Source organism: Streptomyces sp. NPDC102406, from assembly GCF_044765725.1.
GTDB lineage: Bacteria > Actinomycetota > Actinomycetes > Streptomycetales > Streptomycetaceae > Streptomyces.
The window spans coordinates 115,344-172,779 of the sequence record NZ_JBIWKP010000002.1; the positions used below are offsets into that span (position 1 = coordinate 115,344).

General features: G+C 69.4%; 47 protein-coding genes and 3 pseudogenes (2 of these 50 only partly in view). 24 read left to right on the forward strand and 26 right to left on the reverse strand.

Annotated elements, in window-relative coordinates; genetic code table 11:
- The 8 genes from ACIRF8_RS09090 to ACIRF8_RS09125 form a co-directional block, all read right to left on the reverse strand.
- A protein-coding gene (locus tag ACIRF8_RS09090; RefSeq protein ID WP_404212556.1) for an isopenicillin N synthase family dioxygenase crosses the window boundary here: on the reverse strand, positions 1-916 show its 5' portion. It extends 110 nt beyond the left edge of the window; the window shows 916 of its 1,026 coding nt (coding positions 1-916); it begins with the start codon at positions 914-916; its stop codon lies off the left edge, out of view.
- Positions 913-1,602, reverse strand: a complete 690-nt coding sequence (locus ACIRF8_RS09095) for a 7-cyano-7-deazaguanine synthase (protein ID WP_404212558.1) — start codon at positions 1,600-1,602, stop codon at positions 913-915. Before ACIRF8_RS09095 ends, ACIRF8_RS09090 begins: the two co-directional genes overlap by 4 nt.
- 92 nt (positions 1,603-1,694) lie before the next feature.
- Positions 1,695-2,675: an aspartyl/asparaginyl beta-hydroxylase domain-containing protein gene (locus ACIRF8_RS09100; protein ID WP_404212560.1), complete on the reverse strand. Its 981-nt coding sequence runs from the start codon at positions 2,673-2,675 to the stop codon at positions 1,695-1,697.
- A 58-nt stretch (positions 2,676-2,733) separates the two neighbouring features.
- Complete coding sequence (folE, locus tag ACIRF8_RS09105; RefSeq protein ID WP_404212562.1) at positions 2,734-3,324, reverse strand: GTP cyclohydrolase I; 591 nt, start codon at positions 3,322-3,324, stop codon at positions 2,734-2,736.
- Between the two features lie 42 nt (positions 3,325-3,366).
- The gene (locus ACIRF8_RS09110; RefSeq protein ID WP_404212564.1) at positions 3,367-3,729 is read right to left on the reverse strand and encodes a 6-pyruvoyl trahydropterin synthase family protein; all 363 of its coding nucleotides are present in this window, start codon (positions 3,727-3,729) and stop codon (positions 3,367-3,369) included.
- Positions 3,730-3,767: 38 nt separating this feature from the next.
- Positions 3,768-4,481: a 7-carboxy-7-deazaguanine synthase QueE gene (locus ACIRF8_RS09115; RefSeq protein WP_404212565.1), complete on the reverse strand. Its 714-nt coding sequence runs from the start codon at positions 4,479-4,481 to the stop codon at positions 3,768-3,770.
- A gap of 13 nt (positions 4,482-4,494) precedes the next feature.
- Positions 4,495-5,277 (reverse strand): class I SAM-dependent methyltransferase, encoded by a 783-nt coding sequence (locus ACIRF8_RS09120; RefSeq protein ID WP_404212567.1) that lies wholly within the window; start codon positions 5,275-5,277, stop codon positions 4,495-4,497.
- 622 nt (positions 5,278-5,899) lie between these two features.
- Positions 5,900-8,815 (reverse strand): AfsR/SARP family transcriptional regulator, encoded by a 2,916-nt coding sequence (locus ACIRF8_RS09125; protein WP_404212569.1) that lies wholly within the window; start codon positions 8,813-8,815, stop codon positions 5,900-5,902.
- A gap of 1,225 nt (positions 8,816-10,040) precedes the next feature.
- Here ACIRF8_RS09125 and ACIRF8_RS09130 point away from each other — a divergent pair.
- Both ACIRF8_RS09130 and ACIRF8_RS09135 read left to right on the forward strand, forming a co-directional pair.
- Positions 10,041-10,390, forward strand: a pseudogene (locus ACIRF8_RS09130) (IS5/IS1182 family transposase); the annotation flags it as partial.
- A 419-nt stretch (positions 10,391-10,809) separates the two neighbouring features.
- Positions 10,810-12,171, forward strand: coding sequence for a PHB depolymerase family esterase (locus tag ACIRF8_RS09135; RefSeq protein WP_404212571.1), 1,362 nt, complete (start codon positions 10,810-10,812; stop codon positions 12,169-12,171).
- A gap of 213 nt (positions 12,172-12,384) precedes the next feature.
- On the opposite strand, the gene ACIRF8_RS09140 is transcribed toward ACIRF8_RS09135, so the two are convergent.
- The 5 genes from ACIRF8_RS09140 to ACIRF8_RS09160 all read right to left on the reverse strand — a co-directional run bounded on the left by ACIRF8_RS09140 (position 12,385) and on the right by ACIRF8_RS09160 (position 16,520).
- Complete coding sequence (locus ACIRF8_RS09140) at positions 12,385-12,588, reverse strand: hypothetical protein (protein ID WP_404212573.1); 204 nt, start codon at positions 12,586-12,588, stop codon at positions 12,385-12,387.
- Between the two features lie 160 nt (positions 12,589-12,748).
- Positions 12,749-13,303, reverse strand: coding sequence for a dihydrofolate reductase family protein (locus tag ACIRF8_RS09145; RefSeq protein WP_404212575.1), 555 nt, complete (start codon positions 13,301-13,303; stop codon positions 12,749-12,751).
- A 95-nt stretch (positions 13,304-13,398) separates the two neighbouring features.
- Positions 13,399-14,094 carry a helix-turn-helix domain-containing protein gene (locus ACIRF8_RS09150; protein WP_404212577.1) on the reverse strand — a complete coding sequence of 232 codons (696 nt, stop codon included), beginning with the start codon at positions 14,092-14,094 and terminating at the stop codon, positions 13,399-13,401.
- 1,012 nt (positions 14,095-15,106) lie between these two features.
- Positions 15,107-15,997: an NmrA family NAD(P)-binding protein gene (locus ACIRF8_RS09155; protein WP_404212579.1), complete on the reverse strand. Its 891-nt coding sequence runs from the start codon at positions 15,995-15,997 to the stop codon at positions 15,107-15,109.
- A gap of 103 nt (positions 15,998-16,100) precedes the next feature.
- Positions 16,101-16,520: a MarR family winged helix-turn-helix transcriptional regulator gene (locus ACIRF8_RS09160; RefSeq protein WP_404212581.1), complete on the reverse strand. Its 420-nt coding sequence runs from the start codon at positions 16,518-16,520 to the stop codon at positions 16,101-16,103.
- 1,757 nt (positions 16,521-18,277) lie between these two features.
- Here ACIRF8_RS09160 and ACIRF8_RS09165 point away from each other — a divergent pair.
- The 7 genes and pseudogenes from ACIRF8_RS09165 to ACIRF8_RS09195 all read left to right on the forward strand — a co-directional run bounded on the left by ACIRF8_RS09165 (position 18,278) and on the right by ACIRF8_RS09195 (position 26,031).
- Positions 18,278-18,763, forward strand: a complete 486-nt coding sequence (locus ACIRF8_RS09165) for a hypothetical protein (protein ID WP_404212583.1) — start codon at positions 18,278-18,280, stop codon at positions 18,761-18,763.
- A gap of 91 nt (positions 18,764-18,854) precedes the next feature.
- Complete coding sequence (locus ACIRF8_RS09170; RefSeq protein WP_404212585.1) at positions 18,855-19,616, forward strand: ZIP family metal transporter; 762 nt, start codon at positions 18,855-18,857, stop codon at positions 19,614-19,616.
- Positions 19,617-20,819: 1,203 nt separating this feature from the next.
- A complete protein-coding gene (locus ACIRF8_RS09175; RefSeq protein WP_404212587.1) occupies positions 20,820-20,972 on the forward strand; it encodes a hypothetical protein in 153 nt (50 codons plus the stop codon).
- 87 nt (positions 20,973-21,059) lie between these two features.
- Positions 21,060-22,286: a hypothetical protein gene (locus ACIRF8_RS09180; RefSeq protein ID WP_404212589.1), complete on the forward strand. Its 1,227-nt coding sequence runs from the start codon at positions 21,060-21,062 to the stop codon at positions 22,284-22,286.
- A 94-nt stretch (positions 22,287-22,380) separates the two neighbouring features.
- Positions 22,381-22,899, forward strand: a pseudogene (locus ACIRF8_RS09185) (hypothetical protein); the annotation flags it as partial.
- 113 nt (positions 22,900-23,012) lie between these two features.
- Entirely contained in the window at positions 23,013-24,314 is a 1,302-nt protein-coding gene (locus tag ACIRF8_RS09190) for an MFS transporter (RefSeq protein ID WP_404212591.1), read from the forward strand.
- A gap of 91 nt (positions 24,315-24,405) precedes the next feature.
- A complete protein-coding gene (locus ACIRF8_RS09195; protein ID WP_404212593.1) occupies positions 24,406-26,031 on the forward strand; it encodes a flavin-containing monooxygenase in 1,626 nt (541 codons plus the stop codon).
- Positions 26,032-26,163: 132 nt separating this feature from the next.
- Here ACIRF8_RS09195 and ACIRF8_RS09200 read toward each other — a convergent pair whose 3' ends face one another.
- The 4 genes from ACIRF8_RS09200 to ACIRF8_RS09215 form a co-directional block, all read right to left on the reverse strand.
- Positions 26,164-26,799 (reverse strand): hypothetical protein, encoded by a 636-nt coding sequence (locus tag ACIRF8_RS09200; protein WP_404212595.1) that lies wholly within the window; start codon positions 26,797-26,799, stop codon positions 26,164-26,166.
- A gap of 13 nt (positions 26,800-26,812) precedes the next feature.
- A complete protein-coding gene (locus tag ACIRF8_RS09205) occupies positions 26,813-27,106 on the reverse strand; it encodes a putative quinol monooxygenase (protein ID WP_404212597.1) in 294 nt (97 codons plus the stop codon).
- Between the two features lie 38 nt (positions 27,107-27,144).
- The gene (locus tag ACIRF8_RS09210) at positions 27,145-29,706 is read right to left on the reverse strand and encodes a GH32 C-terminal domain-containing protein (RefSeq protein ID WP_404212599.1); all 2,562 of its coding nucleotides are present in this window, start codon (positions 29,704-29,706) and stop codon (positions 27,145-27,147) included.
- Positions 29,707-29,842: 136 nt separating this feature from the next.
- Entirely contained in the window at positions 29,843-30,805 is a 963-nt protein-coding gene (locus ACIRF8_RS09215; RefSeq protein WP_404212601.1) for a carbohydrate kinase, read from the reverse strand.
- 246 nt (positions 30,806-31,051) lie between these two features.
- On the opposite strand from ACIRF8_RS09215, the gene ACIRF8_RS09220 reads away from it, so the two are divergent.
- The 5 genes from ACIRF8_RS09220 to ACIRF8_RS09240 all read left to right on the forward strand — a co-directional run bounded on the left by ACIRF8_RS09220 (position 31,052) and on the right by ACIRF8_RS09240 (position 35,616).
- Positions 31,052-32,077, forward strand: a complete 1,026-nt coding sequence (locus ACIRF8_RS09220; protein ID WP_404212603.1) for a sugar ABC transporter substrate-binding protein — start codon at positions 31,052-31,054, stop codon at positions 32,075-32,077.
- Positions 32,078-32,210: 133 nt separating this feature from the next.
- The gene (locus tag ACIRF8_RS09225) at positions 32,211-33,206 is read left to right on the forward strand and encodes an ABC transporter permease (RefSeq protein ID WP_404212605.1); all 996 of its coding nucleotides are present in this window, start codon (positions 32,211-32,213) and stop codon (positions 33,204-33,206) included.
- Positions 33,203-34,039: an ATP-binding cassette domain-containing protein gene (locus ACIRF8_RS09230; protein WP_404212607.1), complete on the forward strand. Its 837-nt coding sequence runs from the start codon at positions 33,203-33,205 to the stop codon at positions 34,037-34,039. The genes ACIRF8_RS09225 and ACIRF8_RS09230 overlap by 4 nt, the downstream gene beginning before the upstream one ends.
- Positions 34,040-34,115: 76 nt before the next feature.
- Positions 34,116-35,153 carry a LacI family DNA-binding transcriptional regulator gene (locus tag ACIRF8_RS09235; protein WP_404212609.1) on the forward strand — a complete coding sequence of 346 codons (1,038 nt, stop codon included), beginning with the start codon at positions 34,116-34,118 and terminating at the stop codon, positions 35,151-35,153.
- Positions 35,154-35,229: 76 nt separating this feature from the next.
- On the forward strand, positions 35,230-35,616 hold the full coding sequence (locus ACIRF8_RS09240) for a nuclear transport factor 2 family protein (protein ID WP_404212611.1): 387 nt from the start codon (positions 35,230-35,232) through the stop codon (positions 35,614-35,616).
- 240 nt (positions 35,617-35,856) lie between these two features.
- On the opposite strand, the gene ACIRF8_RS09245 is transcribed toward ACIRF8_RS09240, so the two are convergent.
- Positions 35,857-36,174, reverse strand: a complete 318-nt coding sequence (locus tag ACIRF8_RS09245; protein WP_404212612.1) for a hypothetical protein — start codon at positions 36,172-36,174, stop codon at positions 35,857-35,859.
- Between the two features lie 814 nt (positions 36,175-36,988).
- On the opposite strand from ACIRF8_RS09245, the gene ACIRF8_RS09250 reads away from it, so the two are divergent.
- Positions 36,989-38,632, forward strand: a complete 1,644-nt coding sequence (locus tag ACIRF8_RS09250; protein WP_404212614.1) for a glycoside hydrolase 43 family protein — start codon at positions 36,989-36,991, stop codon at positions 38,630-38,632.
- 67 nt (positions 38,633-38,699) lie between these two features.
- The gene (locus tag ACIRF8_RS09255) at positions 38,700-41,033 is read left to right on the forward strand and encodes a beta-L-arabinofuranosidase domain-containing protein (protein ID WP_404212616.1); all 2,334 of its coding nucleotides are present in this window, start codon (positions 38,700-38,702) and stop codon (positions 41,031-41,033) included.
- A 290-nt stretch (positions 41,034-41,323) separates the two neighbouring features.
- Here the strand turns inward: ACIRF8_RS09255 and ACIRF8_RS09260 are convergent, their stop codons facing one another.
- From ACIRF8_RS09260 to ACIRF8_RS09270, 3 genes are all read right to left on the reverse strand, one after another.
- On the reverse strand, positions 41,324-42,997 hold the full coding sequence (locus ACIRF8_RS09260) for a glycoside hydrolase family 27 protein (protein WP_404212617.1): 1,674 nt from the start codon (positions 42,995-42,997) through the stop codon (positions 41,324-41,326).
- A gap of 133 nt (positions 42,998-43,130) precedes the next feature.
- The gene (locus ACIRF8_RS09265) at positions 43,131-43,667 is read right to left on the reverse strand and encodes a dihydrofolate reductase family protein (protein WP_404212619.1); all 537 of its coding nucleotides are present in this window, start codon (positions 43,665-43,667) and stop codon (positions 43,131-43,133) included.
- A gap of 156 nt (positions 43,668-43,823) precedes the next feature.
- Positions 43,824-44,699 carry a LysR family transcriptional regulator gene (locus ACIRF8_RS09270; RefSeq protein ID WP_404212621.1) on the reverse strand — a complete coding sequence of 292 codons (876 nt, stop codon included), beginning with the start codon at positions 44,697-44,699 and terminating at the stop codon, positions 43,824-43,826.
- Positions 44,700-44,821: 122 nt separating this feature from the next.
- Here ACIRF8_RS09270 and ACIRF8_RS09275 point away from each other — a divergent pair, with 122 nt between their 5' ends.
- Complete coding sequence (locus tag ACIRF8_RS09275; RefSeq protein WP_404214234.1) at positions 44,822-45,820, forward strand: NADP-dependent oxidoreductase; 999 nt, start codon at positions 44,822-44,824, stop codon at positions 45,818-45,820.
- 201 nt (positions 45,821-46,021) lie between these two features.
- Here the strand turns inward: ACIRF8_RS09275 and ACIRF8_RS09280 are convergent, their stop codons facing one another.
- Positions 46,022-46,720 (reverse strand): SDR family NAD(P)-dependent oxidoreductase, encoded by a 699-nt coding sequence (locus ACIRF8_RS09280; protein WP_404212623.1) that lies wholly within the window; start codon positions 46,718-46,720, stop codon positions 46,022-46,024.
- Positions 46,721-46,825: 105 nt separating this feature from the next.
- Here ACIRF8_RS09280 and ACIRF8_RS09285 point away from each other — a divergent pair, with 105 nt between their 5' ends.
- On the forward strand, positions 46,826-47,707 hold the full coding sequence (locus ACIRF8_RS09285; RefSeq protein ID WP_404212625.1) for a helix-turn-helix transcriptional regulator: 882 nt from the start codon (positions 46,826-46,828) through the stop codon (positions 47,705-47,707).
- A 530-nt stretch (positions 47,708-48,237) separates the two neighbouring features.
- Here ACIRF8_RS09285 and ACIRF8_RS09290 read toward each other — a convergent pair.
- Positions 48,238-48,693, reverse strand: a complete 456-nt coding sequence (locus tag ACIRF8_RS09290; protein WP_404212626.1) for an ATP-binding protein — start codon at positions 48,691-48,693, stop codon at positions 48,238-48,240.
- A 133-nt stretch (positions 48,694-48,826) separates the two neighbouring features.
- Between ACIRF8_RS09290 and ACIRF8_RS09295 the strand changes: the two genes are divergently transcribed.
- The 4 genes and pseudogenes from ACIRF8_RS09295 to ACIRF8_RS09310 all read left to right on the forward strand — a co-directional run.
- Positions 48,827-49,693 (forward strand): helix-turn-helix domain-containing protein, encoded by an 867-nt coding sequence (locus ACIRF8_RS09295; RefSeq protein ID WP_404212628.1) that lies wholly within the window; start codon positions 48,827-48,829, stop codon positions 49,691-49,693.
- A gap of 29 nt (positions 49,694-49,722) precedes the next feature.
- On the forward strand, positions 49,723-49,941 hold the full coding sequence (locus ACIRF8_RS09300; protein ID WP_404214236.1) for a DUF397 domain-containing protein: 219 nt from the start codon (positions 49,723-49,725) through the stop codon (positions 49,939-49,941).
- An 88-nt stretch (positions 49,942-50,029) separates the two neighbouring features.
- A complete protein-coding gene (locus ACIRF8_RS09305; protein WP_404212630.1) occupies positions 50,030-50,842 on the forward strand; it encodes an SAM-dependent methyltransferase in 813 nt (270 codons plus the stop codon).
- 195 nt (positions 50,843-51,037) lie between these two features.
- A pseudogene (locus ACIRF8_RS09310) lies at positions 51,038-51,266 on the forward strand (alpha/beta fold hydrolase); the annotation flags it as partial.
- A gap of 519 nt (positions 51,267-51,785) precedes the next feature.
- Here ACIRF8_RS09310 and ACIRF8_RS09315 read toward each other — a convergent pair.
- A complete protein-coding gene (locus ACIRF8_RS09315; protein WP_404214277.1) occupies positions 51,786-52,004 on the reverse strand; it encodes a hypothetical protein in 219 nt (72 codons plus the stop codon).
- 407 nt (positions 52,005-52,411) lie between these two features.
- Between ACIRF8_RS09315 and ACIRF8_RS09320 the strand changes: the two genes are divergently transcribed.
- Positions 52,412-52,753 (forward strand): beta/gamma crystallin domain-containing protein, encoded by a 342-nt coding sequence (locus ACIRF8_RS09320; protein ID WP_404212632.1) that lies wholly within the window; start codon positions 52,412-52,414, stop codon positions 52,751-52,753.
- Positions 52,754-52,869: 116 nt separating this feature from the next.
- Here ACIRF8_RS09320 and ACIRF8_RS09325 read toward each other — a convergent pair whose 3' ends face one another.
- The gene (locus tag ACIRF8_RS09325) at positions 52,870-53,538 is read right to left on the reverse strand and encodes a DUF1963 domain-containing protein (RefSeq protein WP_404212634.1); all 669 of its coding nucleotides are present in this window, start codon (positions 53,536-53,538) and stop codon (positions 52,870-52,872) included.
- A 232-nt stretch (positions 53,539-53,770) separates the two neighbouring features.
- Here ACIRF8_RS09325 and ACIRF8_RS09330 point away from each other — a divergent pair, with 232 nt between their 5' ends.
- Positions 53,771-56,440 (forward strand): hypothetical protein, encoded by a 2,670-nt coding sequence (locus ACIRF8_RS09330; RefSeq protein WP_404212635.1) that lies wholly within the window; start codon positions 53,771-53,773, stop codon positions 56,438-56,440.
- Positions 56,441-56,674: 234 nt separating this feature from the next.
- On the opposite strand, the gene ACIRF8_RS09335 is transcribed toward ACIRF8_RS09330, so the two are convergent.
- Positions 56,675-57,436: the 3' portion of a cytochrome P450 gene (locus tag ACIRF8_RS09335; RefSeq protein WP_404212637.1), read on the reverse strand. 573 nt of this gene lie beyond the right edge of the window; the window shows 762 of its 1,335 coding nt (coding positions 574-1,335); its start codon lies off the right edge, out of view; the stop codon is at positions 56,675-56,677.

Genomic DNA, 57,436 nt, shown 5'->3' on the forward strand with positions numbered 1-57,436 from the left:
ACAGTGGGTTGCCCGCGACGTCGATGACACCGTCGGCGCCCTCGACGTAGGGGCTCGGCAGCGGTTGCATCGTGGCGTCGAGACGGGGGTTGAAGAAGAAGGGGATGGAGTACCTGTCGACGCCGGGGGCGGGCCGGACCACCCGGTGGAGCGTGGCCCGTACGTAGCCTCTCGTCGCCACCTCCAGCAGTTCTCCGAGGTTGACCACGAACGCCCCGGGGATCACCGGCACGTCGATGAACCGGTCCTCCTCGACCGCTACCTGGAGGCCGCCGTTGTCGTCCTGGACGAGAAGTGTCAGGAGCCCGAGGTCGTTGTGGATGCCGGTGCCCTGTCCGGCCCCCGTGTCCTCGCTCGTCCCCGTGGGGCCGGGGTAGTGCAGGAGCTTGAGATGGATCTGGGGGTCGGGGTCGACCACGTCGTCCAGGAACCCGGCGGGGGCGTCGAGCGATTCGAGCATCAGCCGCAGCAACTGATGGGACAGCGCGGTCAGCCGGGTGATCCAGGACTCGATGGCCGGGCGCAGCTCCGGCATCGCCTTCGGCCACTCGTTCGGGCCGATCAGGCACCGGTAGGCGGGGTCGTCGGGCGCGGGGGCGCGCGCGGGCTGCTCCGGCCCGATGTCGAGCTGCCTGCGCTGGTCGGGAATGCCCTTGGTGTGTTCGCGACCGAGTTCGGAGTACCCGCGGAACAGGGGCGAGTCGAGGATGTTCAGCGCGAGCCGGTCGGGCTCGGGCAGGGCGAAGAACCGGCGGGCCAGTTCGAGCATGTCGTCGGCGTCCTCGACGCCGTGGCCGACGAGCTGGAAGAAACCGACCTCGTGGATGGCCCGGCGCAGCCGGTCCAGGAACTCCGCGCGCGTCTGTGCCGAACCGGCGGCGTCACGAAGGTCGAGCACGGGCAAGCGGTCGGTCATGTCAACTCCTGCTCATCGCTGGTCCGGTAGTTCGTCGGGTCGCTCACGCCGGCGTCCCGGAACGCTTCCTGCCGCTCCCTGCACGCGGCGCACCGCCCGCACTGCTCGGCCCCGCCCCTGAAGCAGCTCCACGTCTCGGTCCAGGGGACGCCGAGCTTCTCGCCGAGCGACACCACATCGCTCTTGCGGAGCCTGACCAGGGGCGCGATCAGGGTCAGGTCCGGGTGTGCGTAGCCGCGGGTCGCGATCCGTTCCATGGCGAGGAAGGAGTCGATGAACGCGGCGTTGCTGTCGGGCGCGGCCTGGAGGTCGTCGACGACGCCGACGGCGACCGCCTCCGCCTGCTGGGCGACGGCGACCGCGAAGGCGACGGACAGCAGGAGGGCATTGCGGTTGGGCACGACGTTCGGGCTTCCGCCGGACGTCACGGTCCCGTGGTCGGGCACGTCGACGGTCGGGTCGGTGAGCGAGGATCCGCTCAGCAGCCTGCCGACGCGGCTGAGGTCGACGACGTCGTGCGGCGCCCCGAGCCGTAGCGCCGCCTTCGCGGCGAACTCGTGCTCGATCAGATGGCGCTGGCCGTAGTTCACGGACAGCAGGTGGAGGGTGTGTCCTTGCTCGTGGAGGTGGTAGGCCATGGTGACCGAGTCCAGGCCTCCGGACACGATCGCGACAGTCTTCGGCATACGTCGCCTTCCGGCTAACGAAGGGGGGTTAAGGGTGCGGGGCAGCGGTGCGCGACGCGCCACCGGGGAAGCGGCGGGTGCGGGACCGATCGTCACGCCGCCGGCGTGGCGGGGACGGTCAGCCAGTCCACTCGGTCGCCCTTGCGGTACGTCAGCTCGACCTCGGGCCGCGCGCCGTCGAGCTTCGTCGTCAAGGTGCGCTCGTCGCTCCAGCCGACCAGCCTGTACCGGCCCTCGCCGGTCGCCTCCAGCGGGAAGAGGTGGTCCTGGGGGGAGCGGACGGCCAGGCCCCTGCTGGTGTCCTCGATGCTGAACGACACCCGCGGTTGCGGGCCGACGAGCGACCCGAACACCTCGATCTCCAACAGGTGTTCCGGTGCCTCGAACGAACACCGTGCCGCCTTGCGCTCCGCCTCGGTCGTGGCCACGGCCGGGCGGTTGTAGAGCACGTCCGATCCGTTGAAGTAGTCGGCCCACTCCGCGGGGAACAGCTCCGCGAGTTCCGGGGTGACCAGCACGTCCACGACGAGATGGACCCGGTGTTCGGTACCGACGTTCTGGATCTGGTGTCTGCGGCTGAAGTCGCCGAACCAAAACTCACCGGGCTGCCAGCGGTGGATCACTCCGTCGAGGTCGAGCGAGGCCTCCTCCTGGGTGATGACCGGCATGTGCAGCCGGGCCATGCCCCAGTCCGGGGCGAACTTGGGGTCGCAGTGGGGGTAGCCGATCACTCCGGGTCCCAGATCCATGAACCGGGCCGCGTAGAGGGGGCCGGGTATCGAGCGCAGCGTCTCGCGCACATACGGCATGTGGTCCAGCCACTCGGTGTCGGCGAACTCCACACTGCCCGGGCCGCCCGGATCGGTACGGGTCTTGTCGCCGCCCGGGCTGCGCACCGCGAGGCACCGCCAGTCCTGCTCGGCCCACCTGGACACACGCCCGTTCGTGTACGAGCTCTGCTCGTCCCACAGATGGTCGCGAGCCGTCATGAGGTCGGCCAGCAGCCGGTCGGCGTCCAGTGTGGGGAGCAGGCGCACCGCTTCCGCGGGTGTCGAGGACTCTTGCGCGTTCATCGTTGTCCTTCCATGGCACGGGGACGGCGTTGCTGGGTGCTGCCGAGAGCTGCGGCGGTCATACCCGCAGCAGGTCGAACAGCTCGCTCCGCAACCCCGGTTCCGTGCCGAACGCGCCGCGATAGGCGGTCGACGTCATCTGTGCGGCGGCCTTGATGCCACGCATCGACATGCACAGGTGCTCGCCCTTGGCGATGACCGCGACGTCCTGGGTGCCGCTCAGGGTGCTGATCTCCAGCGCGATCTGGTCCACGAGGCGCTCCTGGACCTGCAGCCGGTGCGCGTACTGATGGGCGACGCGGGCGAACTTCGACAGGCCGAGCAGTTGCCCCGTCGGCCGGTAGGCGATGGTCACGGAGCAGTTGAACGGCAGGAGATGGTGCTCGCAGAGCGACCAGACCTGGATGTCCGAGACGACGACGAGCTGGCTGGTGCCGATGGACTCGAAGAGCGTACCGAGGGAGCCCGGTTCGTAGTCGATGAACTCGCGCCACCAGCGGGCGAAGCGCGCGGGTGTGTCGCGCAGACCGTCCCGGTCCGGGTCCTCGCCGATCTCTTCCAGCAGTCGGCGGGCGAGTCCGGCCAGCGGGTCCTCGGCGGTCGCCGGCGCCGACGGGTCAGCGACGCGGTCCAGTTTTGTCACCGTCATGCGGTCACCTCTTCTGACTTCGGGATTTCGGGATGATGCAGGTCACGGCCGGTACTCGGCCCATGTCTTGGGCGTCTCCGAGACACGCACACCGGTCAGTTCGGGGAACTCCATCGACCAGGTCCTGTAGACCCAGGCGGCCATGTGCTCAGCCGTCGGGTTGTCGTCCATCACATCGTTCAGATGCCGATGGTCCAGGTGGCTGTCGAGCCACAGCTTGAAGGCGGACAGGTCTCCGTAGTCGCGGACGAAGCCCACCGGCAACAGGTCCGCGTCCTCGGCCCCGAGCTCCAGCTCGATCACGTAGTTGTGTCCGTGCAGACGGGCGCACTGATGCTCGGGAGCGAGCCCGTCGAGCTGATGACTGGCCGAGAATTCGAACTTCTTCGTGATGCGAAAGGTCATCGATCCAGGTTCCGTTCTTCCTCTGCGCGCGCTGTCGCTCATACGCCGCGCGTGTCGTCCCACAACAAGGTGTGCAGTCGGGTCGTCAGGTTCCAGCCGCGCTCCACCACCGCGTCGGCCAGCTCGCCCATGTGTTTGTTGACGTCGGCGGCGGTCCGCCCGATCGGCATGATCCACACCGAGGCCAGGTCGAAGGTCTCGACCAGTTCGGCCACCTCGTCGAGATCACGGTTGTTCTGACAGACGAACTTGAAGCTGCTGCTCGGCAGCGCCGAAAGGCTGGTGAGCGCGGCGGGGACGATCCGGCGTCGCAGCGGGTCGCCCGAGTGCGACAGCTTCGGCGAGACGTTGAACCGGACCCCGGCGGCGACGAGTTCGGGGTGCGCGGCATGCGTCCCGTTCGTCTCGATCTCGATCTCTCTGCCGTGGGCGGTCAGTGCCGCCACCAGCGGGACGAGTCGCTCCTGCTGCCCCAGCGGCTCACCGCCGGAGATCACGATGAGGTCGGTCCCGAAGCCCAGCAGTTCCGCCAGGACGTCATCGACCGGGCGCCGGTGCAGTTCCTCGCGCGGATCGTGGGCGACTCCGGTGTCGCCGGCCCCGGTCCAGTCCCACGTGTAGGGCGTGTCGCACCAGGAGCACGACAGATTGCACCCGCCGAGCCGCAGGAACGCGCACCTGCGTCCCATGGACCGGCCCTCGCCCTGGACGGTCGGACCGAAGATTTCGTTGACTACAAGATCCTGCCCCATGGCGCACCGCTTCCTAGGAGTCGGACGGAGTGCCGGACGCCGGCTTCTGCGCCTGCACGATGAACCAGTGCCGACGCAGCCGGACGCGCTGGTCCACGGTCGCCGCGGCGACGTATCGCTCGAAGGCCTGCCTGTCGGCCGCCGGGTCGTAGTCCTCGAGGATCGGCACCTGTTGCAGGAACGTGTCCAGGTCGCCGGGCGAGTGGTAGAACTCCTCGAACCTGAACGCCTGGCTTCTCGTCACGACGAAGCCCGCGTCCGACAGTTCCCGCGCGACCCGCTCCGCCAGGGGCAGACCGTGCCAACTGCCGAAGTCCTGGCCGCGCCCGAACGTCTCCTTCAGCTCCCGCGCGTCCTGCTCCCCGATGCCCATGTACACCACGGCTCCACCCGGGCGGAGCACTCGCTCGAACTCGTCGGCGATCAGCGGGCCGCGGCGGGACGTGACCACGTCGGCGGATCCGTCGGGCAGTCCGGTGTGCGCCGCGTCGCACAGTTCGAAGGCGACGTGTGACAGACCTGCTTCCTGCCGGTACCGCTCGGCCACCTCCAGCATCGACGGCGACAGATCGATGCCGGTCACGGCAGCGTAGGCGGGTGAGTTCCGCAACAGCCGGCGCCCGTCGGCACAGCCGACATCCAGCAACCGGGCCTGCGGGGTTCCCAGCGCGGCCACCAGTTCGTCGAAGACGTCGTCCGGACGGCCGTCGGGAAATACGTCGGTGCTCCGCGCATCGCTGAAGTAGCCGCCGAAACGCTCGGCCACCCGGGAGTAGAACTTCGCGTCCATCGTCATCGGGCGTGCACCCTCCCGTGAGTCACAGGGGAGGAGAACTCCCGCCATACACGGGGCGGTCGCCTCCTTGTCCGAGTGAATTCACTGACATGTTCTATGGCTGTCATTTCGAACCACTCCTTGAGGGCCGTCCCCCTGGGGGGCGCCGAGGTTTGGCAGAACCCAATCTCCGATGCCGCCCTATCGGAGAGGCATCACGGCACATGTCCGCCGGCGTTGGGGGCGGGATAGGGCGGTGATAGCGCGAGCATGCGGCCGCGATGGGCGCCCGGTGGATGCTTGCCTCGTACGACGGGGGTCGAACGTGCAAGATCGTGCAAAGGGAGCGGAACTGAGATGGCCGTCAAGAAGTTTCTGGCTGCTTCGGGATTCATCGCCATGCTGGCCGTGGGTGCTGTCGGCGTGCAGCAGAGTGCCCCTGGCTCTTCCGGAACGCAGCAGGACGCTCTGAGCGCCGCAGGGGTTCAGCACAGCGTGAAGCGAGCCCAGGGCGTCAAGAGGCCGCACGTCCAGAGGCCGCACGTCGAGACGCCGCCGAACACTCCGTGGACGCGATAGAGCGTCCCTGACGGGTCGCCGCGGCGACGCATCAGGGACGCTGGGCCGACTACGCGTGCCGGCCTCAGTTGACGGGTGCCACCGGCCGGCCCAGGATGGCAACGATGTCAGCCCGAACGGCGGCGGCTCCGCTGTGATCGAGGAGCCGTTCGCGGACCTTCGCCGACTGCGAATAGTGCTGAAGGGCCTGCTCCACCCGGCCCAGGCGGGCGTTGACCCGGCCGAGGTCGTGCAGCACGTAGCCCTCACCGACCAGGTCGCCGCCGGCGCCGACCATCTCCAGGACCTCGAGCAGGGTCCGTTCGGCCTCCTCGTAGCGGCCCTGGTGCATCAGCATCTGGCCCAGCCGCCGCAGCACGAGGGCCTGGCCCCGGTCGAAACCGGCGGAGCGGCAGATTCCGAGCGCTTCGTCGAGATAGGAACGGGTCCGGACGAAGTCGGCGCGCCTCATCGTGATGTGCGCCATCTCGCCCAGCACGTAGGCCCGGCCGATGAAGTCGTCGGCGCGCACGAACTGAGCCTCGGCGCTCTCGTAGAGGGCGAGGGCGCGGTCGTCGTCGCCGTGGTGCTGTTCGATGCGCGCGAGGTCGCGCAGGCACAGTGCCTGGCCGGTCCGCTCGCCGATCCGCTGAAAGATGTCCAGAGAGGTGCTGAGGTAGGGGCCCGCCGCCTCGTGTTCGCCGCGGTGCAGGTGCAGGGTGCCCAGCGAGGCGAGAACCGCCGCCTGACCGCGTTCGTTGCCGGCCTCCTGCACCGCGCTGAGGGCGATCTGGTGGGTGCGGTCCCACAGTTCGGGATAGCCCCGGGCCTCGAAGAGGGTCACCAGGGTCGTGGCCAGCTCCCAGCACAGCTCGTCCAGACCTGACCGGGCCGCCAGTTCGACCGCGTTGAGCAGGTTGGCCTGCTCGCTCTCCAGCCATCCGAGCGGATCGCGCAGGCACCGGCGGACATGGTCCTCCGGCGGATGCCACCGCTCGGCATCCCCCGTCACCAGCGTGAACGCGCCACCGTAGATCTCCTTGTGCGCCCGCTCCGCGAGCGCCAGCCAGCCGCCCACCATGCGCCCGACCGCCGCGGCCCGCTCCGCCTCGGAGATCTCCGAGGGCAGCCGTTCCTGCGCGAACGCCCGCACGATCTGGGAGAGTCCGCGACGGAACTCTCCGCCCTCCCCCTCCGTGATGTCCAGCAGACGCATGTCGATGAGCGGTTCCAGCAGGTCGGCGGGGTGCGGCGTGCGGTCGTCGACGAGTGCGGCGCCCAGCCAGCTCGGAATCTCCACCCCCTCGGCCAGGCTGATCAGACAGAGCAGACGACGGTCGGCCACGGCCAGACCGTCGTAGCTGAGCGAGAGACTGGACCGGATGGACAGCTCGCCGTAGGCCAGCTCGTCCAGGCGGCCCTGCTCGTTCTCCAGCCGGTACCACATCGAGGTCAACGACCAGTGCGGACGTGCGGCCAGCCGAGCCCCGATGATCCGCAGTGCCAGCGGCAGCCCGCCCACCAGCCGGATGAGAGCCCCCGCGGCCTCCCGCTCGCCCGCCACCCGCTGCTCTCCGATGATCCGCCCCAGCAACTCGACGGCCTGCTCCTGGCCCATCGGTCGCAGGTCGAAGCGGCGCGTGCCCGGCAACGCCGTGAGCCGGCCACGGCTGGTCACGAGTACGCGACTGCTGCCGCTGCCCGGCAGCAGAGGTGCCACCTGCGACTCGCTCACCGCATCGTCCAGCAGCACCAGGATCCGCCGGTCGGCCAGCAGCGTGCGATACATCTCCGCACGCTCGTCGAGGCCGTCGGGTATGGCCTGTCCCGGGATACCCAGCGCGCGCAGAAACCGCCCCAACGCCTCGGCGGGGCCTACCGGTTGCCCGCCCAGTCCGCGCAGATCGCAGTAGAGCTGCCCGTCCGGGAAGCACTCCGCCGCGACGCGGTGCGCCACATGCCTCGCCAGCGTGGACTTGCCGACACCGGGCTGCCCGAGCAGCACCGTCACGTTCAGCCGCCCATCGTCTCGCCGCGCGGAGACGGCGTCACAGACGGCGTCGACCAGCCTGCCATCTGCCACGAAGTCGCCCACGTCGGTGGGTAGTTGTCTCGGGATGACGACCGGTTCGGGGTCGGCGCCGCTGTGCGGCGACGCGTCGAGGAGCCGTAACCGCGCGGGAGGGTGATGTTCGGCCGGCTCCTCCACACCGCCTTGTTCGACCCCGCCGGTCAGGATGGCCTGCGCCAGGTCGCGCAGTTCCCGTCCCGGGTCGAGCCCCAGTTCCTCGGTGAAGATCACACGCCCCTGGTGATAGGCGTCCAGCGCCTCCGCCTGCCGACCCGAGCGGTACAGCGCCGTCATCAGATGCCCGCGCAGCCGCTCCCGCAGCGGGTGGTGGGCGACAAGCTGCTGCAACTCGGCGATCAGGCGCTCGTGCCGGCCCAGCTCCAACTCCAGGCGGACACATGCCTCCACCGCCTCCAGGCGGCTCTCGTCCAGCCGCGCCGCCGTCCCCGCGAGCGCCTCGCTGGAAGCACCCGCCAGGTACCTGCCCCGCCACAGCCCTGTCGCCGCGCGGAACGCATCCACGGCGGACGCCTTCAACCCCTCACGCGCCAGGGCATGCGCCTGTCCCACCAGCCGGCGGAAGGTACCGACATCGGTCGCGTCCTCCGCCACCCGCAACACGTATCCGCGGGCCCGGGTCTCGATGGTGGCGTCGACTCCGCCGTCCGACAGGGCCTTGCGGATCCTCGAGACGCATATCTGCACCTGGGTGCGTGCGGTCTTCGGAGGGTCGTCGGCCCAGATGACATCCACGAGTTGGGCCGTCTCCACCACCCGGTTCGGCTGGAGCACCAGCGCGCCGAGAACGACCTCCTGCCTCCCCGGTGCCACGTACACGGGCCCTCGCGGACCACTCACCTCGAGCGGCCCCAATACCCGGAAGGGAACCGCCACCACACCGCTGCCGCCGTAGCCTGCCGACGCTGCCATGCACATCCTGTTTTCTGTGGAACGGCCAGGGTTGGACTGGCTCGCGCAATCGGGCCGTGCTTCTCATGCTGTCCTGACGCATCGGTCCCAACCGAAGACCGACGCGAATGCTTCCCGACGGCACCTGAGTGGCGGCCTCGTCGCGGCCACGAACGCCCGGATATCACCGCGGAGAGCGAAAACTACCCAGGCGCCGAACCCATAATGTTCGACGATGGCCAAGCGTCTGGGTTTTACTGGTCCACGGGGGCCTCACCCCTTTCAAGTCCCGTCAGTCTACCCCGACTTGGCCGACATCCCATGGTTCTGTCATTTTCCCCACACGGCCCCCTCCCGCGCGATTCCGATACCTCCCTCGTGGGCGTAATTTTTTTGGCAAATGCATTTCCTTCTGGAACCGAGTGCGGACTTTTCGCATCCGCCGGGACACGACGACGACAGGGCGCACACGACTGACGACAGGGACGCACCCCCGCCTCACCAGACACGCCCTCAAGTCGTGCGCTGCGATGATAGGGAGCGCGCGAGCGGGAGGCCATGCCCCGGGTCGATACGGTCATAGTGTTCATACACCTGACTCCGGAGGGACAGCGCGAGTCACTTGGCGACATCGGCCGGCACAGCACTACCCGCACACTCTGCGGCCGGTTCCACGCTGCACATGAACAGACCGCAAAGCGCGCAGTCCGGGCCGCCCCCCTTTCCCGCTATCGGCCGCGGGGGACGGCTCTCATACGCTGCGAGCCAAGCCAAACCGTGTGTATGACAAACACTGCGGCAATTCACCAGGGGTAAACGGTCCGGCGCCGAAGCCGCGTCGGCGGGGATTCGCACAGCGCAGCGGCGCACACCGTGAACAAGCCCTTGGACTCCGCGGCCCGGACGGGCTGAAGCCTGAGGCCGTCGAGGCGGCTCTACGACGACCAACACCCCTCGGTGATCGGTGATCGGGACAGCCGCCCGGGCGCCCAGGACATCCGCCGATCCATCTGCTGTGCGGACTGCCGCCCCGCGATCCGCTGCCCCGCATGCTTCAACTGCTGCCACAAAAGCGGTTGCTCATGTACCTCCTGGCGCGTCGGCTCGTTGGTCTGGTGGTGGCGAAACGACGGTCGCGGCCGTGGATCGTGTCGGATGAACTGTGGTCGCTCATCGAACCGTTGCTGCCCGAGCCTGAAACGGAGCCGGCGTCTGGGACCAACTCCGCGTCGCCCCTGACCGGCGGAACCGCGACGACGTCACCCGACTCCTGCCCCTGCTCGATGAGGTCCCAGCCCTCGCGGGGCGGTCGGCAGACCGCGTCGACGCCCTGACGCGCTTCTCACCGACCGCGGCTACGACCACAACAAGTACCGTCGCCTGCCCTGGCAGCGTGGCATCCACCCCGTGATCGCGAAACGAGGCGAGCCACACGGCACCGGCCTGGGTATCTTCCGCTACGTCGTCGAGCGCACCGTCGCCTGGCTGCACGGCCTCCGCCGCCTGCGCATCCGCTGGGAACGACGGGACGACATCCGTAAGGCCCTTGTCGGTCTCGCCATCCGCCTGATCACCCACCGCCATGTCCAACGGCTTGGTCAGCGCCTGCACGCCGCGATGAACTTCCGTACACGGCCGGCCCCACCTCCTGGTGCGATCCTGGATGGTGCCGGCCTGGGACACCGGCTGACAACGCAGTGCATCCGCTGCGAGCGAGGTCGCCGGGTGCCCCGGGGTGTTCTTCAGGGCGCGGGTGCCGCGAGATAGCGCTGGAGGGTGGGCCCCGGGCCGGTCCACGACCTCCTCGCGGCTGAGTGCCACGCACCGTGTGACCGGGCCCGGCCCGCGGCTCCAGGGACCAGCAGGCCGCGCTTGCGTGATGGAGGGCCTCCGTGTCACGCGCTGTCAACTTACGCTGCCGCGGCGGTGAACGGCTTGCGTGCGGCATCCGTGTGATGCCGTGGGAGCGCTTCCATGGCGGCCGTGCGCCCGCCGTCACGCCGGTGCTCCCAGCGATGACCCCAGCCACGACAGGAAGGGACGCTCCCGTGTCCGTCACCGCAGGCAACACCGCGAGGAGTTCACTGAGAACGACGCTCGTCGCGCTCTACGGAGTACTGGTGCCACTGCTCGCCGCGCTGCTCCTCGGCGCGCACCCGGCCGCTGCTCGCGCCGACACCGCCGACGTGCCCTACGCGACCCTCACCGAGGTCACGAACTTCGGCAGCAACCCCAGCAATCTCCAGATGTACGTGTACGTCCCCGACAAGGTCACCGCCAACCCGGCGGTTCTCGTCGCCGTCCACTACTGCACCGGCTCCGGACCGGCGATGTACAACGGTACCGAGTACGCCTCGCTCGCCGACCGCTACGGCTTCATCGTCGTCTACCCGTCCGTCACCCGGTCCAGCAAGTGCTTCGACGTCTCCTCGCCGCAGGCGCTGCGGCGTGGCGGGGGCAGCGACCCGGTCGGCATCAAGTCGATGGTCGACTGGGTGCTCGGCGCCTACCACGCCGACCCTCAGCGCGTCTTCGCCACCGGGATCTCCTCCGGCGCGATGATGACCAACGTGCTGCTGGGCGTCTACCCGGACGTCTTCGCCGCCGGCGCCGCCTTCGCCGGGGTTCCGTTCGGTTGCTTCGCCACCACCGACGGCTCCGAGTGGAACAGCGCCTGCGCCAACGGCACCGTGATCCGCACTCCGCAGCAGTGGGGCGACCTGGTCCGCAACGCCTACCCCGGCTACACCGGCCCGCGCCCCCGTATGCAGCTCTGGCACGGCACCCAGGACGACACACTGCGCTATCCGAACTTCGGTGAGGAGATCAAGCAGTGGACGAGCGTCCTGGGCGTGAGCCAGGCCCCGGCCGCCACCGACAGCCCCGTCGGCGGCTGGACTCGTACCCGCTACGGCGCCACCGGTGACCGCGCGCCGGTCGAGGCCATCAGCCTCCAGGGCGTCGGGCACAACGTGTACGCCTACGGCATGGGCGCCCGCGTGCTCACCTTCTTCGGCCTGGACGGCACGGTTCCCGGTCCGGGCCCCGAACCCCAGCCGTCCGGCTGCAAGGTGACCGCGAGCACCTCCGCCTGGAACACCGGCCTGACCGCCTCCGTGGCCGTCACCAACACCGGCACCACGGCGATCAACGGCTGGAAGCTCGGCTTCACCCTGCCGGGCGGCCAGAACATCACCAACGGCTGGGGCGCCACGTATGCCCCGTCCTCCGGGGCGGTGACGGCGACCAACGTCTCGTACGACGGCACGATCGCGCCGAACGCCACCGTGACGATCGGCTACCAGGCGACGCACGGTGGCAACAGCGGGGCGCCGAGTGCCTTCACGCTCAACGGCAGCGTCTGCACGATCGCCTGAGCGGCCGGACGGCCCACAGCCCGTCCGGCCGAGTGCTCCGTACGACCTGACCGGATCGGCCGCCCGACCGCGATCCGGCCGGGCGGCCGAGCCGATCGGTAAGGTGCTCGCACGGTGGCCGGAGGATGCTTCTCCGGCCCCTCGCGTTCGCGTCCACCACGGTGTGCCGCTTACGGCCGTCGACCTTCTTCCCGCCGTCGAATCCCCTGGTCATCAGACCACGGTCGGCGCCGATGCGGCTGCCTTCACCGAATGCACGTCAATCACGGGTGCGGTCGGCTCCGCATCGTGGCCCGCGGCCTGGCGGACCCGGTCACGCAGCCGGTCGTGGAACTCGGCCGTCAGGCTCTTGTCCCGCCAGCGCCCGTGTGCACGAACTGGATCGATGCCGGGCTCACGAATGCCGTCATCGAGCACGGCCGGTCGCTGGGCATCGACGTCGAGGGGTGCCGCGTGATCCGCGGCGACCGGCGGACCTGGCAGCACAGCCGCGAGACCGCGTGGCGGGCACCGATTCGCCGCCCCGCCCAGCCGTCGTGGTGCGCAAGGCCGATGCCCTCACCCGGTGCGTTCCGGGTCAGCGTGCCGGGCGGTAGGTCGCGATGATCACCCCGCTGCTGGTGGGCCGGGCGCTCACCAACTGCAGTCGCTTCAACGCGGCGTCGTCGGCGAACAGCTTCTTGCGACCCTCGCCCGCCACCACGGGATGGATCAGCAGCACCAGTTCGTCCAGCAGATCCAGTTCCAGCAGCGAGCGCACCAGCGTCGGGCTGCCCGCGACGGTGATGTCCTTGCCCTCGCCCGCCTTGAGCTCGTCGACCGCGGTCGCCAGATCGCCCTTGATCAGCGTGCTGTTGGCCCAGTCCTCGACGCTGTCCAGCGTGGAGGAGACGACGTACTTGGGCGATTCGTTGATCCACTTCGCGAAGCCGGCGTCCTCCCCGCTGGTCACCGTCGGCCAGTACCCGGCCCACTCGGTGAACGTCACCCCGCCCAGGAGAATCGTGTCGGCCGTCTCCAGCGTCACCGCCAGCGCCGCCCCCATCTCCTCGTCGAACGCGAACTGCCATTCGTTCGGCGACTGGGCGACACCGTCGAGCGAGACGAACAGACCCGAGACGACCTTGCGCATGATTCCTCCGGTTGAGATCAGGGATGCCCGCCCGCCCCGGCCGGGGCGGGCGGACCCCATCGGCTACGTCAGGAACACTAGGCAGGCCACCGGGGTCAGGTCTTGTACAGAAGCGACAGCGGCTCCGCCGCGTCCGGTGCGCTCAACTGGGTGGCGGTGCGCCCCACGTACCGCTTCAAGGACCGCGCCAGGTGCGGCTGGTCGAAGTACCCCAGCAGGTGTACGACCTCCTGCGCCGACACCCCCTCCTGGACCAGCACCGCCGCCTGGCGGGCACGGTGGATCTGCCGGACGGCACCCCGGGTCAAGCCGGTCGTCGCGAGGAAGCGCCGTTGCAGGGTGCGATCGGAAACATCCGGGCAGGCTCCGCCGAGCACCGCGGGCACGACGGGGTCCGCGTCCACGATTCCCTCGCGCACCATGCGCCGCACGAACGCCTCTGCGTTGTCGTAGTCGGGGACATGCCAGACCGACCCCTTCAGCCACAGTGAACGCCGCGTCACGTCGGGGATCGCCGCGTTGCCTCCCACCAGTCGGCTGACCGGGATGTGCGGCATCGACGTACCCAACGCGAAACTGATCCCGAAGAAGACAGCGTCCTCGGGGACCGGCGCGATGGACGCCTTCGCCGCCGGGCCCAGCACGGCCGCCCGCACCTCACCTCGGTGCTCCCAGAACACGAGCTCCCCGTGCGATGTCGCGACCGACATCATCCGGCTGACGTCGTCGCTGCGGCTGCGCCACACCCGCTCGATGTACGGCAGTTCCGACGGGCGGCTCTCGATCAGCAAGCCCAACGCGGTTCTCCTCCCCCGGCCCCACACCCTGACCTGCACGACCAGTCTGACACCTCACCGGACGACGGCCCCCGCCCCAGATGAATGAGTCGCTTGCTGTCGACCTGGTCACCGGCTGGTCATCGGCGGACACGCCTGGCTCGCGCTGTCTCGCGTGATCCTGCTGCGGGCGTGACCTTCCGCACCCGGGCCCGTGGTCGCGCCGGTGCAGCGCGTGTCACACGGCTACGCATCGCGTGGCTTCCCGGCGGTGCAGGTGGGTGTGAGACCACGACCCCGCGGTTCGCCCTGCCACCTTTCACCGGCCCGCTTGCCGGGCCGCGAGCGCGGAGGTCCCGTCGGTGCGCGTGTGAGGGGTTGTGGTCGCCACCGAGGTGCCCCGGCACCCAGCCTGAACTGCGCTTGCGGGCTGGAGGCGTTCGGATGGGGCAGTGCCGGTGGGCCCTCGTATGACCCCGGCTCTGGTCGTCGCCGGACGTCGCACGCAACGGCAAGGGGTGCCGTATGCCGGGCGCAACGACGGGGCGTATGGCAACCGGCGCCCGCCAGCCTGAACAGGGGCGTGCCGAGCACGGGGAAGTGCACTCGCCGCCCGCTGATCCAGCTCAGCACTTCTCGGGCGCGGTTCATCACAGTCGCCTCTCTGCGGGCGATGAAGTCGAACATCACGACCGATTTCCCGTAGTGGACGTGCCAGCGTTGTTGCCACCGCGGGGCGTGCTGCGTGCCGGCGCGCGCGAAGTAGGCGTGGTAGCGGTCGATCTTCGGCGCGATGATGTGTGAGTGCGGGGAGGAAACGGAGAGCTGCGAGCCATCGCCCGTGAAGTCGTGAATGGTTTTCGGCAGGAGGATGCGCCGTACCGTGCGGTGCCGCTCCCCCTGGACCACCAGGAGTTGGGCCTGCGCGGTTCCTTCGCGCGGCTACTTCAACCGTTGGCGGATACGTTGCCATACCCGGAGCGCCGCGACCGTGAATACGATCGCGGCGCTCATCGCGGCCGGAGGCTCAGGAACCAGCCACGTTTGTGGGGGCGGTCCAGCCGGTAGCTCGGATCCACTCGACCAGGTCCAGGGTGGCCGGCTCGATCGAGCGCATCGCCGCGAGGTCCGAAGGGTGTTCCGTCGCCTTCGCGAACTCGCGGAACATCGCCTTGTCGAGGTCGTTGGGAAGCACGCTCAACGGGAGGACCTCGTACCGTGCCGGGAGCCCGGCGCGCGCGCCGAACGCCGCGGCGATCTGGGGACCCGTCAGCTCGTCGCCGACGAGCTCGACGGCTCCCCCGGGCGCCTCCGCGATGTCGAGCAGGAGCGCGGCGGCGACCCGGCCGATGTCCCTGACCGAGATCATCTTCAGGGCGACGTCCGCCGGCAGCGGCAGCCTCAGCACGATCTCCCCATGCTCCAGGCTCGGTGCCATCACGCTCGCGAAGTTCTCCATGAAGGCGGTCGCGCGAACCATCGTCGCCCTGAGGCCGGACTTCCTCAGGTGCTGCTCGATCGAGTGCTTCGAGTCGTGGTGCGGCACACCCGACTCCCGGTCCGCTCCGAAGACCGAGTTGAACACGACGTGCGGGACGCCCGCCTCGACCGCCGCGTCTACGAGCGCGGTACCGATGCGGATCTCCGCCTCGACCTCTTCGAGGCTGTTCGCCTCCGGGGTCATGAAGTAGAACCCCTCGGCCGTCGTCAGCGCGGCGGCCACCGACGCCGGGTCGTCGGCCCGGATGGCCGCCAGCTCGACGCCGCGGGCTGCCAGCGCCTGAGCCCGGTGGGACTGCGGGTTGCGGACCAGAGCCAGCACCCGCGTCTTGTGGTCCAGCAGCGCGTCGACCACCGCCCCGCCCTGTTGCCCCGTCGCGCCGAAGACTGCGATCGTGCCGGTCGTCTGTGTGCGCATCGCTGCCACCCTTCATTAGTTCATGGCGTGAACGAAATTAGTTCACGGCATGAACTTCGTCAAGGTATGGGGGTAGCGGGACCTCACGGTGTGATGGTTGCTTCTAGGAGGGCGAAGAGAGGTCCGAGGTGTCCACGATGGCGGTGGCCACACGCTCGAAGTCGCGCTGATCGTCGGCGTCGAGGTTCCTCGCGATCTCGGGCAAGCGCTTGGCGACCTCGGCATAAAGGGCTTCGGCGAGCACCTTCCCCGTGGGCGTCGCACTGAGCATGACGACCCGTCGGTCCTGCGCCGAGCTTGCCCGGCCGACCAGCTCGCGCCGCGCGGTGCGATCGACGAGCTGGCTCAATGCGTTCTTCGTCATACCCAGCGACGCGGCGAGGTCGGCCATCTGCCGCGGCTCGTTCCTGACTGCGCAGAGCAGTGTGGCCTGCGAGGGGGTCAGGTCGAACTCGGCAGAGATCTGCGCGTACTTGCGTTGAATCACAACCGAGAGCCAGAAGAGCTTGTCGCCATAGTCCACGCCGACCTCCCCGGTCCGATGACGAACGATCAGCCTACTCGTCGCGGGCCAGCAGGCCACGCCACTCACCAGGAGATGCACGATGCACACCTCTGCGAGACCGGCCTGGCACTCCTACCCCAACCAGTCTGATCGACTTACCCTGTCCCTTCACCCTCAGTATCCGGCAGAGGTCATCGACATCCTCCACTGGCCCCCGCGGCGGGCGGATCGGAACCACTGAGACGGATCAAGTTCGCCGCCAACGAAAACGCGCCATGGGCCCCGGCCGTCCCAGCCCCAGTCCAGCGGTGCACGACTCTGTGCGGAACCAGGAGGGTGACACCTCGATGGCGCGGGAGGGGGACTCGGAGCTGGGCGGCAGCGTGCTCTTGTCGGTGGCGAGGCGGTCGACATTGAAGGTGGACACGCCCGCGCCGAGTGCCGAGGAAACGTAGGAGTAGCGGCCGTCGTCGAGAAGGTAACGACGGCGTCCGGTCATGCTTGTTCTCAAGAAGGGGGCCCTGAAGGGCGTGAGGCGTGGCCGACCGGTGTGAACGCTCGCACCCTGGACGTCCGGCATGAAGGCGGAGTGGCGTGCGGAACGGGAACGGCTCGGGCGGTGCGAGAGCGCGGGACGCCGCCGAGCTTCGTGCAGGCGAGGGAGGTGCCCCCTTCTGCGTGGGTGCTACGTGGGGGGCCGGTGGTGTCACCAGATACCGGCCACGGCTGGGCCCCGCCCACCTGGGGAGGCAACGTCTTCACGGGATGCCTGGGGAACCGGGCGCTGGTTCCAGAGTGCGCGTAGTAGGCCCGGACCAGGGCGAGGGCGAAGGTCTTCGAAGGCCGGCGACGCCCCCGCAGACTGTCTGCCTATCCGAATGTTCGACTGGGGGCGTCCGCTGGACCGCGCTGAGCCCTTCGTCGCCGCTTTGGGGCCGGACCCCGCGGCTGTTCGATGGGATCTGCACGCATGGCCTGCGGTGCCCGAAGCCGGGCTGGAAGCGATCTCGCAGAAGTACGCCTTCCTCACGCTGACAGTGCATCCCCGGGACCTCTACCAGGACGAACCGTCGCAGGACCACACCGTCCACGTTCACGTCCGGGACCGGAGCGGCGACCAGATCGCCCGCGTCCACTGGCTCGCCGATCACGTGGGTGGCCGATTCACAGGCAGGGTGGAGTCGGCGCCTCTGCAACCCCTCAGCAAACAGGCAAGCCGGTGTTCCTCTCCGCCCCTGCCGCGTGATCGGTCCCACCGCCGTGACGCAACCGCTCGGGACGGTTCCGTAGAACGTGAAAGCCCCGATGCGGCAGGCGGGTTGATGGCCTGGCCGCCGCATGCGGCGCGCTGCGACCGCCGGGACCGGCCGGACGTGTGCGGTGGCCTTGTGCAGGTGCCGGCCGCGCTCTCCCCCTCTCACGGCCGGACCCGCCTCAACCGGTGGCGTCAACATGCGGGAGAGCGCCGACGCCACGGGAGAACAGGCCGTGCGCACCATCGGCGCGTCGCGCTCGGCCCGAGCGAGCTCCTACCCATGGTGCAGAAATCAACCCTGTCCTGGCGTCCGCCTGCTCAACCACCGGCCGCAAGAGCGCAGCCGAGAACGAGGACCCGGTCGGCCCCGGCCCGTGAACGGCGAACATACGCCGCCGACGAACTGGCTCCTCGATGCGGCCATGCGGCGACACTTCACCACAACCGCGTCCTGCTCCTGGGAGTCCTACCACTGAGCGCCGGCAGGAGTCGGCCACCCCGGGGGATCAGGACGCGAGACATGCAGAAGTACGCGATCGTCCAGCACATCACACGGTTCCTCTGGCCATGGCATGGTGCCAGGCGACAGCCGCCCACGTCCGTCCGGCGACTGGTGGGGCTCTGGCTGTTCACGCTTGCCTTCGGCGCCGGGTTCACCGCGCTCGGCTGGGATGATTCCGACGGCAGCTTCCTCATGGCGCTGCTGCTCCTCTTCCATATCGTCGACGACATCAGCGACGGGGTACCGCACCGCTGGCCGGCCGCACTGGCCGCGGCAACAGTCCTGTGGGGCGCCACCCGGCTCACCAGCGCCGTCCTGCCCCACTCCTTGGACAATGCCTGGGCGCAGAGCGTCGCCGCCGCTGTCGGTGTCACGCTCGGGCTGGCAGTGAGCGCCGCGATCACAAGGCTTCCGGAGCGCCGACCACATCGGCCCGTCAAGGGACACGACTCCGGGTCGGCGGACAAGACTCTCGGTAAAGGACATGGCCGCCGACCCCGGTGACAACAAACCTGCCTTTGTGACACCTACAGCGTTTCGGCTCACGAACACGGACGGCTGTGAGTGTTCCGGTGCTTCGGGTACCGGTAGACGCATGACTGATGTGGTGCAGGCGGGACTGTGGGGACTGGTGGCCGGATCGGCGCTGTTGCTCGGCGCGGTGCTGGGATACGGGGTGCGGATCCCGCAGAAGGTGATCGCGACGGTGATGGCGTTCGGAGCCGGGGTGCTGCTGTCCGCGGTCTCCTTCGAGCTGATGGACGAGGCCTACGGGCAGGGCGGGCTCGGCCCCGCCGCGATCGGCACGCTGGGCGGTGCCGGTGCCTACACGCTCGGCAATGTCTGGCTGGCCCGGCGCGGGGCCCGGCACCGTAAGCGTTCGGGCGGCGGACGGGGCCCGTCGCAGCCCGCGGAAGGTGAGCAGAGCGGGTCCGGTACGGCGCTGGCGCTCGGCGCGCTGCTGGACGGGGTGCCGGAATCGGCGGTCATCGGTGTCAGCCTGCTCCAGGGCGGGGCGGTGAGCCTGGTGACCGTCGCGGCGGTGTTCATCAGCAACGTACCCGAGGGTCTGTCGAGTTCGGCGGGTATGAAGCGGGCGGGACGCGGCAAGGCATACGTGTTCGGGGTGTGGGCGGCGATCGCGGCGGCCAGCACGGTCTCGGCCGTCCTGGGCTACGCGGTGATCGGCGCGTTCTCCCCGGCGGTGATCGCCGCCGTGACGGCCGTGGCCGCGGGCGCGATCCTCGCCATGGTCGCCGACACGATGATCCCGGAGGCGTTCGAGGAGGCGCATCTCGCGATCGGTCTGGTGACCGTATGCGGGTTCCTGGTCTCGTTCGCCCTTTCCCACGTGTGACTTAAGGTCCGCACATATTCGTTGCTCGCCGGCCGCCACGACGCTTATGGTCCCGATCATGCTGCCCGCGGTGGAGACGGATGGGGAAGAGGCCGCCGTCGTCCCCGACGAGGCGGTGCTCCGGGCCTCGGCGCACGATCTGCGCGTCCACCTGGGTGTGGCCGGCGCACCGTAGTACCGATTTTCGGAAGGGTCAACTCCTGACTCGGTCCCCCCATTTGGCTCGGAAAACCGGCGACACACCACCCGTCACGACGTGGGGAAATGGGCCAGGCACCCTGGAAGTATCGCTGAACGTAGCGCCGTTTCCGATGGCCGCGCCTCGCAAAGGTCGGCCGGTTCGTTTCACGGGCCGTGCTGCTCAATGGTCGGCGATGTGGAACTCCATCCATTCGATACCTGGGACCAGGAAGCGGGAACCAGCGTTTGCGGCAGCGACTCCTTCGAACCCATTGCCAGGCCCTGGAGCTAGGAGGGCCCAGGGTGTTGCAGCTCTCCATGCGTAGCACAGGGTTGCGAGAAGAGCTGTCTCCGGCGTGGAGCACTGGAGGGGGGAGCTCAGCCGTATCTCGGCGAGCTCTGGGAACTTCCAGTACCGCCCGTAGCTCTCGAGCCGGACGGTGCTGTTCAAATGCACGGAGAGGTGCGCGACTACGCCTTCGGCGCCACGACGATTGGCGACTCGCGCATGACAGCGCCACCAGATTGTTTCGAACATGCGAGAGACCGTAGGCGCGTCACGTACGAGATTCTGCTCTATTTGCGAGACAGCGGCGGTAGACCAGGGCTGCCGCGAGGTCGACAAAAGCGAGGAATTCTCAGCCTTTCGCTCGTAGCCGCGATCGAGCCGACGGCAGCCCGCCAGCCAGGGCACCGCCCTCTCAATGACCCAGCAGTGCCGACCGAAGTGAGGGCGCAAGGCCCTTGCGGTGTCGCAGCTACCCGTGCCCGACATCCGGCGGCCCGCGAGCGATGGTCCGAAGCTGCCGCTCGCGGGCCGGCTCGCTCTCATCGCCGCCGCCCCTGCGAGTCACCCGGCACCGCCCGGCCACCGCGGGGTCAGGGAGGGGTTCCAGCCACGCGAATAAGCCAACTCTTGACTATCGATTGACCATCTCTTTACCTTCGTGGGGACGGGTGATCGTCATGCGGCGATCCCTCGATGCAGCACGCCCAATCTCTGCGATCTCAGGAGGTTCCACCATGGAGCAACTCATCAAGCGCATGACGGAGGAGTCGGTGTGGCGCAAGTGGATGGCCGCCAACTCCGCCCAGGGCGCGAAGGACGGCTGCATCAGCGCCACGCCCAAGAGCGGCTGCATCAGCGCCACCCCCAAGAGCGGCTGCATCTCCTGACGCTCTGACGTCCCACCCTGTCGGCGTGGCGGTCGCCGCGCCGACAGGTTCCGCTCCCCCGCCGTCGACCGTTCCGGAGAGCAGCCCGTGAACCGCCTGCCGAGTGCCGACGTCCTGGACAAGGTGCGCGACATCCCGATCTACCGTGCTTCCGTCGAGCGCGGCCACTTCCCCATCCTGGAGAAGCCGGAGATCGCCCGAGGCTTCCCCGACAACTGGATGACTCCCGAACTGGCCCGCGCCCTGGACGCGGGCGAGGCCGAGTTCGTCCTGTCCACCGGGACCAACCACGCCCGTATGCAGCTCATCCGGCCGCCGTACTTCCTGCTCCGCTCCTACTACCGCCTGTGGAGCGAGCATCCCGACCTCGGCACCTCGTGGCACGACGGCGCCAGGCGAGTCTCACTGACCACCGTCCTCGCCACCGAACACGTGGCCCGGGTGAACGCCCGCAAGCCCGGCACCACCCGCGGTGAACGCTGGCTCGACGACCGCACGCTGTACCTCAACCGCCGCCTGGACCCCGCCGACTGGGACCGCGCCGAAGTCGAGCGCATGCTCGCCGAGATACGCGAGGTGTCCACCGCCCACCCCGACGGCGCCTACCTGCTGGACTGCTCCGGTTACCACTTGGCCCACCTGGTCCGCAAAGTCGACGCGTGGGGCCTGTGGGAGGGCTTTCCCCGTCCGGCCGGCATCGTGCACGCCTACGAGTACACGCCCTCGAACGTCCGCGGGTACCTGCGCGCCCACTTCGGCTGCCCGGTGATCGACCTCTTCGGCAGCACCGAGCTCGGCTACCTCTTCTACAGTGACGCCGAAGGCCGCTACCGGCCCTACCTACGGGACATGAGCGTCGAACTCATCCCTGTGGAACCGGGCAGCGGCATCCACAGCCTCATCGTCACCAGCGTCCGCAACCCGTACATGCCCCTGATCCGCTACCGGTCCGGTGACTGCGTCCGCACCCGCGACGGCAGCGCCGACCCGGATCGGATCGTCTCCTTCTGCGGGCGGGAGAAGGAACTGCTGCCCACACCCCAAGGGCGGGTCTCCCAGGCCGACCTCGACACCCGTATCACGGACGTCTGCACCCGTGTCTTCCTGCACCGGCTCCGCCTGTCCGGCGAAGGCGAGTGCCACCTGTCGTACACGACCTTCGACGACACGCCGCTCACGGCCGACGAGGCGGCCGAACTGTCCGCGTCCGTCAGCGCGCTGACCGGACGCGCCTGCCACCTGGAGCACCGCGCCGACATCCCGATCGGGCGCTCCGGCAAGTACGCCTGGCTGACCGCGCCCGACCCGTCCTGATCCCACCCACCATCCGTCGCCCCCGTCCGCGCACGCCACTCCCGCGCGCGCGGCGGTCCGGCGCGCCCGGCGACGAACCTCCCGAAGGAGCCCCATGCCCACGTCCGCACCCCCCTCCCCCACGGACAGCACCGCCGACCGGGCGCCCGGCGCCGAGGAGCTGCTCGGCCCGGCCCTGCACGAGGAGGTGGTGCGGCACTTCGCGGCCGGGCCGGACGCGCCGGCCGAATCCGTCGTGCGGCACCAGGTCCGCGAATGCCTGCGCTACCTGTACCTCGTCTCCCGCCACCCCGACCGACTCGGCGGCCTCTTCCTGCCGGTCGAGCAGGACATCGACGAGATCTGGCACTACCTCATCCTCCAGACCCGCGAATACCGCGAGCTGTGTGAACAGCGACTGCCGGGCGGCCACTTCATCCACCACCGGAGCATCTCCTACGCCGACTACCAGGAAGCTCCCGGACGGGAGAGCGCCGCCGAGGAAGCCCTTCGCTGGGTCCCCCTCTACACGGCGGCGTTCGGGCCTTTCGACGTCGACGCCCTGCCGCACTGGACGATCGTGCGGTTCCTGCACGACGAACTCCACATGTCGCTGGAGGAGATAGCGGCACTGGCGGGCGGCCCGCAGATGTCGGGCGGGCAGACCCCTGGCGAGCAGAGTCCTGGCGGGCAGACGCCTGACGGTCAGACCTCTGACGGCCATACGCTTTCGGTGCGGGATCACGCGTGACCCAGACGGCCCCGCCGGCCGCGGCGTCGGGTTTCTCCCGGGGACAACGCCGCGCCCTGTCGGTACTCGGAGTGTCGCAGGCACTCGGCGGCGCCGGCATGGCGGCGGGCATCACGGTCGGCGCTCTGCTCGCCCAGGACCTGCTCCGCTCGACCAGCCTGACGGGGCTGCCGGCCGCGCTGTACACCATCGGCGCTGCCCTCGGGGCCGTGGCGCTCGGCCGCGTCTGTCAGCGGTTCGGACGCCGCTCGGGTCTGGCCCTCGGCAACGGAGTGGCCGCGCTGGGCAGCGCGGGGGTGGTCGCGGGTGCCGCGGCCCGCTGGCCCGCCCTGCTCCTGGTCGCGCTCTTCGTGTACGGGGCGGGCACGGTCACGGGGCTGCTCGCGCGTTATACGGGAGCCGACCTCGCCCCGCCCGAACGGCGCGGCCGGGCCGCCGGCATCGTGCTCTTCGCCATGACGCTGGGCGCGGTCGTGGGCCCGAACCTGATGGGCCCCACCGGCGCCGTCGCCGAAGCCTGGGGCATTCCCCGGCTGGCGGGCCCTTTCCTGCTGGCGGTGGCCGCCTACACCGCCGCCGCCCTGGTGCTGCTGGTGTGGCTGCGCCCTGATCCGCTGCTCCTGGCCCGGCCCCGGGAACCCCGTGACGCCGGGGCTGAGCCCGAGCCCGGGCCTCGCGCACCCGGCCCCCGCGGACCAGTCCTGCGTGCACCCGGTGTCATCACCGGCGCCACCGTACTGGTCGTCGCTCAACTGGTGATGATCGCCGTCATGACCATGACTCCTGTCCATATGACCGGCCACGGCCAGGGAACACAGGCGGTGGGGCTGGTCATCGCCCTGCACGTGGGGGCGATGTTCCTGCCGTCGCCGCTGAGCGGACTGCTCGCTGACCGGTTCGGAGGGCGACGGGTCGCCGCCGCGGCCGGTGCCGTGCTGCTGGCCGCCGGTCTCGCCGCCGCGCTGGCCCCACCGGCCTCCGTCACACCGCTGGCCTGCGCGCTCGTCGTTCTCGGCGTGGGCTGGAACCTGGCCCTGCTCGGCGGCACGGCCCTGATCACCGACGCCGCCCCCGCCGAGAACCGCGCCGCGGTCCAGGGGATGGCGGACGTAGGGATGTCCGTGGCGGGCGCGACGGGCGGCATGGTCTCGGGCCTGGTGATGGGTGGCGGCGGTTACCCGGTGCTGACGGCGGCGGCCGGGGCCCTCGCCCTCGCGGTGATCCCTGCGGTGGCACTGAGCGGCACACGCCGACACCCGCGAAAGGGGCCGGGCGCGCACGGCGGCGCGTCCGCGTGACGCGTCACGGCGAGGACAAGCACCCCAACTCCCCCTGCCTTCCCCGCTCCCTTCCCCTCCGTTCCCCTCCGGAAGAAACAGGAGAATGCCGATGGCTGCCACTCCCGACCCGCTTACGGCCGCCCACACGGTCGATGCCGTCATCGTCGGAGCAGGTCTCTCCGGCCTCTACCAACTCCACCGGCTGCGTGCACTCGGCCTGACGGCCGTGGTCCTGGAGGCGGGTGACGACATCGGCGGAACCTGGTACTGGAACCGGTACCCCGGTGCCCGCTGCGACATCGAGAGCATGTCCTACTCCTACTCCTTCTCCCCGGAACTGGACCAGGAGTGGCAGTGGAGCGAGCGGTACGCCTCCCAGCCGGAGATCCTGCGGTACATCCACCACGTCGCGGACCGGTTCGACCTGCGCGGGGACATCATGCTGCGCACCCGGGTCAACCGCGCCACGTACGACGGGACCAGTCACCTCTGGCGGGTCCGCACAGACACCGGGCAGGTCGTCACCGCCCGGTTCGTCATACTGGCGACCGGTTGCATGTCGGTTCCCAAAGACCCCGGGATACCTGGCGCCGACAGCTTCACGGGCCCCGTCCACCACACCGCCCGGTGGCCGCGCGAGGACGTCCCGCTCACCGGCAAGCGGGTCGCCGTCATCGGGACCGGGTGCTCAGGTGTCCAGGCCATCCCCGTCATCGCAGGTGAGGCGGCCACCCTCACGGTCTTCCAGCGCACCCCGGCCTACGTGCTGCCGGCCCGCAACCATGCGCTGCGGGCCACGGAGATCGCGCAATTCAAGGCCCGCTACCCGGAGTTCAGGCGCGCCCAACGGCTGTCCCGGGGCGGGACCGTCTTCGAGCCGCCGACCCGGTCGGCCCTGGAGGCGGACGAGGTGGAGCGCACGGCCGCGTACGAGGCCGCCTGGGACTCGGGCCTGCTGAACGGACTGCTGCGCACCTACACCGACATCCTGACCGACGAGGCGGCCAACGAGACCGTCGCCGAGTTCGTCCGGTCCAAGATCAGGTCGATCGTCACCGACCCGGCGACGGCCGAACTGCTCTCGCCCCGCACCTTCCCGTTCGCGGCCAAGCGTCCCTGCCTGGGCACTGACTACTACGCCACCTACAACCTGCCGCACGTGAAGCTGGTGGACCTGCGCACGACCCCGATCGAGACGATCACGCCCCGGGGCATCCGGACCACGGACGGGGAGCACGTCCTCGACGTCATCGTCCTCGCCACCGGCTTCGACGCCCTGACCGGCTCCCAACTCGCCATCGACATCGTGGGCAAGGGCGGCGTGACGCTCCGGGAGAGGTGGGCCGACGGGCCCCGCAACCATCTGGGTCTCGTCTCGGCAGGCTTCCCCAACCTCTTCACCGTCCTGGGGCCGCTCAGCCCGTCCGTGCTCAGCAACATCGCGGTGTCCCTGGAACAGCAGGTCGAGTGGATCACCGACTGCATCGCCCACCTGCTCGACAACGGCCTCACGGAGATCGACGTCGCCCCGGAGGCCGAGGCGGACTGGGGCGTGCGCGTGGCCGGACTCGCCGCCCGTACGCTCTACCCGGCGGCCGACTCCTGGTACACCGGAGCCAACGTCCCGGGCAAACCCCGCGTGTTCCTCGCCTACGCGGGCGGCCTGGACCGCTACCGGGAGGAGTGCGACACCGTGGCCCGCGACGGCTACACCGGCTTCGTCCTCTCCCCCTGAACTATGGTCCGCAACGCGGTGCGTGAGCGCGCATCGGCGGCTGGAGGAACACCGGCGTGCGAGCGGCGCTGGGTGTGACGCTCCAACAGCTCTCCCTGGGCACGTATCCCGCCTCTTCGCCGAGCCTGGCTGTCACCCCGGCACGCACGTCGACCGGTACGGTGCGCGGCGGCGACGCTTGCGGACACGGATTCGGCAGCCCCCCGGACCTCTCTGGAGCGGCCGGCCGTCGTGCATGTCGCCACGGGGACGGCGCCCGGCCGCTGGAAGACGCACCACCTGTTGGCCCGTCCGCGCGGTGATCCCGGCCCGGGTGAAGGCGCCGGCCGCGACCACGGCGCGCGGAGTCCGGAGGGTGCTGGCGCGGGTGGTCAGCAGATTGCCGCCACCGGTGGCTTCAGTGAGGGCGCCGGCCGGCACGCGGATGACGTGCGGCAGGCTCTCCAGGGCGGCGTCGAGGGTGGCCAGCCAGACACGGGCGTCGAGGAAGCCCTCCTGGGGCAGGTACCAGGCACGCAGGGCGCGGTCGTTGTCCAGCGGGTGAGCCGGGGGTGTCCCGGCGCCGACCTCCTGGCAGTCCAGCCGGTGCTCGGCCGCCGCCTGGGCGATCGCCGTGAAGGAAGTGTCGTCCAGGGGCGAGGAGACGGCATCGAGGACGACGAACGTGCCCGTGCCGTAGCCGTCCACGGGCGGGGCACCGGGACCCGCGCAGGCGTGCCGGCCCGAGGCGTGGCGGGCCGGGCTCGCCGTCGATGTCGCGCCCGCCACGCCTCCGCCGGCGTCAGGTCACCGGGTCCAGGAAGGTCAGGACCGAGGCGTCCTCCTCGATCAGCGGGGCGAGCGCGGCGTTGAACGGGCCGCCGTAGGGGGCCTTGAGGTGTGCCTGGAACGCCGTCTCGTCCTCGTACACCTCGAAGATCCAGAAGGCGCGGGACCGGGATGCCTTGGTGTAGACCTCGAAGGCGAGGTTGCCGTCTTCCTCGCGCACCTCCTTGGCGTACTGACGGACCAGGCGGGCGATGTCGGCCTCCGCGCCCTCACGTGCGGTGAATTCGGCGAGCAGAGTCTTTTTCATGGGGGTGTGTCCTGTGTGTGGAAGGGGTCGGGATCGTGTCAGTGGTGGGCGGAGTCCAGATGCCAGATGCGGGCCTGGTCGAGGGTCGCCGAGCCGTTCTCGGCGAAGACCTCCACTCCCTGGCTGGCCGGGTCCGGGAAGATCTGGTCGGTGAGGGCTGCCTCGCCGTCGCCGCCGAAGACCTCGACGGACGACCAGTCGACCAGGACGCGCAGCTTCACCTTTCCGTTCGTCGGCTTCAGCGGCGCGCGCTGTACGCCGGGGAAGGCGTCGCTGAAGTCCACGGCGCCGGAGCGGGTGCGGTCGACGTACAGCTCCTGTGTCGTGGGGTCGTAGCCGATGACGGTCTCCTCGCCGCCCGCACCGGTGCGCACCTTCAGGCCGAAGCGGTCGGCGTCCCCGAGGGAGAACGTCGCCTCGATGTCGAGTGCCTTCCCCGCGGCCGGCCGGCCGCCCAGGGGCTGTGCGGTGTTCTTGACCGTCACACCGGTCGCTGTCACCGCGGTTCTCTGCCGCAGGGACTTGAGGCTGTTCACCGGTTCGCTGGTCAGCCGGATCCGGCCGTCGACGGTGCGCAGGGCCATCTGCCGGGGAATGCTCTGCGCGCTGCGCCAGGGAGTGGTGGGGATGGCGCCGCCGTACTCCCAGTTGTTCATCCAGCCGATCATGTAGCGCTTGTCGCCCGGCGCGTTCTCCCATGACACGGCGGCGTAGTAGTCCTTGCCGTAGTCGGCCCAATGGGCGCGCTGCACCACGGACTTGGCCGGTGCGTCGGCAGCGGTGAACTGGTCGGCCAGGACGTGCCCCATGCCCGCGGTGTTCATGTCGACGATCTGGACCTGCGCCTTCTTGCCCTTGTACGGGCGCAGGTCGAAGGAGGCCCAGTCGAGAGTCTCGGTGTCCGAGCCGGTGGCGGTGCGGACCACCGTGCCGTCGACGAGCAGGTTGACGGCTGTCTCCTGGGAGACGGGCCGGGCCTTGGTGTCGGACAGCACGATGTGGTCGACGTTGAGATGGCCCCAGCCGCCGGTGTTGTCGTCGACAATTCTGATCCGCGCCTTCTTGCCGGCGAGGTTCTTGACGTCCCAGGCGGCCCAGTTGAGCGCTTCCGTGTCCTTGCCGGTCGCGCTGCGCACCACCTGGCCGTCCACGAGGAGTTCCACGGCGGTGGGGTTGTCGGAACCGGCCGGGTGGTTGCCACCGCCGACGAGGAAGTCGACGTAGTCCTTGTCGATGGTGAACTCCGGCGAGGTGAGTGTGCCGGTGGTGGAGTCGCCGTCGCGGAAGCTGTTGGCCAGGCCGCCGCCCAGGTATCCGGAGACCTCCTGCTGGCCCGGGAGGGTGCCGGTGGCCGGTGCCGGGCCGAAGGCGTCGCCGGTCGTCGCCCAGTCACCGTAGCCCCCGCCCTCGAAGTCGGCGAGGACCGTCCCCGCGGGCGGGTCTGCCCGCTCCAGGACCGTGCCGTCCTGGTGCGGGTGGCGCCCGCCGCCGACCTTGAAGTTCAAGTAGGCGCTCTCGACGGTGAAATGCGGTGAGGTGAGGACGCCGGTGGTGCGGTCACCACCGTGGAAGCTGTTGGCAAGGGCTGCGCCGTCGAAGCCGGTGACCGCGCTCTGTCCGTCCACGGCACCCGCCGCGGGGCCGTCGCCGAACGCGGTGCCGCCGGCCGTCCACGTACCGAATCCGGCGCCTTCGAAGTCCTGCCGGACGGTGCCGGGAGGCGGGGTGTACGCGCCCGTGTCCTCGGCCGTGAACTTCTTGCCGTCGAAGTCGCCCACGAAATACTGGGCGCCCGACCCCCCGGCGATGCCACCGGGGTTGAGGTTGACGACCAGCACCCACTTGGTTCGCTTCTTGTCGCCGTCGACCGGGAGGGGAAACAGGTCGGGGCACTCCCACACCCCGCCCGTCGCGCCCGCCGGGCCGAACTCGCTGAGCTGCTTCCAGTCCTTGAGGTTCTTGGACGAGTAGAAGCGCACCTTGTGCTCGGTGGAGAGCGAGACCGTCATCAGCCAGCTCTTCGTCGGCTCGTACCACTGGACCTTGGGGTCGCGGAATTCCTTGGAACCGATGTCCAGTACGGGGTTGCCCCGGTACTTGGTCCAGGTGCGGCCGCGGTCGGTGCTGTGGGCGAGCGCCTGCGCCTGGATGCCGGTGGCCTTGTCGACGCTGGTGTAGATCGCGACCATCGGCGGGTTCTGCTTCGTGCCGAACCCGGTGGTGTTGTCCCGGTCGACGACCGCACTGCCGGAGAACACCATCTCCTTGTCGTCGTGCGACAGCGCGAGCGGAAGCTGCTTCCAGTGCACGAGGTCCGTGCTCACCGCGTGCCCCCAGGACATGTCGCCCCAGGAGTTGCCGTTCGGGTTGTACTGGTAGAAGAGGTGGTACTCGCCCTTGTAGTGGACGAGGCCGTTGGGGTCGTTCATCCAGTTCTTCTGCGGGGTGAAGTGGAACTGGGGCCGGTAGGTCTCGGAGTACGGGGGCGTGTCCGACGCCGCGGCGTGCGGTGTCAGCGGGGTGGCGCAGAGCGCGCAGACGGTCGCCGTCGCCGCGATCAGCCGTCTGTGGGCAGGCCGGACTACACGTACAGGGCTCATGAGGTCTCCACGGAAAGAGGGGATGTCATCGATGACTTGTGTCATCGATGACATCGCGGCGAGCCGATGATGGGCGCGATGCGGTCACCGCGTCAACGGTTCGCGCACACCGTCCCGTTGACGAACCCTCCACCCGTCAGGCGCGCTCGGCCGTGACAAGCTGCTCCACCTGGCTCTGCCAGGGTGGGTTGGCACCGGGAACCGAGCAGGTCAGAGCGGCGACCCGGGAGGCGAACCGGCAGGCGTCCGCCACGTCGTCGAGACGGAGGTGCGTCAGCCGGCCGCCGAGGAGTCCGCGGGCGCCGAGATGGTGCAGCAGACCGGCGGTGAAGGAATCCCCCGCGCCGACCGTGTCGACGACGTCCGCCGGCACGGCGGGTACCAGGAAGCGTTCGCCGTCCAGCGAGGCCAGGACGCCGTCGGCGCCACGCGTGACCACGACGAGCCGCACCCCGGCCGCATGCCAGACGTCGCACGCCTTGTCGGGCGAGGAGCCGGGGAGCAGGAGCTCCAGGTCGTCCTCGCTCAGCCGCAGCACATCGGCCAGGTGGCACCAGTGCGCCAGGCGGGCGCGGTAGACCTCGGGCCGCACCAGGAGCGGCCGGACATTGGGGTCGATGCTGATCGTCGCGCCGGGGGCGGCGGCCGCGAGGAAATCCTCCACGGCCGCCGCTCCCGGCTGCCGCACCAGAGCCAGGGAGCCGGTGTGCACGCAGGCGGTCCCGGACAGGTCCACCCGCGCCAACTCCCCCGGCGTCCACTGCCAGTCGGCCGTGTTCTGCGCGTGGAAGGAGTACGCCGCCTGCCCCTGGGCGTCCAGCTCCGCCACGGCCAGCGTGCTGGGCTCGTCCGCCTCGACGGCGTACGTGAGATCCACGCCGGACGCCTCCAGATGCCCTCGGAACAGCCGGCCGAACACGTCCCCGGACAGGCGGGCCAGGAGTCGGGCCGAGGTGCCGAGCCGGGCCAGTGCCACCGCCGTGTTCGCGGGTCCGCCGCCCGGCTGTACGCGCAGCGCGAGCTCGTGCGCGGTCGGCGCCGACTCGGTGAAGGCATCGGCGACGCACTCTCCCAGGACGGTTATCTGACGTGAAGTCATGGGCTGCTCTTCTCTCGGGACGGAGGGGGAAAGACACATCGCGGCACGCCTGCCGGTCGGCTCCGCCGGATCGGCGCTCGACGAGCGTTGCCGATTTGTGACGGGCGGAAGGCATTGACGTTGCCGGGATCGGGAGTCCATCATCCTCGCCAGGCAGTGTCAACGATGACATAAGTCAACGATGACATCTCGGGCAGCCGCATCGTGAACCCGGCCCGTGCCGTTCGTCATCCCACAGGAGTCGCCATGTCTCGTACCACGCGTATGTCCCGCTCCGTTCCAGGAGCCGTCGCCGTCACCGCGGTCGCCGCCCTCGCACTGACGGCCTGCGGATCAGGCTCCGGAGCGAGTTCCGCCGCCGGTGGCGGTACGGGCAAGGTCAAGGTCGGCCTGATCACGAAGACCGACACCAACCCGTTCTTCGTGAAGATGAAGGAGGGCGCGGAGAGGTCCGCGAAGGAGCACGACGCTCAACTCCTCACTGCCGCGGGCAAGTTCGACGGCGACAACGCCGGTCAGGTCACGGCCATCGAGAACATGGTCGCCTCCGGCGTGAAGGGCATCCTGCTGACTCCCAGTGACTCCAAGGCCATCGTCCCGGCGATCGAGAAGGCCCGAGCCAAGGGCGTTCTGGTCATCGCCCTGGACACCCCGACCGATCCGCAGCGCGCGGCCGACGCCCTCTTCGCGACCGACAACCTTCACGCCGGCGAGCTGATCGGTGAGTACGCCAAGTCCGCCATGAGGGGCAAGACCGCGAGGATCGCCACCCTCGACCTCGCCCCCGGTGTCTCGGTCGGCGTCCAGCGGCACGACGGCTTCCTCAAGGGCTTCGGCATCGGCGCCGAGGACAAGTCGATCGTCTGCTCCCAGGACACCGGCGGCGACCAGGCCAAGGGCCAGACCGCGATGGAGAACTGCCTCCAGAAAGACCCCGGCATCAACCTCGTCTACACCATCAACGAGCCCGCCGCCCTGGGCGCCTACACCGCGCTCAAAGCCAAGGGCCGGGAGAACGACGTTCTGATCGTCTCCGTCGACGGTGGCTGCACCGGCGCCCGGGCGGTCAAGGACGGCAAGATCGCCGCCACCTCGCAGCAGTACCCGCTGAAGATGGCCGAGCAGGGCGTCGACGCCGTCGTGAAGTACGCCAAGGGCGGCAAGAAGGCGTCCGGTTACACCGACACCGGCGTCACCCTGATCACCGACAAGACGCAGACCGGCGTCACGTCCAAGGACACCGGGTTCGGTCTGAAGAACTGCTGGGGCTAGAGCCGACCGGCGGACCAGGCCACACCACCTGTCCGCCCCTCCCCGTCCGCCGCTCCTCCCTCTCCCCCGCGCCCTCGCCGTCCGCCGGCACGGTCGGGCACGAACACCTTCTGTCTTCCGACAAGGACTTCGCATGACAGCCACCACCACGCCGTACGCCGAGCTGAAGACACCGACCACGGTCCGCAGACTGCTCACGGCACCGACCACCGGCCCTCTGGTCGCTCTCCTCCTTGCCTGCGCCTTCTTCTCCCTGTCGACCGACCAGTTCCTGACGGGCGGCAACTTCTCGCTGATCGTGCAACAGGTCATGGTCGTGGGCACCCTCGCCATCGGCCAGACGCTGATCATCCTCACAGCGGGCATCGACCTGTCGTGCGGTGCGGTGATGGCGTTCGGCAGCATCATGATCGCCAAGATGGCCGCCCAGGGAACGCTTCCCCCACTCGTCGCCATCGCGCTCGGCCTGGCCGTCTGCGCGGGATTCGGGCTGCTCAACGGGTTGCTGGTGCAGAAGATCCCGCTGCCTCCGTTCATCGTGACCCTCGGCATGCTCAATGTGGCGTTCGCGCTGACGCACATCTACTCCGAGGAACAGACGATCACCGACCTGCCCGGGCCGCTGACGGCGCTCGGCCGGACGTTCCCGCTCGGCCGCACCGACATCACGTACGGCTCCCTGGTCACCATCGCCCTGTTCCTCCTCCTCGCCTACAGCCTGAGCAGCACCGGCTGGGGACGGCATGTCTACGCGCTCGGCAACAGCCAGGAGGCGGCGCGCCTGAACGGCATCCGCACCTCCCGCCTGACCATCGGCATCTACGCCGTCGCGGGCCTGCTGTACGGGATCGCCGCCCTGCTGCTCGTCTCCCGCACCGGAGTCGGCGACCCGCAGGCTGGCCAGACGGACAACCTCGACAGCATCACCGCCGTGGTCCTCGGCGGCACCAGCCTCTTCGGCGGCCGGGGGTCGGTGCTCGGCACCTTCATCGGCGTCCTCATCGTCGGTGTCTTCCGCAACGGGCTCCAGTTGATGGGCGTCGCCTCCATCTACCAGACGCTGATCACCGGGGTGCTGGTGATCCTCGCCGTGACCGTCGACCAGATCTCCCGGAAGAGGGCCCGATGACCACCACCCACTCCCCCACCCCCGTCCTGCAAGCCCGCGGTCTGGTCAAGCGCTACGGCCATGTCACCGCCATCGACGGCGCCGACTTCGACCTGCTGCCCGGCGAGGTCCTCGCGGTCATCGGCGACAACGGAGCGGGCAAGACCAGCCTGATCAAAGCCCTCACCGGTGCGGTGGCCCCCGACGAGGGCGAGATACGCCTCAACGGCGAACCGATCCAGTTCTCCGGCCCGCAGAGCGCTCGTGCCCACGGCATCGAGACGGTCTACCAGGACCTCGCCGTGGCCTCCTCCATGGACATCGCCTCGAACATGTTCCTCGGCCGCGAACTGCGCCGCCCCGGCGTCCTCGGCACCGTCTTGCGCATGCTGGACAAGAAGCGCATGCGCCAGGAGGCCGCCGAGCACATGGCCGACCTGAAGATCGGTCTTCGCTCGCTCACGCAAGCGGTCGAGACCCTTTCGGGCGGACAGCGCCAGGCCGTCGCGGTCGCCCGCTCCGTCGCCTGGGCGCGCTCCGTCGTCGTCATGGACGAGCCCACCGCCGCCCTCGGCGTCAAGGAGTCGGGGCAGGTCCTCGATCTGATCCGCAGGGTCCGCGACAAGGGCATGCCCGTGGTCCTCATCAGCCACAACATGCCGCACGTCTTCGAGATCGCCGACAGGATCCACGTCCACCGGCTCGGCCGGCGAGCCGCGGTGATCAAGCCGTCCGACTACACCATGGCCGAGGTCGTCGCCATCATGACCGGGGCGCTCACGCTCGACGACGCCGGGGATACTGTCGTAGCGGACTCCGAGGCGGCGAAGGCCGCGGGAGTCCGCGCCGACTGACCACACCACTCAACGCACTCACAGGTTCCGGCCGGGCGCGCGGCCGGAACCGACGAGCAAGGGGGCCATCTCCTCCATGGCAGCGAACCGCCGCCCGACGCTGGCTGACGTCGCCCGGGAAGTGGGCGTCAGCGCCAAGACCGTCTCCCGGGTCCTCAACGAGGACGGCCCCGCCTCGGCCCAGACCAGGGAACAGGTGCTCGCCGCCGTCACCAAACTCGGCTTCCAGCCGAACCTGATGGCCCGCAACATCCGCGTCGGCGGCCCCGACACCACGATCGGCCTGGTCATCCCCGATCTGGCCAACCCGTTCTTCGGAACCGTCGCCCGCAGCATCGAGGACACCGTCCGAGACCGCGGCCTGACGCTCCTGATGGGCTCCTCCGCGGACGATCCCGAGCGCGAGCGCGCGCTGACGGACAAGTTCCTCGCCCGCCGCGTCAGCATCCTGATGGTCGTGCCGTCCGTCGGCGCCGGCCACGCCCACCTCAAGACCCACCGCGCCACGGGTCTTCCGATCGTCTTCATCGACCGTCCGGGCACGGGCCTGGCCACAGACAATGTCGTCAGCTCCAACCGCACGGGCGCGCACGACGGCGTCATGCACCTCATCACGCATGGCCACCGCCGCATCGGCTTCGTCGGCGACCTCCCCGCCAAGCTTTATACGCGCCGGGAGCGCCTGGCGGGCTACCGCTCGGCCCTCCAGGAAGCCGACATCGACTACGACCGCTCACTCGTCGCCAACGCCCACGACCAACAAGGCGCCGAAGCGGCGGCCGCCCACCTCCTCGACCTGGCCGATCCCCCCACCGCCCTGTTCGCCGGCAACAACATCATGGCGCTGGGCATCGTCGCCGAACTCGCCCGCAGCAAACGCAAGCACGTCGCGATCGTCGCCTTCGACGACGTGTCGCTGGCCGACGTACTCGAACCAGCCTTGACCGTCGTCGCCCAGGATCCCGAGGAAATCGGCAGAGCGGCGGCGAGGACGGCCCTGTCCCGCCTCGACGGCGACCGCTCCCGCGCGCGCACCGTCACCGTCCCCACCCGCTTGATCGTCCGCGGATCCGGCGAGCAGCCTGTGCCGGTGCGGACCTCGACCGTGCTGTGACCGGGATGGTCCACCGTGGCCGGGAGACGGCTCACGGGACGAGCGCGGTCCGCGAGGCGACTGGTATTACTGGTGCATGCAGGAAGAGCAGGAAGAGACCGCGCGGTCCGCGATCGACACGTTCATCTCCGCGTTCAACGCCTCGGACGACAGCTATGTGACCGCGCTGCTCTCCCAGGCCCTCACCTCGGACGTGGTCTTCTGGGGACCGTTGGGCCGCAGTGAGGGGATCGAGGCGGTCGAGCGGTTCGTGCTGGACATCCGGCGCCACCCCGCGGGGACCGGAACGATGGTGCGCTGTTCGGCGGTGGACATGCCGGGCGAGTGGGCCCGGTACCAGTGGGTCTTCACGACGCCGGACGGGGGCCCCCGCCTGGCGGGAACGGACGTCGTGCATCTGCGGCGGAGCCTCATCGACCAGATCATCGTCTTCGCGGGGGAGATCGAACCGTCCGCCTCCTGAGTCATGCTCCTCCGGCGCCGTTCTGTCATCGATGCGCACAGCGTGGTGACTGCCCATCTCGTCGACGAGCAGGGCCAGCCGACGCCGCGTTCCCGCGAGCAGGAGACGTCGACACCCGGGCCTTTCCTGCCCTGGCTGATCCGGGCGTTGGTAGCCTCGTCGGCTACCTTGTTGCGTCACCCGTCGGCGTGGCCGTGTCGGCCTGGTTCCTCTCCAGGGCGAACGTTGCCTGATGCGGCGCTAGCTGTCCTCGTCGAGGGGGACGGGACTACGGCGTCCCAGCTTCGCCGACTTCCGGTTGTACCCCTTCGTGTCCCACCACTCTTCGAGATGGGCACGGACGAGCCGCACGAGCTGGCGCAGCCGATCGGGAGGGGGCGCGGGCGAGGTGAGCACATCGGCCCAGGACTTGTCGTCCCAGGGCAGCGTGACCACCCACTGTTCCTCCGGGTGGCCCTGGCGTCCGACGGACAGCTCGTACGTCAAGGTCACGCTGCGGTCCGCATGCTGCTCGACCGACAACCGCGCGACATCGAACCGCACTCCGTCAGCAGTCACGTAGGAGCCGCTCAGCGCTTGTTCTGCCGGCGTCCGTCCGGCTGAGGTCTGTCCTGCCATGGACCCGAAAACGCCCTTTCTGCCTCGTCAGCGTCCCCCTCCCCCGTTTCTAGCAGTGAGCGGCGCCGACGGCAGCCGTCTGGTTGACCCTGTAGGCGGTGAGCAGGCTCCAGGAGAAGCCGGTATGAGTACGGCTGCCGCGAATGCCGGGCAGGCCGCGGACGGTATGCGAGGTCGGCGTGGGCACCACGGCTCTCGCGTCCGCGGCAGAGCACGCGGCCAGCGCATCAGTAACACGGGCGCGCGCAGCAGGAGATGAGGGACGCATGTGGGCGACCGCACCTCGTCCGCTGCGCGCACGACTGGCTGACGGATCGTCAGGTGATCGTCGGCGGATTCCGGGGGGCCACGGTGCCCCGGCTCTCGCCCCCCTACCGATCCTGCTGCACGTTGAAGGTGCGCCCGCCGCGATCGGCCGGGTTCTCACAGCACGGCTCCCCGTCCGCCCGGCCCCGGCGATCGCCGTCCTCACCCGAGCGCTCACCTCAGCCGCCCGCCACGTACCGCCATCACCTCTGCCGTCGAAACCTTTCGGACCGGAGGGCGAATGACGCAGAGGGGTTGACGCGCCCCGACGGTCACCCACCATCCTTAGCGTCCGAGCAGTCGTTACACGTTCGAAACATCGAACATGCGGCGACTGCCGAGCTATGCCCATGCACTTCGGCGCGCCGACCACTGCCAGACGATCAATGCCACACGACCGCTGCCACAAGACCGCTGCCACAAGACCGCTGCCACAAGGAGCCTCGACATGTCATGGTCTCGTCATCCAGTGAATCGCCGTGCCGCGCTCGCCACGGGCACCGGCTTGCTGGCGGGAGGCGTCCTGCCCGCAGTGACAGCCGGACAGGCGTCGGCCGACCCGACCGCGGGCCCCTCCCCGCTCCTCGCCGCCGCCAGTTACACCAACCCCGTGCTCTGGCAGGACTTCGCGGACATCGACATCATCCGCGTGCAAGATACCTACTACTGCTCGGCCTCGACCATGCACTACTCGCCGGGCGCACCGATCCTGCGCTCGTACGACCTGGTGAACTGGGAGTTCGCCGGTCACTCGGTTCCGAGGCTGGATTTCGGGACGAAGTACGACCTCAACGGCGCCCGCGGCTATGTCCGGGGCATCTGGGCCTCGTCACTGGCCTACCGGCCGTCCAGCAAGACGTTCTACTGGTTAGGTCAGATCGATTTCGCGAAGTCCTATGTGTACACCGCCCCAGCCGTCGAGGGTCCCTGGAACCGGCTGGCCACCATCGACACCGCCTACTACGACGCGGGGATGCTCGTCGACACCGACGACACCCTGTACGTGGCGTACGGGAACAGCACGATCAACGTGGCGCAGCTCTCCGCTGACGGCCGCACCCAGGTGCGTACCCAGCAGGTGTTCAGCACGCCGTCGAGCATCGGGACCCTGGAGGGCTCCCGGTTCTACAAGATCAACGGCAGCTACTACATCTTCCTCACCCGTCCCGCCAACGGCCAGTACGTCCTGAAGTCGACGAGCGGACCCTTCGGGCCCTACACACTCCGGCAGGTGCTGCTCGACCTGCCGGGGCCGGTCTCCGGCGGCGGCGTCCCCCATCAGGGCGGGCTCGTCCAGACCCAGTACGGGGCGTGGTACTACATGGCGTTCGTCGACGCCTATCCGGGCGGCCGGATCCCCGTCCTGGCCCCGGTCACCTGGACCGCCGACGGCTGGCCGACCGTGCAGCTCGTCAACAACGCCTGGGGCAGGTCGTATCCGCTCCCCGCCGTGCCCGCGCCGCCCCGGACGGTGGAGCCGATGACGGGCGTGGACCACTTCACCGGGACTTCTCTGGCGCCCAAGTGGGAGTGGAACCACAACCCCGACAACACCAAGTGGTCGGTGGGCAACGGGCTGACGCTCGGCACCGCGACCGTCACCAGCGACCTGTACTGGGCTCGTAACACCCTCACCCACCGCATTCCCGGGCCCACCTCCACCGCGACGGCGCTGATCGAGTTCTCCGGGATGCGGGACGGGGACCGGGCGGGGCTCGCGCTGCTTCGTGACTCCTCCGCCTGCATCGGCCTGATGCGCGACGGTGGCGGCACCCGCGTGGTCATGGTCGACGCCCTCACCATGGACGCCAACTGGAACACGACCGGCACCGGCACGGTACGGGCGAGCGCCAATGTCCCGGGCACCCGTGTCTGGCTGCGGGCGAAAGCGGACATCACCCCTGGCGCGAAGAGGACCGCCACGTTCTCGTACAGCACCGACGGCACCTCGTTCACCTCATTGGGCCCCGCCTTCACCCTGAACAACGCCTGGCAGTTCTTCATGGGCTACCGCTACGCCCTCTTCAACTTCACCACCGGGTCGCTCGGCGGCTCCGTCAAGGTCACCCGGTTCGAAGTGGCCACCCCCTGAACCCATCGGCGCCTCCCCCACCTGCTCCTCCCCCTCCTCCCCCTCCTCCCCCTGGAAAGGGCACGTCATGTCGTCCTCCGTCAGCAGACGCCGCCTCCTCGCGATCGCCGGGGCCACAGCCGTGGCCTCGACCGCTCCTTCCCTTGTCGGCGGTTCGGTCGCGCGGGCGGCGGTCGTCCCGCCGGCCCGTGCCGATACGGGAGTTCTGGCCCATGGATTCGAGCCGGGACAGGTCCGCCTGACCGCGAGCCGGTGGCTGGACAACCAGAACCGTACCGCCGCGTATCTCCGGTTCGTCGATGTGAACAGACTGCTGTACGTCTTCCGCGCCAACCACGGCCTGTCCACGGGCGGGGCCGCCGCGAACGGCGGCTGGGACGCGCCCACGTTCCCCTTCCGCAGCCACGTCCAGGGGCACTTCCTCACCGCCTGGGCGCAGTTGTACGCCGTGACCGGGGACACCGTGAGCCGGGACAAGGCCACGTACATGGTCGCGGAGCTGGCGAAGTGCCAGGCCAACAACGGCGCCGTCGGCTTCGGCAGCGGATACCTCTCCGGCTATCCCGAATCCGACTTCACCGCCCTGGAACAACGGACCCTGAGCAACGGCAACGTTCCGTACTACACGATCCACAAGACCCTCGCCGGGCTCCTTGACGTGTGGCGGTACATGGGAAACCTTCAGGCCCGCGATGTGCTCCTTGCCCTGGCGGGCTGGGTCGACACCCGTACCGGCCGGCTCAGCACGGCGCAGACGCAGGCCATGCTGGGCACCGAGTTCGGCGGCATGAACGCCGTACTGACCGACCTCTACCAGCAGACCGGCAACGCGCGCTGGCTCACTGTGGCCCAGCGGTTCGACCACGCCGCGGTGTTCGATCCGCTGGCGGCCGGGCAGGACCGGTTGGCCGGTCTGCACGCCAACACCCAGGTGCCGAAGTGGATCGGCGCCGCCCGCGCGTACAAGGCGACCGGAACCGCCCGCTACCGGACCATCGCCACCAACGCCTGGAACACGTGTGTCGGTACGCACACCTACGCCATCGGGGGCAACAGCCAGGCGGAACACTTCCGCGCCCCCAACGCCATCGCCGCCTACCTGAACCAGGACACCTGCGAGAGCTGCAACACCTTCAACATGCTCAGCCTCACCCGGGAGCTGTACACCCTCGACCCGGACCGGGCCGCGCTCTTCGACTACTACGAGCAGGCGTGGCTCAACCAGATGATCGGCCAGCAGAACCCGGCGGACCCACACGGACACGTCACCTACTTCACCCCGCTCAACCCGGGTGGGCGGCGCGGCGTGGGCCCGGCCTGGGGCGGCGGCACCTGGAGCACCGACTACACCACGTTCTGGTGCTGCCAGGGCACGGGGCTCGAGATGCACACCCGGCTCATGGACTCCGTCTACTTCCACGACGGTGGCACCACCCTGACCGTGAACCTGTTCGTCCCGTCGGTCCTCACCTGGAGCCGGCGCGGCATCACCGTCACGCAGACCACGTCCTTCCCGGCGAGCGACACCAGCACGCTGCGCGTCACCGGCGACGCCGCCGGGACCTGGACCATGCGCATCCGTATCCCGGGCTGGACCACCGGAGCCACCGTCAGCGTCAACGGCGTCCCGCAGAACATCACCACCACGCCCGGCAGTTACGCCGCGCTCACCCGCTCCTGGACCGCAGGCGACACGGTGACCGTCCGCCTGCCCATGCGGGTGGTCGTGCGGCCCGCCAACGACGATCCCAAGGTGGCAGCCGTCACCTACGGTCCGGTCGTCCTGTCCGGCATCTACGGTGACACCGCACTAAACGCCCTGCCCTCCCTGGCCCCGTCCACGGTCAGACGAACCAGCGCCGACGCGCTCACGTTCACCGCCACCGCGAACGGCGCGCCCGTCACCCTCGGCCCGTTCCACGACGCGCACGGCCACAACTACACCGTCTACTGGAACACCGGCACCACCCCGACCTCACCCACCGTGCGCCTCGTCAACGCGGGCAGTGGGCTCGTCCTGGGCATCCAGGACATGTCCACGGCGGACGGCGGCCGAGCCCTGCAATGGACGGACAGCGGCACCGCGGACCACAACTGGGACATGATCGCCGACGGCGCCGCCTACCGCTTCCGCAACGCCCACAGCGGCAAGGTCCTCGGCGTCCTCGACATGGCCACGACCGACAACGCGCCCGTCCTGCAATGGGCGGACAACGGAACCGCGGACCACCGCTGGACCCTGCTCGACCAGAACGACGGCACCTACAAGATCCGCAACGAGCACAGCGGAAAGCTGCTCGCCATCACGGGCAACTCCACGGCGGTGGGCGCGTTCGCGGTCCAGGACTCCGACAACGGTTCGGCCGACAACCGCTGGCGCGTCGTGCGCGATGAGTCCTGACCTACGCTCCGGAACCGGCGTCCGGGGGACGGCGCGGCGACCTTGACCGGTGCGTGCGGCACATCGGCCGGGTTGCGTTCGACGACCTCGCGTACGGTGTCGGTGCACCGGGACCGGTCGAGCAGTTCGCAGGCGAGGGCGACGACGTCCTGGGGATCGATGTCGCCCTCGCGCAGGCCGAGGTGGACCCGCCGTGTCAACAGCGTCAACCGTGTCGACCGTGCGGAGTCCGCTTCGTACGCGGCCATGGCGTTGCTCACCGGCTCAATAGACAGAGCCCGTTCGGTGGTTCAGCCCAGGATCCACTGCTGGTTGGCGCCGCCGTTGCAGGTCCACAACTCCAGGGCTGTGCCGTTGACGTTGCCCGCGGGTTTGTCGCCACCGGTGACGTCGAGGCACAGGCCCGACTGGACGCCGGTGATGGTCCCGTTGGGGTTCAGCCTCCATTGCTGGTTGGTACCGCCGTTGCAGGTCCACAGTTGCACGGCGGTACCGGGCGTGGTCCCGTTCTCGTGGACGTCGACGCACTGCGTGCCGTTGTAGAGGCGCAGCTCACCGGCGGCGGTGAGCGTCACGGCCTGGTTGGGGCGACCGTTGCAGTCCCATATCTCGATCTTGGTGCCGGGTGTCGTCCCGGCGCCTTCCGCGTCCAGGCAGCGCTTGGAGGAGGCGCTGATCAGCGGGTGGGTCGTACCGATGCTGCTACCGGTTCCGGCCGAGACGCGGTACATCACCGTGCCGTGCGCGGGCACGGAGGCGCTGATCGTGCCGCTCGTCGAGGTGACCGCCTTGGACCACAGGTTGAGCAGCTTGTACGAGGCCGCGCCCGGCAGCCCGACCGCGGCGGCCGTGGTGCTGACGGTGGTGGCGGAACCCGTCTCGTTGGTGAGGGTGACCGAGCGGTCGCCGCCCGCCAACTGCTTCGTCATGACGACGAGTCCTCCGGAGGAGGAGACGACCGTGCCCTGCTTGCCCAAGGGGTCCTGGTCGACGGCGATGACGTCGGGGTTCTCCAGGATCGTGAGCGTCTGCGGGCTCGCGGTGCGGATGTCGCTGCCGATGAGCAGCGGCGCGGCCATCTGCGCCCAGAGGCTGAAATGGGTGCGGTACTCGGTGTCGGTCATCCCGCCGTTGCCGACTTCCAGCATGTCCGGGTCGTTCCAGGCGCCGGGTCCGGCGTACTGCGCCAGGGGCTGGTTCTGGTGGGCGATCCCGATCATCCTGGACCAGGTGTCGTTGATGTCGCCGGTGGTGCGCCAACTGTTGCCGATGGGTGGCGCCCAGTTCCAGGGCGAGTTGGAGCCCCATTCGCAGATGCTGTAGAGGATCGGGCGGCCGGTGGCCTTGAGCGCGTCACCCATCGTCTTGTACCGGGTCCGCGCGTCGGCGCCGGTGTTGTTGCAGTTGTCGTACTTCAGGTAGTCGACGCCCCAGGAGGCCCACTGGTCGGCGTCCTTGGTCTCGTAGCCGAGACCGCCGGGGAACCCTTCGTTCGCACAGGTCTTGGTGCCTGCGCTGGAGTACAGGCCGAACTTCAGCCCCTTGGAGTGCACATAGTCCGCGACGGCCTTGATGCCGTTCGGGAACCGCACCGGGTCGGGCACCAGATTGCCCGCGGCGTTCCGCTGCGGCAGAGCCCAGCAGTCGTCGAGGTTGACGTAGGTGTAGCCCGCGGCCTTCAGGCCCTTCTCGACGAAGGTGTCGGCGATGCCTTTGATCATCGCCTCGTTGAACTGGGCTCCGCAGCCTGTGGTGTTCCAGTTGTTGAAGCCCATCGGCGGGGTCCGGGCGAGGCCGTTCTCCAGTGCGGCGGCCTGCGGTGCGGCGGCGACGGCGGCGATCTGCGTAGCGGCCGTGGCTCCCACGGTCACCGCGGCGGCGCCGGTCAAACCGCTGACGGCCAACGTGAGCGAAGCGGCTGAAGCTGCGGCCCGGTGTCTGAAACGGTGCTGTTCGCTGTGCATGTGCGGCTCCTAGGGAGAAATGTGGCGCACAAATCAACAAGTACGAACGAAAGCAAGCACATCAGACCGTCGTGGCAGGTATATGTCAAGGGACTGCGCACTTCGGTGCGTCTCGATCCGTCCCGATCCGCGCCTACTTGCGCACGCGGAAGCGCAGCATGGTGACCCCACCCGACTGGATGTTGCTGAACGGTTCCAGGTCGATCCGGTCGAGGCCCGGCGGAGTGAAGCGGACGCCGTCGCCGAGCAGCACGGGCAGTACGTACACCAGGATCTCGTCGACGAGCCGGCGCCGCAGGCACTGGGCGGCCAGGTCGGCGCCGAGGATCTCCAGGTTCTTGTCGCCGGCGGCACGGCGCGCCGTGGCCACGGCTTCCTCGATGTCGCAGGTGAGGAAGGTGACGTGGGGGTCCGGCTCCTCGGGCGGGCGGTGCGTGAGGACGAACTGCGCCCCGCCGTCGTAGTCGGGGTTCTCATCGGACATGCGCTTGCCGACCTCGTACGTGCCCCGTCCGATGAGCATGGCGCCCGTGGCCGCCATGACCTCCGGGAACGTCGCCGACGTCATGTGCTCGAAGATCCAGTCCATCGTGTGTCCTGGACCGGCGATGAACCCGTCGAGGGACATCACCCTGTTCACGACCACTTTGCCGGTGCTCGCTTCCGTCATGAGTCTTCTCCGAACAGGTGGAGGGCCGGGATCGCATCGTAGAGCGGCATGCGCGGTCGCACTGGGGGTGCGGGCCGGCTTGAGCTGGGTGAGGACCGGCTCGCCGCGTAGGCACGGCTTGGTGCAGTCAGCGCTACGTGGGGCGGCTGGTCCCGGTCAGGCTGCCGGGGCGGTGAGGACGGCCTTGGCCGCCAGCCTGAGATTCGTGATCATCGGATTCGGGTCGCCCCTGCGGCTGACCAGGACGACCTGGCTGGGGGGAGCGTCCTCGATCGGGACGGTGACGAGGTCGGGACGCAGTGAGCTACGTCGATCGCCGACCGGTAGCACGGCGATCGCCCTGCCGCTCGCGACGAGTTCGAGCTTGTCCTCGTAGCTCTCGACCTGCGGCACGTCGGCCCCGAGGATCCGGTAGGAAGTCCAGTCCGTGGTCTCGAACGCGCACGGCGCCGCCTCCTCGCCGGCCAGTTCTTCCGCGGTCACGGACGCGCGGTCGGCCAGGGGATGGCCCCGCGGGACCGCGAGCATCCTGGGCTCCTCGTAGAGCGGGGTGGTGAGTACGTCGTCGGCGGCGAACGGCAGCGGGGCTCGCGCGATCAGGGCGTCGACGCGCTTGTCGGACAGTGCCCCGACGTCGCGGCAGCTCAGGTACCGGGTGGCGATCTCGGCGTCCGGGCAGCTACGACGCAGTTCCCGTACGGCGGGAGTGATCACCAGGTCCTCGACGTAGCCGATGGCGATTCGTTGCGTCTCGGCGTGTGCGCGCACGGCCTGCTCGGCCTGCCGGGCGGCCTGGAGCAGGGACTGGGCGCGGGGAAGGAAGCTCTGGCCGGCCCGGGTGAGCCGGGCGCCCTGGGGCACGCGGTCCAGCAGCCGTACACCGAGATACTTCTCCAGTCGTTGGATCTGGCGGCTCAGCGCCGGCTGGGCCACGTGCAAGTCGGCGGCGGCGCGGCCGAAGTGCTGGTGCGCGGCCACCACGGTGAAGTAGCGCACCAGCCGCAGTTCCAGGTCCTGCCCGAGGTCGTTCACCCTTCCAGCGTACGCGTCATGCAGTTTCGGAATGGTGAGGTTGCCGAAGCGGTCTTGGACGGCCATGCCGTGCTGAGCCTTCACTGAAGGAGCAACGTTTTCCGAGGAAAGTGACAGGCGTGATGAAGGCGATCCAGTTCCACGAAGCGGGCGGGCCGGAAGTTCTGCGGTACGACGAGGTGCCGGTTCCCGAGATCGGTCCGGGCGAGGTGCTCGTCCGGGTGCATGCGGCGGGCATCAACCCGCCGGACTGGTACCTGCGTGAGGGGATGAAGGTCATGCCGGTCGAGATGAGGCCGGTGCTGGAGTTCCCCCTGATCCCCGGAACGGACATGTCGGGCGTGGTCCAGGCGGTCGCTCCGGACGTGCGGGGCTTCGCCGTCGGTGACGAGGTCTTCGGCATGCTGCGATTCCCCGGATTCGACGGCCGGACATACGCCGAATACGTGGCCGCGCCGGCGTCGGACCTGGCCCACAAGCCGGCCGGTATCGACCACGTGCAGGCGGCCGGCGCGCCGATGGCCGTGCTGACGGCCTGGCAGTACCTGATTGATCTCGGCCACGACGTGCCGTCCCCCTTCACCGGCCAGGTGCACCGGCCGGTGCCGATCACGCCAGGGATGACCGTGCTGGTCAACGGGGCCGCCGGTGGAGTGGGCCACTTCGCGGTGCAGTTGGCGAAATGGCAGGGGGCACACGTGATCGCGGTGGCCTCGGGTCGGCACGAGCACTTCCTGCGCAAGCTCGGCGCCGATGAGTTCATCGACTACACCAGGAGGCACCCCGCGGACGTGGTCAGCGGGGTGGACCTGGTGATCGACGCGGTCGGCGGCCCGGACAGTTCACGCTTTCTGACCCTGCTCAAGCGCGGCGGCACCATGCTTCCGGTGTTCTTCGCCGAGTACGACCCGCAAGAGACGGCGAAGCTGGGCATCACCGTCTCGAACATCCAGGTACGTTCCAACGGCCTCCAGCTCGCCGAGATCGGGCACCTCTTCGACGAGGGCAAGCTCCGGGTCGGGGTGGACAGCACCTACCCGCTGCCCGAAGCGGTCACCGCACACATGCGAGCCGCGCGGGGGCACCTCCAAGGCAAGATCGTGCTGACGGTGATCGCGTGATCGCCGAACTCCAGCAAGGTTCACCGTCGACATCGACACGCCCGGATGCCCGGCTTCCCCTGAGACGCCTTTGTCTGCCAGGTGAGCGCGGCGCTGCGATCTGCGCACAGGCTGAGAGGATCATGTTCCTGCCCGGCCCGGCGGGCGAGACGAAGCCTCAGGCCAGATCGCGGATCGCGGACCGCGGAGGCACAGACCGTGTCAGGACCAGGCGATCTCGCCGTGGCGGGAGACGAAGCGTCCGGTTCCGGCGGCGGGTCCCTCGGTCGCCAGGGCGACGATCGCGTCCGTCCCCTCGGTGACGGTCTGGGGGCCGCTGTGGCCGTTGAGGTCGGTAGCGGTGTATCCCGGATCGGCCGCATTGACCCGGATGCCCTTGAGCCCCTTGGCGTACTGCGTGGTCAGCATGGTGAGCGCCGCCTTCGACGCGGTGTACAGCGGGGCGACGACGTGCGACTCGGGCCGGGTGGGGTCGTGGGTGAGGGCGAGGGAGCCCATCCCGCTGCTGACGTTGACGATCACGGGATCGTCCGAGCGGCGCAGCAGCGGCAGGAACGCGGTGGTGGTGCGAATGACGCCGATGACGTTGACGTCAAGGACGGCGAGGGCGTCGGCGGCGGTGAGGGTGCTGGGATCGCCGGCCGGGCCGTGCACACCGGCGTTGTTGATCAGGACGTCGATCCTGCCCTCGCGCGCGGCTACGTTCTCGGCCGCGGCGGCCACGGACGCGTCATCACTCACGTCGAGCGGAACGTAGCGGGCGCCGAGTGCGGCGGCGGCCTTCTCGCCCTGCTCGCGGTCGCGGGCTCCGAGGAGCACGGTGTGGCCGTGCTCGGTCAGGCGGCGGGCGGTCTCTCGGCCGAGACCCTTGTTGGCTCCGGTGATGAAGGTGATCGTCATGCCCTCGACGATCCGGCAACCGGGGACCGCGCACCAGGGAGACCTCGACGGTAGGAAGAGCAGTACCACCTTCGCTGCCACCCCGAGGGCCGCAGCGGCGGGAAGATGGACAGCATGACGGCTCCTGACTCCACCGGACTCGGCGCGATGATCCGCATGTGGCGCGACCGGCTGCCCCCGTCGGCCGCCGGACTGCCGACGGCACCGGGCCGGCGTACGGCCGGGCTTCGGCGCGAGGAACTGGCCGATCTCGCCGGAATGTCGGTCGACTACGTCGTGCGCCTGGAACAGGGCCGCGCCACCACACCCTCCGCGAGCGTGGTGGCTTCCCTGGCCCGGGCGCTGCACCTGTCCATGGCCGAACGGGACCACCTGTACCGGCTGGCGCACCTCGTCCCGCCCGCGCCCGGAACGGTCTCCGACCACCTGCCGCCCGGGGTGCAGCGTGTGCTGGCCCGGTTGGGGGACGTCGCCGTCGCCGTGTTCGCCGCGGACTGGCAGTTGATCTGGTGGAACCGCGGCTGGGCCGCGCTTCTGGGCGACCCCGCCGCTTCCCCGCCGGCCCTGCGCAACTTCGCCCGCGACAGGTTCCCGGTGGACGACAGCCCGGCTCGCCTCGCGCGGTGGCCGGTGACCGAGACGGACCGGGACGCCACCGACGCCGCCGTCGTCTCCGACCTGCGCCGCGCCACCGGCCGCTTCCCCGAGGACCGGCGCCTGGCCGCCCTCATCCGCGAACTGAACGCGGGCAACCGGCGCTTCGCCCGGTTGTGGGTTGAGGGCGGGGTCGCCGCACACCGTGAGGACCACAAGACCATCGACCACCCGTCGGTCGGCCCCGTCACGGTGGACTGCGACACACTGACCGACGGCGACCGCGAACTCAAAATCGTGATCATGACCGCCGTGCCGGGCAGCGAGGACGAGATCAAACTGCGCCTGACCGCCATCGCTGGCCCCGCCGTCGCCACGCACCCTTTGGAGTGACGGTCGGGGCCCGGCACGTGTCTCCATGGAAGCCGAGCTCGCTGCGCTACCCCTGTCCCGCGCTGCGGGCCGTGCGATAGGCGTGGTGCAGTGTTTGCCCCACACGGCATCGACCGCAGAGCTTGCCGCAGTCCGCGCAGGTCATCAAGTGGTTCAGGTAGACGCGGTACTCGTCCTGTCCGCTGTGGGGAAGTTCTCGCAGTGTCATCTCTGATCCCGCCAAGTGGCCTGCTGTACCGGTGTGCCTCATGCGCGGCCACCCGCCCCGTGTCGAACCGGTGCGGGCCGGCCATGACAGCCAGTGGTCGTCTCGGCGCCTGCCTGCCCCCGTCCTCGGCCAGGGGCGCGGCTCGCTGTCCGCGCGGGGTGCCTGTCCGTCCCGTGCGCGCCCGGCACTCGGTCTGTCCATACGTGGGGCGCGGCAGGCGGCGTGGTGTCGCCATGGGGGTTCATGGTTGCCTTCTTCGAGTGGGTCGAGAGGCGCGTCCTGTGTCGGCCGGTGCCGCACGCGGGCCTGGCCGTTGCTGTGGTCATGAGCAGGGAACCGACTCTGCCCGGACGGCTTTTCCGATTCCGTGATCGCGTGAGGAACGTGCGGTGCCCCAGCGATCGGCGAGCTCCTGGACGAGGATCAGGCCTCGACCGCCTTCCTCGTAGGAAGCGGGGTGCGCCTCGGGGAGCCGCAGCGGGGCGTGACCGCCGTCGTGGCACTCGATCCGCAGACGTCGCTCATCGCTGGTGAGCGTGAGGCCGCACAGGAGATGGTCGCTGACCGTGTGCAGTACCGCGTTCGTGGTCAGCTCGGAGAACAGCAGTACCGCGTCACAGCAAGTGTCGACCGGCACCCGCCAGGCGCTCAGCCGGTCGCGGACGGTGTCGCGGGCGGCGCTCGCGACACCGTCCGCCCTCGTGCGGGCGGCGACGAGGACGTCACCGACCCGCGTCCGGCCGGACGCCGCGTCAGGGCTGTGGGTGAGGTCTCGCATACGCCGACTATGGGCGTGATCACCGCACGCTGCAACCCGCTTCCTGATAATTTCAGCAGATGGGTATCACCCTGGCGTCGATATCAAGTCACTGTCACAATCGCTGCGTTGACAGGCCCTCAGGAGGCGGGACGTGAGCGAAACCCGTACCGGCACCAGCGCGCCGACCGTCCTGCGCATGATCCTGGGCCGCCGGTTGCAGGACAGGCGCCTCGCGGCCGGCGCCTCGCTGGAGGACGCGGCCACAGCACTGCGCGTGAAAACCCTGACGATCCGTCGGCTGGAGAAGGCCGAGGTCGCCCTCAAGCCGCTGTACGTGGAAAAGCTCCTTCAGACCTACGGCGCCCCGCGCTCGGAGATCGAGGAGTTCGTCGACCTGGCCGAGCAGGCCAATCGACCGGGCTGGTGGCACTCCTACCGCGACGCGGTCCCCAGTTGGTTCACCGCCTACGTCAGCCTGGAGACCGGTGCCAAAACCCTGCGCACCTACGAGCCCCAGTACGTGAGCGGCCTCCTGCAGACTCCCGACTACGCCCGCGCCGTGCTGAGCGGCGGGCTGCCGCACGGCAGCGACGAAGAGATCGCCCGCCGCGTGGCACTGCGGCTGCACCGCCAGAGCCTGCTGGAAGGAGAGGACGCACCCACGCTGTGGGTGGTCATGGAGGAAGCCGTCCTGCACCGGGAAGTGGGCGGCCCGAAGGTGATGCGGGAGCAGATCGAACGGCTCCTGGAGGTCTCCGCCCTCCCGCACATCAGTGTCGACATCGTGCCGTTCGCCGCGGGGGCGCACGTGGGGGCGTGCGCCCCGTTCACGTATTTCCGCTTCGAGGAGCCCGAGCTGCCCGACATCGTCTACAGCGAACTGCTGTCGGCCGCCGTCTACCTGGACCAGCGCCCTGACGTCGTCGCCCACCTGGAGGCCCACTCCCGGATGGCCCTGCTCACCTCCTCCGAGGACAGCAAGAGGCTTTTGCAACGCATGTACAAGGAGTACTCGTGAAACGCTCGGACGAGGACATCTACAACGGGATGCCCGCCCTCCAGCTCGGTGAGCAGGGCTGGTTGCGGCCCTGGAGCGGGCCCAACGGCGGCCAGTGCGTGGAGACGAAGAAACTCCCGGACGGCCGGGTGGCGCTGCGGCAGTCGACCGACCCGGCCGGACCGGCGCTGATCTGTCCGCCCGAAGAGATCGCCGCGTTCGTGCGCGGCGTCAAGGAGGGCTTGGCCGATCACCTGACCGACGGGTGAATCCAGCAACGCCATGTGACGAGGGGCGCCTGGGCCGGCCCTCGTCCCGAACTCGCGTACCGACCACCACACATGCGAAAGGCCGGACATGACCAGGCAGGACAGCCGGGATCTCGACACCAGCAGGGCACACTCGGCGCGAATGTACGACTATTTCCTCGGCGGCAAGGACCACTTCGACGTCGACCGGGAAGCAGCCCTCCTCGCCGCCAAGGCCCACCCCGGCCTGCCGGTGACCGCCCGCGAGAACCGGGCCTTCATGCACCGGGCCACCCGAGTCCTGGCCCAGGAGCACGGCATCCGCCAGTGGCTGGACATCGGCACCGGTATCCCGACCGAGCCCAACCTGCACCAGGTCGCCCAGTCCGTCGCACCTGATGCCCGTATCGTGTACGCCGACAACGACCCCCTCGTCCTCAAGTTCGCCGAACGCCTCATGCGCAGCACCACCCAGGGACAGACCGCCTACATCGAGGCCGATGTCACCGACCCCGACGCGCTGATCGATGCCGTGAAGGGGGCCGACGTCCTGGACTTCGACCGGCCCGTCGCCCTCTCCCTCAACGCACTCATGCACTTCGTGACCGACCCGCACGACCCCTACGCCATCGTGCGCGGGCTCCTTGACGTCCTGCCGACGGGCAGCGCTCTGGCGATGAACCACTGCACCCCCGACTTCGACCCCGTCACCTGGAACAACGTCGCCAAGGCCTACACCGGGGCCGGGACACCGGTCCAGTTCCGCTCCCACAGCGACGTGGCCCGCTTCTTCGACGGCCTCGACCTGCTCGCCCCCGGACTCGTCTGCTGCCACCGCTGGCGCCCCGCCACACCCCCCGACGGCACGGAGCCCACAGACGCCGACATCAGCCTGCTGGCCGGCGTCGGCATCAAGCACTGACCGGCATTCCCTCAGCCGTGCGGAACCCGGCTTCGGGGCGGGGCGCTGTCCCTACGGTGCGGTGCCGGTTCAGAGGGCCCTGCTGGCTCAGGGCCTGTGTGCGGCAGCACCCACTCCAGCGACGCAGCCCCGCATGGCCGCGACGACGCTCCCGGCCTTCTCCCGGACGTCCGACAGGCCCGGAGGATGGCCGGTATGGATCTTCGCCGCAGAAACAACGTGACGGTCAGGTTCGGCCGATGGGCCGGTGGTCGTGCTGGCGCACGGCTTCGGCTGTGATCAGAACATGTGGCGGCTTACGGTGCCGGCCCTGGCCGAGCAGTACCGGATGGTGCTGTTCGACCATGTCGGCGCCGGTCGTTCGGACCTGTCGTCCTTCAGCACGGAGCGCTACTCCCGCCTGGAGGGGCATGCCCAGGACGTCGAGCATACGGAGGTACGCATAGGCGTTTCGGTGGTGACGATGTTCGACGCGCGGCCGGAGTGGCCGCCGACCCCCGGCTTTCTTCGCCTCTACGTCGAGGACGCCGATGCCGTGCACCGTCAGGCCGTTGCGGCCGGCGGCACCTCGGTCACCGAGGGCACCCATCTGTTCTCCCGGCGACCCGGAGCTCGCCATGGCGATGGAGTCGGTTGCTGCCAGGAGCGCGCCCTGTCCTGCTGGGCACGCCCCGGTCGGTGCCGTCGGAGAACGGCCGAAGGGATGCGGCACAGGCGCTCACGTCTCGACTGGATCCGTCCGTTCTCCTCCTGCGTGCGTCTGCCGCATGATCGCCGTCGTCAACGCCGCGCAGGCCACCGATGGGGCGCTCCGCTTGAGCGACACGCACCATCGGCCGAGGCAGGCATACGAAGTCACCGGCCAGCATGTATCGCCGCTGCGAGCAACGGCTCATGTGGCGCGCGATGCCAACGCCTCGTGGATCTGCCGGACGGACGGACCCTAGAAGAGGACGCCCTGGCCTACGGAAGCCGCTGTGCCATGTTCTTGCCCGCGCCAGGAGGAAAAGGTCTCGCCACCGAACAACGGTTGCGTCCCGAGCTCATCAGGCACGGCAGGTACGGCGGTCGAACCGGCGTCGGCATCCGGGCGCAGCTCGGCGTCCCGGTCGAAGTCGTCGGGTGTCATGCGCGTCCAGTCGCGTCCGCGCTGCTCGCTCATGCCGCAGCCCCTTCCTTGTCGCCGGTCGTCTCGTGTCTCCTCACCTGTTCCCATGATCCCGGCACCGACACGGAGCGATCATGGACAGCAGCCGTTCGCCGGAAGTGGCACCGCGGTCGGGCGAGTGCGGGTCTAGAGGGCCGCGGCGTCCGGCGGGGCCTTGCTCGCTGGTCGAGTGGCCCACGATGCTCATGCTCACCTGTGAGGGTGATCGCCGTCATCAGCTCCCGCCGCACCAGCAGGTGCTGCCTGTCCCGGGCTCAGCGTCTCTTGGGACAGCGCGCAAGTGGTGAACCGGAGTGCCCCTACCCGCGTTGCGGTGATGGGACGTACGTACGTCCCTGCGATGCCGCCGTGTGGGGTGACCCCCGGCGGCGCCACACCACCATGGAAGGAACGACTCACCAGTGAAGCGCCTCATCACACGCCTCGCCGTAGTCATGACGGCCGGAGCCATAGCCGCTGTACTGCCTGCTTCGTCGGCGTCCGCTCTCAACCGCGTCAGTTGCACTGAAACGGGATACCTGACACTGCACAACGCGGGCGGCTCCCTCTGCTTCGCCAACGCGGGCGTTCAGAGCGTGGCGATCTACGGCGTGGACCAGATCTGGACCGGCAACAACAAGGTCACGTTGGAGTACGTGCCGAGACTGGGCGCGTCGGCGACCAGTGAGACCGTGGAGAAGTGGAGTTATGGGAAGGTCACCGGTGACCCCATCCACAAGATCACGAGGATCAGGGTCTGGTAGCAAGCCGTCGCCGCGATGACGTCGCTGCGATGGGCGCACTGAGCCTGCTCCGGCACATGGTGCACGAGCGGACCTGACTGGTTCCGCCCTTCAGCGGCGCACTCGTCGCGACCGGATCAGCACTGCCACAGGAACTTCGCCCGGCCACACGGTGCGCAGGCGAACGCATAAGCGCTGCCGCAGCCGCCGAAGTTCATGGCAGTGCTGTGATCCGGGCCCTCCTCAAGTTGGACGACCAACGGCATGGGAGCGGCGCATGACGGGCAGGACGGTGTCTCGTCGTTCTGAATCCAGGCGGGGTCACCTCCGAGCTGACCGAGCACGGACGAGGCGGAGCGCCCGCTTCCCGCTGACCACTCCTCGCCGGCCTTGCCGTAATCGGACTCGTCGACATGTACCGGGCTGACCGCCCGCACGGAACCGAGCAGAAGCAGTTCCTCATCGACACCGTCAGGCTGAGGCAGTGGCTGAGCACCGTCGGTCGGGAAGATCACGGCTTGGTTCCCGCCCGAGTCCGGCTCCCAGTCACCGCACATACCTGGGTCGTTCTGGCATGCGAACAAGGCGAGGATTCCTCGGCCCTCGAACCCGCCCCTGAGATCATCCAAGACCACCTGAGCGAGGAACTGCATAGGGCCCTCGCACGAAGTGCAGCAGGGCCATGCAGTGCCTGCCGGGGCAAGGGGTACTCCACCGGTCCGGGTGATCTGAGCGGCCGACGCGACCGGACCTGCGTCGATCATGAGAGTCGTCACGGCCAGGACCCTACGACAGACCCGTGACATCGCCGCGAAAAGGTCCGACCATGCCCGCCCGGCATCATCGTGAACCGAACCGCCTCACGTTCCCGGAGCGCGCCCGCCGGTCCGCTGCACCATGCCCACGGTGGCGCGGACCGGCCACCCGAGTCAGGGCGCCCGCCGTCCCCGGTGCACGGCAGTGCTACCGTGCGGCGCAGATCAACTGACCATCTCCCCAAGAGGTGTTGTGCCGAGCGATCCCGGGACGGACGAGGTCATGGGTGCGGGGGCTGAGGAGGCGCATCCGGTGCTCGGGCGCCGTCGCGGCGTCTACCGTCCGCGGCGCAGAGGGCCCGCCGCGTACGTCCGGCTCGTGCTGGCCCTGATCCCGTTCGCCGGGCTGGCCTACCTCCTGACGCTTCTCCTCGGTGCACTCGTCGGCTGGGACGGCGCCACCCCGGCCCAAGTGGTCGGACTGCTTGCCCTGTTGGTGCCGTTCGGCGTCAGGGCGCAGTGGTACCGGCGCCACGCGCGCGTGGAGCTCCGTCTGTACGAGCGCGGCCTCGCCGCTGTCGCGGCGGACGGCAGCGAGACGGTCTACACCTGGGCATCGGCCGCCGTGTTCTGGAACGGGGCGCACCACTACAAGGTGTGCAACCCCGAGGGGAAGCTCATCACGCTCGGGGCGGCGGACCGTCTCCCCATGCTCGGCGGGGAGAGGATCCGGGGCGTACGCACCCGTACGGTGATCAGAGGCGCTCAGGTCCCGCGGGAGGAGGAGTGGGGCCCGGCGATCCTGGCGGGCGTGGAGCGCGCGCAGTCGGCCTCCGCCGCCGTCGAGCGGATCCTCGGCGGCTCCGAAGTCACCTTCGGGCAATTCGTTCTGAGCCGAGCGGGGCTGGCCGTACGGCGCAGGCACGGCCGGTCCGACTTCACTGCCTGGGAGGACATCGACTCGCTCGACACCACGGACGACGGCGGTCTCCTGATCTCCTCTCGCGGCAACGACTTCCCGACGCTTTTCATGGGGCGGCAGTACCAGGTACCCGGCCTGGGCGTCTTCCTCGACGTCGTCGGCTCTCTGCGTGCCCGGGCCGACCAGGACGTCGGCCAGGACGTCGACCAGGACGAGGAGAGCGAGGTGTCTGAACAGCTCGCCTTGTACGTCACCTGCGGCGTGAGCCTGTGGGCACTCTGGCACCTCGGCAGCGGGTCGGAGATCGACGGTCTTGGATCCGCGCTCCTCGCCGTTCTCAGAGGCGTCCTCGGTGCAGTCGTCGGAGCGGTCCTCGGCCTCGGACTCTCGGCAGCGGTCATGGTGGTGCCGCGAGCCGGGGGGACGTTCCTCCTCGAACCGTTCATCCGGTGGCTCCGCCACGGCCGGTACGTCGCCGCGGCCGTCCTCGCGTTCTGCGTGCTCGGTCCGCCGGTGGCCTTGCTGTTCGTGCTGTTCCGCGCCTTCCCCTCCCATCTGGTTCCCATGGTGGTGCTGCTCTTCTTCGGCGGCTGGACGCTGCTGCTCGCGGTGCGGCGGTGCCTTCCCGCCGAGCGGGCGGTGGTGCGGCACCTTCCCGATCTCCCCGGGGTGCTCCTGGTCGTCCTCGCCCTCGAGCAGCTCGTCTCCGGGGACGTGCTGACCACCGCGCCGGCCGCCGGGCTCTTCTTCCCGCTCGCCGTCTGGCTCTCCTGGCGCGGCTGGCGCAAGCTGAAGGACTCGCCGCGGCCGACGGTGCAGGCCGCCGCCGACATCGTCCTGTCCGTGGAACTCGGCCTCGTGCTCACCGTGCTCCTGGTGTGGCTGGCCAACGTGCTGTCGTTCGCCCCGGCCCAAGTCACCGTCGTACGCGCCTTGGTGGAGCAGGTCCAGGGGCTGACGGAGGTGGACTGGCGGTACTGGCTGGCGGCGTACACGCTGCTGGCGGTGGGCAGTTATGTCGTGCTCCGCTGGCCCGAGCGCATCGCGCGGGTCCGGGGTCGGCTGCGTCCGGCCCGGTTCGCCGGGGCGCGGCTGCCGCTGGGCCTCACCGCCAACTTCGGTCGGCGGTCCCTGTCCGGCATCAACGTCGGCATCATGGTCGCCCTGCTGTTCCTCGTCGTCCTCGCTCCGGTGTCCGAGGGGACGTGGAAGCATCCCGTGGCCGAGAGGTACGCGCTGGAGGTGCAGCGCCAGCAGTACGCCGAAGGCTCAGCGGCCGCCTACGAGGAGATCCATCGGCACGTCATGGCACATCCCCGGGACGCCGCCCGCATCAGGGACGTGGTCCTGGCCGTGCAGCGGGCCGCTCCCTCGCGGCGCGGGGAGCCCGTGAACGGGACGGCGTTGGACATCGCGCGGCAGGTCGGCCGCTTCCAGGGCGCCGCGATCACGCCCGACGATCCCGCCCCGTCACCACCCGATCAGCGGCCCGAACCAGAAGCCGACGACCTCGACGGCCGGCTCGACCAGCTCGACGAGGCCCAGCGCGGTGCCGCGGAACGGGAGCAGCGGACCGACCGGTTCGCCGAACTCGCCTCCCTCGCGATCACCCGCACCTTCGACGCCCTCGACCTGGGCGACAACCAGGTCGTAGCGCTGGTCAAGGAGTACCTCGGCGGGATGGTGGAGGACGGCCCGGTCAAGAAGCTGTTCCTGCGATGGGGCGAACGCGTCGGCCAGGAGCAGCCGCCCGACGGCGACCGGTTGGTGCGCATCGACGTCCGTCGCCTGACCACCGTCGCCTACGAGCGCACCGCTGCGGCGGTCGCCCGCGCCGATGCCGGGCTGCTCGCCTTCTACGGCCGCTTCGGTTTCGGCGCCCCGGCCGAGGACACATCGCTCACGCCCGCGGTCGACCTGGCGAACCAGCATCGCTATCTGCGCCAGGGGACCGGATCCTGCTCGGGCTGTGTCCACTCCACGACCGACGGCTCCCGTACGGGCGGAGGGGGCGGCGGCGGGCGCCGCTGAGCCGACACCACCGCCCTGACGGTCACCACGGCGTTACCCGGCGCACGACCGGCTCCCCGGCCGCACTCCAGCGGCTCGACGGCCTCGCTCTCACACGGGTCGCCCCCACCCACGGCACGATGAATCCGTGTATGTCCGAGTACAGGATGCGGTGGGCGAGTTCGCGGCCCAGGGGCAGAGGGCGGTGGTCGGCGAAACCGCCCGCCGCCCAGAGGGTCTCCGAGGCGCGGTGCGTCAGCGTTTCCGCAGTTCCATCATCAGGCGTACGGGGTGGATGACCGTGCTGGTCGGGGCGAGGCGTACCGGGGCGTCGGGTGCGGGCGTGAAGTGCCAGCGGCCCAGGAAGGTGGAGAGGGCCAGGACGCCTCGCATGGTGGCGAAGTCGTTGCCGACGCACTGTCGGGCGCCGAGGCCGAAGGGGACGTAGGCGCCCCGGCACGGCGTCGCCGCGCCCTCCGCCCAGCGTTCGGGGTCGAAGCGCTCCGGGTCGTCGAAGAGTTCGGGGCGGCGGTGCATCAGGTAGGCGCTGTAGATGACGGTGGCGCCGGCGGGGATGCGACGGCCGCCGAGTTCGGTGTCCCGGGTGACCTCGCGGGTGAGGAGCGGAACCGGCGGATAGAGCCGCAGCGACTCCATCACCACGCGGGTCATGTAAGGGAGCCTCGCCATGTCGTCCCAGGTCGCGGTGCGTCCTGCGAGGACCTGATCGGACTCCTCCTGCACACGCCGCGCGATGTCGGGGTGCTGCCCCAGCAGGTGCAGTGTCCAGGTCAGCAGCGACGACGTCGTGTCGGAGCCGCCGATCAGCACCGTGAGTCCGCTGTCGCGCAACTCCTGCGCCGACAGTTTGTCGCCGTTGTGCCGGGCGGCGGTGAGGCCGCTGAGCATGTCGCCGCTGTCCCCCGGCGCCTCCATGTTCTGCTCGATGACTTCGTCCAGCATGGAGACGATGGTCGCGAGCGCCGTCGTGTAGCGACGGTTGGAGGGCAGCGGGAG

Excerpts from the sequence above, each read along its gene's own strand:
- ACIRF8_RS09110 (WP_404212564.1), bottom strand. The coding sequence starts at position 3,729 with ATGACCTTTCGCATCACGAAGAAGTTCGAATTCTCGGCCAGTCATCAG.
- ACIRF8_RS09240 (WP_404212611.1), top strand. The coding sequence starts at position 35,230 with ATGCAGGAAGAGCAGGAAGAGACCGCGCGGTCCGCGATCGACACGTTC.
- ACIRF8_RS09275 (WP_404214234.1), top strand. The coding sequence starts at position 44,822 with ATGAAGGCGATCCAGTTCCACGAAGCGGGCGGGCCGGAAGTTCTGCGG.
- ACIRF8_RS09170 (WP_404212585.1), top strand. The coding sequence starts at position 18,855 with ATGACTGATGTGGTGCAGGCGGGACTGTGGGGACTGGTGGCCGGATCG.
- ACIRF8_RS09325 (WP_404212634.1), bottom strand. The coding sequence starts at position 53,538 with ATGTCACGGGTCTGTCGTAGGGTCCTGGCCGTGACGACTCTCATGATC.
- ACIRF8_RS09195 (WP_404212593.1), top strand. The coding sequence starts at position 24,406 with ATGGCTGCCACTCCCGACCCGCTTACGGCCGCCCACACGGTCGATGCC.
- ACIRF8_RS09220 (WP_404212603.1), top strand. The coding sequence starts at position 31,052 with ATGTCTCGTACCACGCGTATGTCCCGCTCCGTTCCAGGAGCCGTCGCC.
- ACIRF8_RS09305 (WP_404212630.1), top strand. The coding sequence starts at position 50,030 with ATGACCAGGCAGGACAGCCGGGATCTCGACACCAGCAGGGCACACTCG.
- ACIRF8_RS09155 (WP_404212579.1), bottom strand. The coding sequence starts at position 15,997 with ATGCGCACACAGACGACCGGCACGATCGCAGTCTTCGGCGCGACGGGG.
- ACIRF8_RS09165 (WP_404212583.1), top strand. The coding sequence starts at position 18,278 with ATGCAGAAGTACGCGATCGTCCAGCACATCACACGGTTCCTCTGGCCA.
- ACIRF8_RS09100 (WP_404212560.1), bottom strand. The coding sequence starts at position 2,675 with ATGAACGCGCAAGAGTCCTCGACACCCGCGGAAGCGGTGCGCCTGCTC.
- ACIRF8_RS09135 (WP_404212571.1), top strand. The coding sequence starts at position 10,810 with ATGACCCCAGCCACGACAGGAAGGGACGCTCCCGTGTCCGTCACCGCA.
- ACIRF8_RS09280 (WP_404212623.1), bottom strand. The coding sequence starts at position 46,720 with ATGACGATCACCTTCATCACCGGAGCCAACAAGGGTCTCGGCCGAGAG.
- ACIRF8_RS09235 (WP_404212609.1), top strand. The coding sequence starts at position 34,116 with ATGGCAGCGAACCGCCGCCCGACGCTGGCTGACGTCGCCCGGGAAGTG.
- ACIRF8_RS09285 (WP_404212625.1), top strand. The coding sequence starts at position 46,826 with ATGGACAGCATGACGGCTCCTGACTCCACCGGACTCGGCGCGATGATC.
- ACIRF8_RS09265 (WP_404212619.1), bottom strand. The coding sequence starts at position 43,667 with ATGACGGAAGCGAGCACCGGCAAAGTGGTCGTGAACAGGGTGATGTCC.
- ACIRF8_RS09115 (WP_404212565.1), bottom strand. The coding sequence starts at position 4,481 with ATGGGGCAGGATCTTGTAGTCAACGAAATCTTCGGTCCGACCGTCCAG.
- ACIRF8_RS09215 (WP_404212601.1), bottom strand. The coding sequence starts at position 30,805 with ATGACTTCACGTCAGATAACCGTCCTGGGAGAGTGCGTCGCCGATGCC.
- folE (WP_404212562.1), bottom strand. The coding sequence starts at position 3,324 with ATGACGGTGACAAAACTGGACCGCGTCGCTGACCCGTCGGCGCCGGCG.
- ACIRF8_RS09230 (WP_404212607.1), top strand. The coding sequence starts at position 33,203 with ATGACCACCACCCACTCCCCCACCCCCGTCCTGCAAGCCCGCGGTCTG.
- ACIRF8_RS09300 (WP_404214236.1), top strand. The coding sequence starts at position 49,723 with ATGCCCGCCCTCCAGCTCGGTGAGCAGGGCTGGTTGCGGCCCTGGAGC.
- ACIRF8_RS09125 (WP_404212569.1), bottom strand. The coding sequence starts at position 8,815 with ATGGCAGCGTCGGCAGGCTACGGCGGCAGCGGTGTGGTGGCGGTTCCC.
- ACIRF8_RS09120 (WP_404212567.1), bottom strand. The coding sequence starts at position 5,277 with ATGACGATGGACGCGAAGTTCTACTCCCGGGTGGCCGAGCGTTTCGGC.
- ACIRF8_RS09210 (WP_404212599.1), bottom strand. The coding sequence starts at position 29,706 with ATGAGCCCTGTACGTGTAGTCCGGCCTGCCCACAGACGGCTGATCGCG.
- ACIRF8_RS09315 (WP_404214277.1), bottom strand. The coding sequence starts at position 52,004 with ATGAGCGAGCAGCGCGGACGCGACTGGACGCGCATGACACCCGACGAC.
- ACIRF8_RS09095 (WP_404212558.1), bottom strand. The coding sequence starts at position 1,602 with ATGCCGAAGACTGTCGCGATCGTGTCCGGAGGCCTGGACTCGGTCACC.
- ACIRF8_RS09205 (WP_404212597.1), bottom strand. The coding sequence starts at position 27,106 with ATGAAAAAGACTCTGCTCGCCGAATTCACCGCACGTGAGGGCGCGGAG.
- ACIRF8_RS09175 (WP_404212587.1), top strand. The coding sequence starts at position 20,820 with ATGGAGCAACTCATCAAGCGCATGACGGAGGAGTCGGTGTGGCGCAAG.
- ACIRF8_RS09250 (WP_404212614.1), top strand. The coding sequence starts at position 36,989 with ATGTCATGGTCTCGTCATCCAGTGAATCGCCGTGCCGCGCTCGCCACG.
- ACIRF8_RS09255 (WP_404212616.1), top strand. The coding sequence starts at position 38,700 with ATGTCGTCCTCCGTCAGCAGACGCCGCCTCCTCGCGATCGCCGGGGCC.
- ACIRF8_RS09290 (WP_404212626.1), bottom strand. The coding sequence starts at position 48,693 with ATGCGAGACCTCACCCACAGCCCTGACGCGGCGTCCGGCCGGACGCGG.
- ACIRF8_RS09260 (WP_404212617.1), bottom strand. The coding sequence starts at position 42,997 with ATGCACAGCGAACAGCACCGTTTCAGACACCGGGCCGCAGCTTCAGCC.
- ACIRF8_RS09225 (WP_404212605.1), top strand. The coding sequence starts at position 32,211 with ATGACAGCCACCACCACGCCGTACGCCGAGCTGAAGACACCGACCACG.
- ACIRF8_RS09145 (WP_404212575.1), bottom strand. The coding sequence starts at position 13,303 with ATGCGCAAGGTCGTCTCGGGTCTGTTCGTCTCGCTCGACGGTGTCGCC.
- ACIRF8_RS09330 (WP_404212635.1), top strand. The coding sequence starts at position 53,771 with ATGGGTGCGGGGGCTGAGGAGGCGCATCCGGTGCTCGGGCGCCGTCGC.